Source organism: Rhizobium mongolense subsp. loessense (genome assembly GCF_900099775.1).
Taxonomy (GTDB): Bacteria; Pseudomonadota; Alphaproteobacteria; order Rhizobiales; family Rhizobiaceae; genus Rhizobium; species Rhizobium loessense.
Genome location: NZ_FMTM01000001.1, coordinates 223,553 through 277,887, shown reverse-complemented (window position 1 = coordinate 277,887; position 54,335 = coordinate 223,553). Strand labels below are relative to the sequence as shown.

At 60.5% G+C, this 54,335-nt stretch carries 58 protein-coding genes, 1 tRNA gene and 2 pseudogenes (2 of these 61 running past the window's edge); 27 read left to right on the top strand and 34 right to left on the bottom strand.

Features of this window, described 5'->3' with window-relative positions:
- Both BLP23_RS01445 and BLP23_RS01440 read right to left on the bottom strand, forming a co-directional pair.
- On the bottom strand, positions 1–764 hold the 5' portion of the coding sequence (locus tag BLP23_RS01445; RefSeq protein WP_092583229.1) for a pyridoxal phosphate-dependent aminotransferase. It extends 349 nt beyond the left edge of the window; only the first 764 of its 1,113 coding nucleotides appear in the window; the start codon lies at positions 762–764; its stop codon lies off the left edge, out of view.
- Between the two features lie 94 nt (positions 765–858).
- Positions 859–1,266: a pilus assembly protein PilZ gene (locus BLP23_RS01440; protein ID WP_092583228.1), complete on the bottom strand. Its 408-nt coding sequence runs from the start codon at positions 1,264–1,266 to the stop codon at positions 859–861.
- A 269-nt stretch (positions 1,267–1,535) separates the two neighbouring features.
- On the opposite strand from BLP23_RS01440, the gene BLP23_RS01435 reads away from it, so the two are divergent.
- Positions 1,536–1,982: a baeRF12 domain-containing protein gene (locus BLP23_RS01435; RefSeq protein ID WP_022714615.1), complete on the top strand. Its 447-nt coding sequence runs from the start codon at positions 1,536–1,538 to the stop codon at positions 1,980–1,982.
- A 45-nt stretch (positions 1,983–2,027) separates the two neighbouring features.
- Here BLP23_RS01435 and BLP23_RS01430 read toward each other — a convergent pair whose 3' ends face one another.
- Both BLP23_RS01430 and BLP23_RS01420 read right to left on the bottom strand, forming a co-directional pair.
- A complete protein-coding gene (locus BLP23_RS01430) occupies positions 2,028–2,894 on the bottom strand; it encodes a LysR family transcriptional regulator (RefSeq protein ID WP_092583227.1) in 867 nt (288 codons plus the stop codon).
- Between the two features lie 277 nt (positions 2,895–3,171).
- Entirely contained in the window at positions 3,172–3,522 is a 351-nt protein-coding gene (locus BLP23_RS01420) for a hypothetical protein (RefSeq protein ID WP_022714617.1), read from the bottom strand.
- Between the two features lie 335 nt (positions 3,523–3,857).
- Here BLP23_RS01420 and BLP23_RS01415 point away from each other — a divergent pair, with 335 nt between their 5' ends.
- Positions 3,858–4,292 carry a glyoxalase superfamily protein gene (locus tag BLP23_RS01415; protein WP_092584217.1) on the top strand — a complete coding sequence of 145 codons (435 nt, stop codon included), beginning with the start codon at positions 3,858–3,860 and terminating at the stop codon, positions 4,290–4,292.
- A gap of 23 nt (positions 4,293–4,315) precedes the next feature.
- Here the strand turns inward: BLP23_RS01415 and BLP23_RS33540 are convergent, their stop codons facing one another.
- From BLP23_RS33540 to BLP23_RS01380, 8 genes are all read right to left on the bottom strand, one after another.
- A complete protein-coding gene (locus BLP23_RS33540) occupies positions 4,316–4,477 on the bottom strand; it encodes a hypothetical protein (protein WP_167363813.1) in 162 nt (53 codons plus the stop codon).
- A 101-nt stretch (positions 4,478–4,578) separates the two neighbouring features.
- Positions 4,579–5,409, bottom strand: a complete 831-nt coding sequence (locus tag BLP23_RS01410; RefSeq protein ID WP_092583225.1) for a helix-turn-helix domain-containing protein — start codon at positions 5,407–5,409, stop codon at positions 4,579–4,581.
- Positions 5,410–5,469: 60 nt separating this feature from the next.
- Entirely contained in the window at positions 5,470–5,694 is a 225-nt protein-coding gene (locus tag BLP23_RS01405) for a DUF1127 domain-containing protein (protein WP_092583224.1), read from the bottom strand.
- Positions 5,695–5,785: 91 nt separating this feature from the next.
- A complete protein-coding gene (gene iolB / locus BLP23_RS01400) occupies positions 5,786–6,583 on the bottom strand; it encodes a 5-deoxy-glucuronate isomerase (protein ID WP_092583223.1) in 798 nt (265 codons plus the stop codon).
- A gap of 49 nt (positions 6,584–6,632) precedes the next feature.
- Complete coding sequence (gene iolE / locus BLP23_RS01395) at positions 6,633–7,532, bottom strand: myo-inosose-2 dehydratase (protein ID WP_092583222.1); 900 nt, start codon at positions 7,530–7,532, stop codon at positions 6,633–6,635.
- Positions 7,533–7,553: 21 nt separating this feature from the next.
- The gene (gene iolD / locus BLP23_RS01390; protein ID WP_092583221.1) at positions 7,554–9,398 is read right to left on the bottom strand and encodes a 3D-(3,5/4)-trihydroxycyclohexane-1,2-dione acylhydrolase (decyclizing); all 1,845 of its coding nucleotides are present in this window, start codon (positions 9,396–9,398) and stop codon (positions 7,554–7,556) included.
- Between the two features lie 24 nt (positions 9,399–9,422).
- On the bottom strand, positions 9,423–11,357 hold the full coding sequence (locus BLP23_RS01385; protein WP_092583220.1) for a bifunctional 5-dehydro-2-deoxygluconokinase/5-dehydro-2-deoxyphosphogluconate aldolase: 1,935 nt from the start codon (positions 11,355–11,357) through the stop codon (positions 9,423–9,425).
- 104 nt (positions 11,358–11,461) lie between these two features.
- The gene (locus tag BLP23_RS01380) at positions 11,462–12,322 is read right to left on the bottom strand and encodes a MurR/RpiR family transcriptional regulator (RefSeq protein ID WP_092583219.1); all 861 of its coding nucleotides are present in this window, start codon (positions 12,320–12,322) and stop codon (positions 11,462–11,464) included.
- A gap of 199 nt (positions 12,323–12,521) precedes the next feature.
- Between BLP23_RS01380 and BLP23_RS01375 the strand changes: the two genes are divergently transcribed.
- The 4 genes from BLP23_RS01375 (at position 12,522) to BLP23_RS01360 (ending at position 16,913) form a co-directional block, all read left to right on the top strand.
- A complete protein-coding gene (locus BLP23_RS01375; RefSeq protein ID WP_092583218.1) occupies positions 12,522–13,637 on the top strand; it encodes a Gfo/Idh/MocA family protein in 1,116 nt (371 codons plus the stop codon).
- Between the two features lie 85 nt (positions 13,638–13,722).
- On the top strand, positions 13,723–14,940 hold the full coding sequence (locus tag BLP23_RS01370) for an NAD(P)/FAD-dependent oxidoreductase (protein WP_092583217.1): 1,218 nt from the start codon (positions 13,723–13,725) through the stop codon (positions 14,938–14,940).
- An 83-nt stretch (positions 14,941–15,023) separates the two neighbouring features.
- Positions 15,024–15,114: transfer RNA gene (locus BLP23_RS01365), tRNA-Ser, on the top strand.
- A gap of 734 nt (positions 15,115–15,848) precedes the next feature.
- Positions 15,849–16,913: a porin gene (locus tag BLP23_RS01360; protein WP_092584216.1), complete on the top strand. Its 1,065-nt coding sequence runs from the start codon at positions 15,849–15,851 to the stop codon at positions 16,911–16,913.
- 101 nt (positions 16,914–17,014) lie between these two features.
- Here BLP23_RS01360 and BLP23_RS01355 read toward each other — a convergent pair whose 3' ends face one another.
- Together BLP23_RS01355 and BLP23_RS01350 are read right to left on the bottom strand one after the other, a co-directional pair.
- The gene (locus BLP23_RS01355) at positions 17,015–17,908 is read right to left on the bottom strand and encodes an alpha/beta fold hydrolase (protein ID WP_092583216.1); all 894 of its coding nucleotides are present in this window, start codon (positions 17,906–17,908) and stop codon (positions 17,015–17,017) included.
- Positions 17,909–17,965: 57 nt separating this feature from the next.
- Positions 17,966–20,044, bottom strand: a complete 2,079-nt coding sequence (locus tag BLP23_RS01350; protein WP_092583215.1) for a lytic transglycosylase domain-containing protein — start codon at positions 20,042–20,044, stop codon at positions 17,966–17,968.
- Positions 20,045–20,259: 215 nt separating this feature from the next.
- Between BLP23_RS01350 and dapA the strand changes: the two genes are divergently transcribed.
- From dapA to BLP23_RS01335, 3 genes are all read left to right on the top strand, one after another.
- A complete protein-coding gene (dapA, locus tag BLP23_RS01345) occupies positions 20,260–21,144 on the top strand; it encodes a 4-hydroxy-tetrahydrodipicolinate synthase (protein WP_092583214.1) in 885 nt (294 codons plus the stop codon).
- 113 nt (positions 21,145–21,257) lie between these two features.
- Complete coding sequence (smpB, locus tag BLP23_RS01340; RefSeq protein ID WP_022714633.1) at positions 21,258–21,737, top strand: SsrA-binding protein SmpB; 480 nt, start codon at positions 21,258–21,260, stop codon at positions 21,735–21,737.
- A 3-nt stretch (positions 21,738–21,740) separates the two neighbouring features.
- Positions 21,741–22,157: a DUF3830 family protein gene (locus BLP23_RS01335; RefSeq protein WP_092583213.1), complete on the top strand. Its 417-nt coding sequence runs from the start codon at positions 21,741–21,743 to the stop codon at positions 22,155–22,157.
- 3 nt (positions 22,158–22,160) lie between these two features.
- Here the strand turns inward: BLP23_RS01335 and BLP23_RS01330 are convergent, their stop codons facing one another.
- Positions 22,161–22,742, bottom strand: coding sequence for a LabA-like NYN domain-containing protein (locus BLP23_RS01330; RefSeq protein WP_022714635.1), 582 nt, complete (start codon positions 22,740–22,742; stop codon positions 22,161–22,163).
- Positions 22,743–23,037: 295 nt separating this feature from the next.
- Here BLP23_RS01330 and rpoZ point away from each other — a divergent pair, with 295 nt between their 5' ends.
- The 11 genes and pseudogenes from rpoZ (at position 23,038) to BLP23_RS01275 (ending at position 32,365) form a co-directional block, all read left to right on the top strand.
- Entirely contained in the window at positions 23,038–23,442 is a 405-nt protein-coding gene (gene rpoZ, locus BLP23_RS01325) for a DNA-directed RNA polymerase subunit omega (protein WP_022714636.1), read from the top strand.
- 120 nt (positions 23,443–23,562) lie between these two features.
- Positions 23,563–25,776 carry a RelA/SpoT family protein gene (locus BLP23_RS01320; protein ID WP_092583212.1) on the top strand — a complete coding sequence of 738 codons (2,214 nt, stop codon included), beginning with the start codon at positions 23,563–23,565 and terminating at the stop codon, positions 25,774–25,776.
- Between the two features lie 164 nt (positions 25,777–25,940).
- Complete coding sequence (locus BLP23_RS01315) at positions 25,941–26,090, top strand: DUF3563 family protein (protein ID WP_074067150.1); 150 nt, start codon at positions 25,941–25,943, stop codon at positions 26,088–26,090.
- A gap of 146 nt (positions 26,091–26,236) precedes the next feature.
- A complete protein-coding gene (locus BLP23_RS01310) occupies positions 26,237–26,827 on the top strand; it encodes a DUF2062 domain-containing protein (RefSeq protein WP_092583211.1) in 591 nt (196 codons plus the stop codon).
- A 25-nt stretch (positions 26,828–26,852) separates the two neighbouring features.
- Positions 26,853–27,257: a holo-ACP synthase gene (acpS, locus tag BLP23_RS01305; protein WP_092583210.1), complete on the top strand. Its 405-nt coding sequence runs from the start codon at positions 26,853–26,855 to the stop codon at positions 27,255–27,257.
- Between the two features lie 114 nt (positions 27,258–27,371).
- A complete protein-coding gene (lepB, locus tag BLP23_RS01300) occupies positions 27,372–28,115 on the top strand; it encodes a signal peptidase I (RefSeq protein ID WP_092584215.1) in 744 nt (247 codons plus the stop codon).
- The gene (gene rnc / locus BLP23_RS01295) at positions 28,112–28,831 is read left to right on the top strand and encodes a ribonuclease III (RefSeq protein ID WP_022714641.1); all 720 of its coding nucleotides are present in this window, start codon (positions 28,112–28,114) and stop codon (positions 28,829–28,831) included. Before lepB ends, rnc begins: the two co-directional genes overlap by 4 nt.
- A gap of 7 nt (positions 28,832–28,838) precedes the next feature.
- Positions 28,839–29,780 (top strand): GTPase Era, encoded by a 942-nt coding sequence (gene era / locus BLP23_RS01290; RefSeq protein ID WP_092583209.1) that lies wholly within the window; start codon positions 28,839–28,841, stop codon positions 29,778–29,780.
- Positions 29,781–30,018: 238 nt separating this feature from the next.
- Positions 30,019–30,444 (top strand): annotated as a pseudogene (locus tag BLP23_RS01285) (hypothetical protein); the annotation flags it as partial.
- Between the two features lie 54 nt (positions 30,445–30,498).
- Positions 30,499–31,272 carry a DNA repair protein RecO gene (gene recO / locus BLP23_RS01280; RefSeq protein ID WP_092583207.1) on the top strand — a complete coding sequence of 258 codons (774 nt, stop codon included), beginning with the start codon at positions 30,499–30,501 and terminating at the stop codon, positions 31,270–31,272.
- 97 nt (positions 31,273–31,369) lie between these two features.
- Positions 31,370–32,365, top strand: a complete 996-nt coding sequence (locus BLP23_RS01275; RefSeq protein ID WP_092583206.1) for an aldo/keto reductase — start codon at positions 31,370–31,372, stop codon at positions 32,363–32,365.
- Here the strand turns inward: BLP23_RS01275 and BLP23_RS01270 are convergent.
- From BLP23_RS01270 to BLP23_RS01260, 3 genes are all read right to left on the bottom strand, one after another.
- Complete coding sequence (locus BLP23_RS01270; RefSeq protein WP_092583205.1) at positions 32,362–33,219, bottom strand: MOSC domain-containing protein; 858 nt, start codon at positions 33,217–33,219, stop codon at positions 32,362–32,364. The two genes, BLP23_RS01275 and BLP23_RS01270, sit on opposite strands and share 4 nt — an antisense overlap.
- 9 nt (positions 33,220–33,228) lie before the next feature.
- A complete protein-coding gene (locus BLP23_RS01265) occupies positions 33,229–33,873 on the bottom strand; it encodes an HD domain-containing protein (protein ID WP_092584214.1) in 645 nt (214 codons plus the stop codon).
- Between the two features lie 71 nt (positions 33,874–33,944).
- Entirely contained in the window at positions 33,945–35,738 is a 1,794-nt protein-coding gene (locus BLP23_RS01260; RefSeq protein WP_092583204.1) for an EAL domain-containing protein, read from the bottom strand.
- 436 nt (positions 35,739–36,174) lie between these two features.
- Here BLP23_RS01260 and BLP23_RS01255 point away from each other — a divergent pair, with 436 nt between their 5' ends.
- Both BLP23_RS01255 and BLP23_RS01250 read left to right on the top strand, forming a co-directional pair.
- A complete protein-coding gene (locus tag BLP23_RS01255) occupies positions 36,175–36,504 on the top strand; it encodes a hypothetical protein (protein WP_092583203.1) in 330 nt (109 codons plus the stop codon).
- A 129-nt stretch (positions 36,505–36,633) separates the two neighbouring features.
- Positions 36,634–37,149, top strand: coding sequence for a superoxide dismutase family protein (locus tag BLP23_RS01250; RefSeq protein ID WP_092584213.1), 516 nt, complete (start codon positions 36,634–36,636; stop codon positions 37,147–37,149).
- Between the two features lie 21 nt (positions 37,150–37,170).
- Here the strand turns inward: BLP23_RS01250 and BLP23_RS01245 are convergent, their stop codons facing one another.
- From BLP23_RS01245 to BLP23_RS01205, 9 genes are all read right to left on the bottom strand, one after another.
- The gene (locus BLP23_RS01245; protein ID WP_092583202.1) at positions 37,171–37,746 is read right to left on the bottom strand and encodes a hypothetical protein; all 576 of its coding nucleotides are present in this window, start codon (positions 37,744–37,746) and stop codon (positions 37,171–37,173) included.
- A gap of 66 nt (positions 37,747–37,812) precedes the next feature.
- Complete coding sequence (locus tag BLP23_RS01240) at positions 37,813–38,715, bottom strand: mechanosensitive ion channel family protein (protein ID WP_092583201.1); 903 nt, start codon at positions 38,713–38,715, stop codon at positions 37,813–37,815.
- Between the two features lie 32 nt (positions 38,716–38,747).
- Positions 38,748–39,278, bottom strand: coding sequence for a tyrosine phosphatase family protein (locus BLP23_RS01235; protein ID WP_092583200.1), 531 nt, complete (start codon positions 39,276–39,278; stop codon positions 38,748–38,750).
- On the bottom strand, positions 39,275–39,850 hold the full coding sequence (locus BLP23_RS01230) for an HD domain-containing protein (RefSeq protein WP_051154457.1): 576 nt from the start codon (positions 39,848–39,850) through the stop codon (positions 39,275–39,277). The genes BLP23_RS01235 and BLP23_RS01230 overlap by 4 nt, the downstream gene beginning before the upstream one ends.
- Before the next feature lie 26 nt (positions 39,851–39,876).
- On the bottom strand, positions 39,877–40,716 hold the full coding sequence (gene ygfZ, locus BLP23_RS01225; RefSeq protein WP_092583199.1) for a CAF17-like 4Fe-4S cluster assembly/insertion protein YgfZ: 840 nt from the start codon (positions 40,714–40,716) through the stop codon (positions 39,877–39,879).
- A gap of 79 nt (positions 40,717–40,795) precedes the next feature.
- Positions 40,796–41,545 carry a hypothetical protein gene (locus BLP23_RS01220; protein ID WP_092583198.1) on the bottom strand — a complete coding sequence of 250 codons (750 nt, stop codon included), beginning with the start codon at positions 41,543–41,545 and terminating at the stop codon, positions 40,796–40,798.
- A gap of 12 nt (positions 41,546–41,557) precedes the next feature.
- Complete coding sequence (locus BLP23_RS01215) at positions 41,558–41,815, bottom strand: hypothetical protein (RefSeq protein ID WP_027507415.1); 258 nt, start codon at positions 41,813–41,815, stop codon at positions 41,558–41,560.
- A 100-nt stretch (positions 41,816–41,915) separates the two neighbouring features.
- On the bottom strand, positions 41,916–42,347 hold the full coding sequence (locus tag BLP23_RS01210) for a TIGR02301 family protein (protein ID WP_092583197.1): 432 nt from the start codon (positions 42,345–42,347) through the stop codon (positions 41,916–41,918).
- Between the two features lie 60 nt (positions 42,348–42,407).
- Entirely contained in the window at positions 42,408–42,824 is a 417-nt protein-coding gene (locus BLP23_RS01205; protein WP_092583196.1) for an NUDIX hydrolase, read from the bottom strand.
- A gap of 82 nt (positions 42,825–42,906) precedes the next feature.
- Here BLP23_RS01205 and BLP23_RS01200 point away from each other — a divergent pair, with 82 nt between their 5' ends.
- The 3 genes and pseudogenes from BLP23_RS01200 to BLP23_RS35035 form a co-directional block, all read left to right on the top strand.
- Entirely contained in the window at positions 42,907–43,227 is a 321-nt protein-coding gene (locus BLP23_RS01200) for a YnfA family protein (RefSeq protein WP_092583195.1), read from the top strand.
- Positions 43,228–43,271: 44 nt separating this feature from the next.
- The gene (locus BLP23_RS01195) at positions 43,272–44,033 is read left to right on the top strand and encodes an SOS response-associated peptidase (RefSeq protein ID WP_092583194.1); all 762 of its coding nucleotides are present in this window, start codon (positions 43,272–43,274) and stop codon (positions 44,031–44,033) included.
- Between the two features lie 83 nt (positions 44,034–44,116).
- Positions 44,117–44,285: pseudogene (locus BLP23_RS35035) on the top strand (amino acid transporter); the annotation flags it as partial.
- On the opposite strand, the gene BLP23_RS33530 reads toward BLP23_RS35035, so the two are convergent.
- From BLP23_RS33530 to BLP23_RS01170, 5 genes are all read right to left on the bottom strand, one after another.
- On the bottom strand, positions 44,282–44,425 hold the full coding sequence (locus BLP23_RS33530) for a hypothetical protein (RefSeq protein WP_167363812.1): 144 nt from the start codon (positions 44,423–44,425) through the stop codon (positions 44,282–44,284). The pseudogene BLP23_RS35035 and the gene BLP23_RS33530 sit on opposite strands and share 4 nt — an antisense overlap.
- A gap of 168 nt (positions 44,426–44,593) precedes the next feature.
- Entirely contained in the window at positions 44,594–45,439 is an 846-nt protein-coding gene (gene pssA / locus BLP23_RS01185) for a CDP-diacylglycerol--serine O-phosphatidyltransferase (protein ID WP_092583193.1), read from the bottom strand.
- Between the two features lie 17 nt (positions 45,440–45,456).
- On the bottom strand, positions 45,457–46,218 hold the full coding sequence (locus tag BLP23_RS01180; protein ID WP_267890057.1) for a phosphatidylserine decarboxylase: 762 nt from the start codon (positions 46,216–46,218) through the stop codon (positions 45,457–45,459).
- A gap of 77 nt (positions 46,219–46,295) precedes the next feature.
- Entirely contained in the window at positions 46,296–48,173 is a 1,878-nt protein-coding gene (locus tag BLP23_RS01175; RefSeq protein ID WP_092583191.1) for an ABCB family ABC transporter ATP-binding protein/permease, read from the bottom strand.
- A gap of 209 nt (positions 48,174–48,382) precedes the next feature.
- The gene (locus BLP23_RS01170; protein WP_092583190.1) at positions 48,383–50,398 is read right to left on the bottom strand and encodes a LysM peptidoglycan-binding domain-containing protein; all 2,016 of its coding nucleotides are present in this window, start codon (positions 50,396–50,398) and stop codon (positions 48,383–48,385) included.
- Positions 50,399–50,553: 155 nt separating this feature from the next.
- Here BLP23_RS01170 and BLP23_RS01165 point away from each other — a divergent pair, with 155 nt between their 5' ends.
- A complete protein-coding gene (locus BLP23_RS01165) occupies positions 50,554–51,177 on the top strand; it encodes an LOG family protein (protein WP_063855986.1) in 624 nt (207 codons plus the stop codon).
- Positions 51,178–51,186: 9 nt separating this feature from the next.
- Here BLP23_RS01165 and rarD read toward each other — a convergent pair whose 3' ends face one another.
- Complete coding sequence (rarD, locus tag BLP23_RS01160) at positions 51,187–52,101, bottom strand: EamA family transporter RarD (RefSeq protein WP_092583189.1); 915 nt, start codon at positions 52,099–52,101, stop codon at positions 51,187–51,189.
- A gap of 109 nt (positions 52,102–52,210) precedes the next feature.
- Here rarD and BLP23_RS01155 point away from each other — a divergent pair, with 109 nt between their 5' ends.
- Positions 52,211–53,083, top strand: coding sequence for a protein-L-isoaspartate O-methyltransferase family protein (locus BLP23_RS01155; protein ID WP_092583188.1), 873 nt, complete (start codon positions 52,211–52,213; stop codon positions 53,081–53,083).
- A gap of 3 nt (positions 53,084–53,086) precedes the next feature.
- Here BLP23_RS01155 and cimA read toward each other — a convergent pair whose 3' ends face one another.
- Positions 53,087–54,335, bottom strand: partial view of a citramalate synthase gene (cimA, locus tag BLP23_RS01150; RefSeq protein WP_092583187.1) — the 3' portion only. The gene runs 368 nt beyond the window's last position; only the last 1,249 of its 1,617 coding nucleotides appear in the window; its start codon lies off the right edge, out of view; its stop codon occupies positions 53,087–53,089.

Below are 54,335 nucleotides of genomic sequence, written 5' to 3'. Positions count from 1 at the left end.
AAGTGGTTCCTGATCTTGTCGAAGGCGAGCGCCGTGCCGGGCGTCGAGATGGCATAGCCGACGCGTGCCCCGGCGAGACCATAGGCCTTGGAGAAGGTACGGGTGCGGACGACGTTCGCCAGGCCGATCAGCGCCTCGATCGAGGGAAGTGAGCCGGCCGGGCCGGTTTCGCTATAGGCCTCGTCGAGCACCAGCAGGCAGGTTTCCGGAAGGGCGCGGGCGAAGGCGACGATCCTGTCGGCATCCCACCAGCTTCCCATCGGATTGTCCGGATTAGCGAAGTAAACGAGCGGGGCGTTTTCGCGCTTCACCGCATCGAGCAGGCCGGAGAGATCCTCGCGGTCGTTGACGTAGGGCACCGTCACCAGCCGCCCGCCGAAGCCTGCGACATGGAAATTGAAGGTCGGATAGCCGCCGAGCGACGTGACGACCGGCATTCCCGGTTCGATCACCAGGCGGACGATCTGGCCGAGGAGTTCGTCTATGCCGCCGCCGATCGCGATATGGGCAGCCGTCACGCCGAGATGGGCAGCCAGCGCCTCGCGGAGATCGAAGTTTTCCGGATCGTTGTATTTCCAGATATCGCCCGCCTGCTCCCGCATCGCGGCAAGCACGGAGGGCGCGGGGCCGAAGCCGTTTTCATTGGCGCCGATGCGGGCCTCGACCTTGAGGCCGCGCTGGCGCTCGATGGCCTCGGGGCCGACAAAGGGAACGGTGGAAGGAAGGACGCTGACCAGCGGCGTAAAGCGCGAGAAGGCGGACATCGAAATGCAGGTTCCCGGGATGGTGAAAAAATCGCGCCAACAATAGGCACTGCCATCCTCAAGGCAAGGAAGATTATTCTATCGCGCGCGTGGGTTACGGTCTGCTTTCGATACGCGGCGCGCGATACGCTTCGATCGCTTCGAGATTGCCGGCCATGAAGTCGGCGCGAACGACGCGCCGAAGCACTTCGGGGTCCAGCGTGTTGATGAAGCGGACACCGATGCGCTCGTTGTTGCGATGGACCTCCGCGCAGCCGATGCGATAGGCAAGGCCGAGAATGTTGAGATAGTAGTGTTTCGGCAGCCCGGCCGCCGACGAGACGACGAAGGTGGCGCCGCCGCGGGAAATCTCCAGGATCTCCGCGCTTCGAAGCGAGATGCCGGTCAGGCACGGGCGGACGGCGACGATGCGGGCCGGGCGCCGCACGTTGAACTGTTCCCAGCGTACGTCGTAAACTTCCGATCTGACCGTAGTAAGGTGGGTTGCTCGGAGCATGGACATGACGCGGCTCTCCCTGGGCCAAGCTCATCCTGGCCCTGTTGTCGCATAACGTCACATGAATGTTTTTCGCATTCGTCAAACGGATCGAGACAATTTTAACGAATGCTAATTTTGTTTTAAGCGCACAGGCCTGATTTCGTTCGTTCAGGCATCGGATCACCTTTCCGAATCGATTTATGCGTGGACCCTGCGAACTCTTTCATTTACTGTACGTTTTGCCTCTGTCGATGAAGCATTTCGCTTCGAATTATCATTAAGAGGAAACGAAAATGGCTGACATCAAAGTGCCGTGGGAATCATGGGTCGTGGTCTGTGATGGTGCGAAGGCGTTGATCATGCGCAATGCAGGCAATGCGCTTCTCATGAACCTGCAGGTGCATGAGACGCTGAGCCAACCCAGCGAGCCCACCCGCGAACTCGGCACAGATAAGCCTGGACGGGCCCATGCTCCGGACGGCACGAGCGGCAGCGCCATGGAGCAAACAGACTGGCAGGAGCAGGCGGAAGCCGATTTTCTGAGGCGGATCGCCGCGAAGTTGGATAAGCTCGTCCGTGAAAGAAACGGTAGCCGCATCATCCTGGTTGCGCCGCCCAAGGCGCTCGGTACTTTGAGACCGAACCTGAGTGCCGAAGCGCAGGCAGCCATCTCCGCAGAAGTTCCCAAGGATTATACCAACATGCCGGTCGATGAGATCGAGCGCCGCCTGGCTGCCTGATCGTTTCACCGGATGAAGAGCGCGGGAAAAAGGCTCGCGCTTTTTTCATCCACCGCGTTTTCGTCCTGCAAACAAATCCTCGTTCTCGCCGAAAAGCGCGGCAAGTCTGTCGATGACCGTACGCACCTCCAGACGCTGGCGCTCGTCGTCATGCGCCGTGATCCACGTGTCATAGGTGAGCGGCTCGATGATCGGTCCGGCGCGCGTCAGGCCGGGCTCAGCATCGCCGATGAAGCATGGCAGCACGCCGCGGCCGGCACCGCCACGGATCAGGTGGAAGAGCATATGTGGCGTGTTCGTCCAGCCGGTGATCCAATAGTCCGGCTGCTCGAAGGTCCATTTGTCCGCCGGTGTGATCGCGATGTCGGTGCCCAGCGAAATCCAGTTGCAGTTGTCATCGTCGAAGCTTGCCGCCTGGTAGGCGGCGTGCGCTACCGTTACCGAACGCCGAATCGCGATATTGCCGTTTTCCGGACGGCTGTGCCGGATGGCGATATGCGCTTCGCGATAGGTGAAATCGACGCCCGCGTCGCAGGTCTTGTAGCACATGCGGAACCGGTCTTTCGGCGTCCAGATTCTTGCCAGGTGGTCGGCGATGAAACGCGACGTCCAGCTGTCGGCGGCCGTCGAAACGATTGGCAGGGTCAGCACTTCGCCGCGCCAGTCGGAGATCGACTGAGCGGCCTCCTGCATCAGGCGCACGCGCTCCAGAAGCGCCGTGCCGTCTTTTGCCAGCAGATAGCCGGTTGGTCCGCGTGTGAAGAGCGCGCGGCCCGTGGCGCGCTCGAGCGCCAGCATGCGCCGGCCGATCGTCGGCGCGCTGAGGCCGGTCTTTGACGCTGCCGCCGACAGTCCGCCGGCGGTCGCGACATGGAAGAAGAGTTGAAGATCGTCCCAGTTCGCGTCTTTCATTTTTGAAAACCCCCTTTCTTCCGCAGGCTCTACATTCGGCTGCCGCGAAGGCTTAGTTCAAGTGCTCCCACAGAATAGATGGAGAACCTGACAATGCTTCTCAACTGGGTAGTTCTTTGGAACGAGCTTGAGACAAGAGACAGAAGCCGCCGCCGCGATCCCCTGGCAGACCCGCTCGACGGGGAGGAATGGGACGGCCTGCGGTGGCTCCTGCCATTGATCGTGTGGTTTGCGGCGCGCGACAGTGCCCGCGCTCCCGACCGGGCAGCACGGCGCCTCAGACGTCCGCTTCGAAGCTCAGGCGCAGCACATGGTGCAGGAATTCCGCATTGATCAGCATGTTGAAGCTGATCGTCACAAGCTCGCCTTCGCGTTTGACGACCGTCGAACCGATCTCGTCGCGGATGCCGAGGATTTCCAGGAAAAAGTGGTTCGGAACCTCGAGCGTCGGGCTCACTTCGAGGACGGCGCCGGCGAGATTGATGGTGCGGATCAGGCAGCGGACCTGCGTGCCGGTGCTGAGGTGATGGCCGACGATAATGATCTTGCCGGGCCGATCGAGGGAGAAATCCCGGTAGGATTTCTCCCGCTCGTTGCTATCGTCGTTGAGGTGCGTCTGAAAGGCCATTTCAGCCTCCGCTCGTTGTACGATTGAAAGGTAACGCATGAATGCTGACAGGTACTGAACCGGACCAATAGAATTTGAGCCTTATGCGTAGCTGGACGTAAAAAACCTTGATTCCGCAATGGCGAAGAGCCGGGCGATCCATTCTGGGGCAATTGTTGACACAGCGGGCCGCTTCGCCCATATCAGGCACCGGTTCGAGGCGCCGGCCGCTCGCGGATGAAAATCCATGGTGAAGTCCTCGAAGTTCACGTCGCAGCCAATTGGTGCATGCTGACTGACGGCAATGCGAGCTCCCTTTGCAGTCAAAATGGCATGCCTTCCGAAAGGCTCAGCACGTGACGACCTATCTTACTATCGATGAACTGAAGGCCCAGGCAAAGCGACTTCGCCAGGCGATGGAAACAGGCGGTACTGCGATTTCGCACGGGGCCGCGCTCGAACTCGTTGCCCAGCAACACGGTCGGCGCGATTGGAATACGCTTTCGGCTCTCGCATTAAAGCCGAAGGCCGATCCCATCGCTGCGCTCCTTGTCGGCTCGCACGTGCGCGGCTGCTACCTGAACCAGCCGTTTGCCGGCAAGGTTCTGGCACTCGCAGAGACTGGCGGTGGGCTTTACAAGATCACCATCCATTTCGATGAACCGGTGGATGTCGTGACCTTCGAGAGCTTCTCCGCGTTCCGTCAGCGCATCAACGCGCAGGTTGACAAGCACGGCGTCTCGCCACGGAAGACATCGAACGCCCAGCCGCACCTGATACTCGATATCTAGCCGCGGGGAGAGTTCCTAGTGCCTTAGGTCTTGCCGGTCGTCGCTGCGGTTGCAGCGGCATCGGCCTCCTTCAGCGCTGCGGCGCATTCTTCGCAGCAGACCTCGACCGTCTTGCCGCCGAGTTTGGCGCTGATAGCCTGAGGTCCGAGTTCGCAGTCGCAGGCAGCGCATGTGGTCTTCGTCATCTGATGATCCTCCGTTTGATCGTCCCGCGCCGGGACCAGATCATAAGATCATCAGGAGGGGCATCGCCGCTGTCGAAATCTTTAGCGATCGGCCCTGCGGTTCACCTCAGTCGCGCCAAGCGTTGAAATTCGGCGGGCGTCTGACCGAAGGCCTGCTTGAAGGAGGCACCGAAGTGGCTGTGGCTCGAGAAGCCCAGATCGAGGCCGAGCGTGGTGAGGTCCTCGTATTTTCCAAGAAGATCAAGGGCGCGGGCAAGGCGCAGCCGCAGTTGATAGCGATAAAGCGGCGTGGCTTCCACCTGCTGGAAAACCTGGGTGAGATAGACAGGCGAGACGCCGACTTCCTTGGCTATCTCGGCCAGGGTCCAGCGGCGCGCGAGATCTGAAGTGAGCACGAGCTTTGCCCGGTCGACCAGCTTCTGCCGTCCGGCGCTGGCGCCCGCGGCATGCGAGGTGCGCTCGCCGAGCGAGCGGCGCACGAGTGTCAGCGCCAGTGTCTCGGCCTCAAGCGGCTCGGCTGCTTGCCGGTGCAGGCCATGGCGCAGCAGCGCAACCAGCGCCTGGGCGCGCGGATCGATCCGACGGCGCTGGCGGCGGAAGGAGAGAAGTTCGCCTGCCTGCATCTGCTCTTTCGGCGCAAGCTCTGCAAGTACGGATTCGTCGATCGCCAGATCGATGCAGGCATCGCCGCCTTCGACCGGATGGCTGATCCGATAACCCTGGCCGGCATTGAAGAACAGCATCTGGTTGGCTTCGGCCACCGTATCGTTGCGGCCGACATGGCGCATGAAGACGCCGCGATAGGGATAGACGAGGCTTGTCCTGTGGGCGGATTCATCGCCGCTCTTGTGACGGCACTCCCCACTGCAGACGATGTCACGAATCGTCACGGTCTTCGTCTTCAAGAGCAGGGCGGTCGATATCTGGGGCATCGAGTCTTTCCGGTCCGATAGGCGGCGATGGGGGCCGGCCTGTTTGCACGGTATCACACCTCAGTAGCGTGAATAGACATGGACGTCGCTTTCGGTCTGGCCGCGTGAAAGACCGATATCCTTGAGCTGGTCGTCTGAAAGCTCGAGCAGGGCGTTGCGATTGCGCCGTTCGGCCATCTTGCGCGCCATCCAGCGGGCTGCCGCGATGAGGATTGTAAGCAGCCATGGCCGCATCGCGTGCGAGGAAGGCAACCGCCGGGACGGGATGAAGCTTGAGCCGCGCATTGTGATCCTCCATCCTTACTGATTGGATGAAGGCAATGAACCACCTGCGCGTCTTTCGCGCTGTCAGATTATTTAGCGATCGAAGGCGGCGCTACGCCTTCAGCAGCCATTCGTGCTCGGGCGCATTGTGGAACTTCCAGATGCGCTTCGGACCGGCCATGACGTTGAGATAGTAAAGGTCGTAGCCGTGGCAGGCGGCACAGGGGTGGTAGCCCTTCGGCACCAGCGTCACGTCGCCGTCTTCCAGCACCATCACCTCGTCCAGCGAGCGGTCGTCGGTGTAGACGCGCTGGAAGCCGAACCCCTGCGGCGGGTTCAGGCGGTGGTAATAGGTCTCTTCCAGGAAGCTTTCGTTCGGCAGGTTGTCCTGGTCGTGCTTGTGCGGCGGATAGGAAGACGTATGGCCGCCAGGCGTGATGACTTCGACGACCAGCAACGAATGCGCCGAACTGTCATCCTCCGGCATGATGTTGTTAACGTAGCGGACATTCGTGCCCGTGCCGCGCGTGAGTGCCGGATGGGTGCCTGGCGGGAGGGCCTTCGCTTCGTAGGTGCCGCCGCCCGGCGCAGAGCAGACGGCGAGTTCTAGATCGGTCTCGGCCGTCACCGACCAGGTCGATTCCATCGGGATATAAAGCGCATGCGGGCTGCCCTCAAAGGGGCTCATGCGCTCGCCGAGCGTACCGAAATCCTTGGTACCGGCCTTCGCCTTGCCCTTGCCGCTCACCCAGACAAGGCAGACCTCGCGGTCGCCGGTCTCGCCGGACGCAGTTTCGCCCGGCTTCAGCCGGTGGAGGTCGAAGCCCACATAGGTCCAGCCGGCATTCTCCGGCGTGACATGGGTGACGCGGCCGTTCGTGCCGTTCGGCTTGACCTTGAGATTGGGCATGGTGGTTTCTCCTTGTAAGCTCCGCGGATGCTGGCTCCGGGCAGTCAACTCAACCCTTGTCCAACCCAGCTTCCTTCGCAAAACCCTTCAGTGCCTTCAGCCCCATCGACTGATATTCGAATGGATTGCGCTTGAGTGGGTCCTGCTCGGCTTCGATAACCAGCCAGCCCTCGTAACCGTGTTCGGCGGCGACCCTCAGGACCGGCAGGAAATCGACGCCGCCCTCCTTGTCGCCGGGGACGGTAAAGACGCCGCGGCGCACGCCTTCGAGGAAGGAGAGCTTGTCGCCCTCGACCTGATTGCGGATTTCCGGGCGGACGTTCTTCGCGTGGATATGGCGGACGCGGTGCATGTACTTCTTCGCGACTTCCACCGGGTCGCTGCCGCCGAACCAGGCATGTCCGGTGTCGAGCAGCAACTTCGTTGCCGGGCCAGTAGTCTCCATCAGCTTGTCGATCTCGGCACCTGTCTGCACGACAGTGCCCATGTGGTGATGATAGACGAGATCAATGCCCTGATCCGCGCAATATTGCGCGATTGCCTCGATATCGGCGCCGAACTTCTTCCACTGATCGTCGGTGAGAGCCGGCTTGTCGGCCAGAGCTTTGCCGTCGTTGCCGTGGATGGCGTTCGACGTTTCGCAGACGATGCACACCTTGCAATCATTGGCCTTGAGCATGTCGAGATGCGGCTGGATCGCTTGTCTCTCGTCCTCGACACTGTGGTCGAGCAGGTTAAGCGAGTGCCAGCCGGATACGAAGACGAGTTTGTGCGCGGCGAGCACTTTCTTCAGTTCGTGGCCGTCGGACGGCATTTTGTGGCCTTTCTCGATGCCGTCGAAGCCGATCTTCTCGCAATCGCTGAGGCAGTCCTCGAGCGTCAAATGCGCGCCGATCGTGCGGTCGTCGTCATTGCTCCAGGCGATGGGGTTGGTCCCGTAGCGGATCATCATTGTCTCCGGATATGTGATTTAGCGTTGATGCTTGCGCGCTTCGACATAGTTCTTGCGCGCCTTGTTGACCTGTTCGCGCGGGCTGACCTCAGGAACGGCGACATCCCACCAGTGACCGCCGGCTTCTGTCGTGATCAGCGGGTCGGTATCGATAACGAAGACCGAGGTACGGTCGTTCTTTTTCGATCCGGCAATCGCCCTCTCCAGATCGGCAATCGAAGAAACCTTGACCGCTATGGCGCCCATGCTCTCGGCATGTGCACGGAAGTCGATTTCCGGCATCACCTGGTGGTAGGAGTCCTTCAGCAGGTTGTTGAAGTTCGCACCGCCCGTTTCCATCTGCAGGCGGTTGATGCAGCCGTAGCCGCGGTTGTCGAGCAGGACGACGTTCACCTTGATGCCCATCATCACCGAGGTTGCGAGCTCGGAGTTCAGCATCATGTAGGAGCCGTCACCGACGAGAACGAAAACCTCCTTGTCCGGGTTCGCCATCTTGGTGCCGAGGCCGCCGGCGACCTCGTAACCCATGCAGGAGAAACCGTATTCCATGTGGTAGCTGCCGGGGGCTGTTGCTGGCCACAGCTTGTGCATCTCGCCCGGCAGGCCGCCTGCGGCGCAAAGTCCGATCGCCTTTTCCAGTTCGATCGAGCGCGTCACCGCGCCGATCACCTGCGCATCCGAGGGCAGGGCGGCATTGGTGGAAGCCATCGCCTTGTTGGCAGCATCCATCCAGACGCTCTTTTCCTTCGTCGCCCTTTCCCTGAGTGCTGCCGGTGCCTTCCAGTCGCCAAGCCCTTTCGACAGTGCCTTCAGGCCTTCGCGGGCGTCGGCGACCAGCGGCTGACCGTCATGCTTGTAGGCATCGTAGGCGGCGATGTTGAGGCCGAGGATCTTCAGCTTGGCGTTCTTGAACAGCGCCCAGGAGCCGGTCGTGAAGTCCTGGCAGCGGGTGCCGACGGCGATGATAAGGTCGGTTTCCTCAGCAATGGCGTTGGCAGCCGAAGTGCCGGTGACGCCGACGGAGCCGAGCGCCAGAGGGTGGCGCTCGTCGATCGAGGATTTGCCGGCCTGGCTGACGACGACGGGAATGCCGTGGGCTTCGACGAAGGCTCTAAGTTCCAGCGTCGCCTGTGAATAGAGCACGCCGCCGCCGGAGATGATCACCGGCTTTTCGGCGGATTTGATCAGCGTGATCGCAGAGGCCAGTTCATCGGCGTCCGGCTGCGGGCGGCGGATCGTCCAGACCTTTTCTTCGAAGAGGCTCTCCGGATAGTCGAAGGCTTCCGCCTGGACGTCCTGGCAAAGCGAGAGCGTCACCGGCCCGCAATCCAGCGGATCGGTCAAGACCTGCATGGCGCGCTTCAGCGCCGTGATGATCTGCTCGGGGCGGGTAATGCGGTCGAAGTAGCGCGACACCGCGCGAAACGCGTCGTTGGCCGAAACCGTGCCGTCGCCCCAGTCCTCGATCTGCTGGAGCACCGGATCGGGCGCGCGGTTGGCGAAGACATCGCCCGGCAGGAAGAGCACCGGGATGCGGTTGACATGTGCGACGCCGGCCGCCGTCACCATATTCAGTGCGCCGGGGCCGATCGAGGTCGTGCAGGCCATGAACCGCTGGCGGAAGCTTGCCTTTGCATAGGCGATCGCCGCATGCGCCATGCCCTGTTCATTATGGGCGCGATAGGTCGGCAGCTCGCCGCGCACCTGATAGAGCGCTTCGCCGATGCCGGCGACATTGCCGTGGCCAAAGATTGCCCAGACGCCACCGAAGATCGGCACCTTCTTGCCGTCGACGACAGTCATTTGCGTCTTCAGGAAATGCGCAACAGCCTGCGCCATCGTCAATCGGATCGTCTTGCCCATCGGGCGCCTCCCAAATGCTCTTAGTTAATGCTGGCCGCGGGTTTTCAACCAGGCCTCTGTCAATCGGCGGAAGCGTCCGGCCATGTCGGCGATTGCTTCCTCGTCATTCATATTGCCGGAGAGCCAGGCGCGCGCCGCATCGGCAAAAATGGTGCGGCCGACGGCAAAGCCTTTTACCGAAGGAGCGGCAAGCGTTGCCTCGAAGCCCTTTACGAGCTCTTCGGCCGGCGCCTCCAGGCCGAGCAGCACGATGCCGCGGCACCACGGATCGTTCTTGGCGATCACGGCGTCGATCTTCCTCCAGGCAGCCGTCGAAGCCTGCGGCTCCAACTTCCACCAGTCCGGCTTGATACCCAGCGCGTAAAGCTCTTCCATCGCCGTCGAGATCGTGTCGTCGGTCAGCGGGCCATTCTTGCTGGCGATGATTTCCACCAGCAGTTCGCGGCCGACTTTGCGCGCGGCCTGAAAGAGTGTGCGCAGCTTCTCCTGCTGCTTGCTCTTGAGATCGGTCGGATCATCTGGATGATAGAAGCACAGGCACTTGATGCAGTGGTCGAGCGGCCATTCGACAAGCTGCGAGCCGATATCCTGGCTGAACTCGAAGCGCAGTGGCTTCGAACCCGGCAATTCGACCGGCCGTCCGATCCAAGAGAAATTCTTGCTCGCCGCATCGAAGAAGGCGTCACGGCCGAACCGCTCGTCGATCAGCATGCCATAGCCGTCGCGGCCACCGGCAACGCGCGCTGCCGCTTCGACGGCCAGCCGCTTGAAGGCGGCGATCTTCTTGTAGTCGACGCCCAACTCGTCGCAAACGCTAGTGAGTTGCGACCGATGGTCGATGGCGAGCGCCATCAGCAGCGGAATATCGCCCTTGCGCGTCGAAGCCCAGTGGATGTGGTTGATCGCCTCGTCCTTGCGTAGCGCGCGGTGCTCGCTACCGTTCTTCAGGAAGAAATCGAGCTCCGCCCAGGTCGGATATTCCGGCGAGCAGAGCAGGCGGGAGACGGCAAAGGCGCCGCATGCATTGGCCCAGGTGGCGCAGGTCTTCAGCGGCTCGTCCTTCAGCCAGCCGCGCAGGAAGCCGGACATGAAGGCGTCGCCGGCGCCGAGCACGTTGAAGACCTCGATCGGGAAGCCTTGGCCGATGATGCCTGCTTCCAGATCGTCGGCGATCGGTCCGTCGTAGACGATGCAGCCCATCGCGCCGCGCTTCAGCACGATTGTTGCCGGCGAGAGGCGGCGGATTTCCTTGAGCGCGCCGAGCACGTCATCCGCGCCGGAGGCGATCAGGATTTCCTCCTCGGTGCCGACGATGAGGTCGCAGTCCGGCAGCGTCTCCTTCATCTTCGACGAGACGCGGTCGGACTTCACATAGCGCTCGAAGCCCTCGGCATGGCCGGCAAGCCCCCAGAGGTTCGGCCGGTAGTCGATGTCGAAGATCACCTTACGGCCATTCGCCTTGGCGATCCGGATCGCCTTTCGCTGCGCAGCCTCAGTGTTTTGTCGCGAGAAATGTGTGCCGGACACGAGAACGGCGCGTGACGACTGGATGAAGTCCTCGTCGATATCGCCCTCGTCGAGCGCCATGTCGGCACAGTCCGAGCGATAGAAGATCATCGGCGAAACGCCTTCCGCCTCCACCGCAAGCAGCACGAGTGCCGTCAGCCGTTCGTTGTCTGTCTGGATGCCCTTAGTTTCCACACCTTCGCGCGCCGACTGCTCGATGATGAAGCGGCCCATTTGTTCGTTGCCGACGCGGGTGATCAGGCCGGACTTGAGGCCGAGGCGCGCCGTGCCGATGGCGATATTGGCCGGGCAGCCGCCGACGGATTTGGCGAACGAGCCGATGTCCTCCAGCCGCGAACCGATCTGCTGGCCATAGAGATCGACGGAAGAGCGGCCGATGGTGATTACATCAAAAGACGGCTCGGGCTGCAGACCCGGATTCGATTGTGCCATGATGTCCTCCCGCTAGATTCCTGCAGGACCTTGCCGCCTGCCGATTTCGAATAATGAAACATTGGTTCCGAGTTTTTGTCAATTCGGAATATTTATTCCATTTTCTATTTTGCGGTTTTGGGATGGTGAAGTTTGCGCCGGCGCTCGGCGATCGCCACCGGCAGCGCCATCACCAGCGCCATGGAAGCGGAAAGCGAGCGGAAGCCGGCAAAGTCAGCTTCGGCAACTTCGAACCAGCAGGCGGCGCGGGCCGCAAGCGGTGAGAAAGCCGAATCGGTGATCGCGACAACCGGCACGCCGCGATCGGCCAACCCTTCGGCCTGGCTGAGGCTGTCGGCAGCGTAGGGCGAGAAGCTGGCGGCGATCGCCGCATCCTTCGGCGTTGCGAACTGCACCATCTCCGGATCGACACCATTCGGCGAAGCGACGATCTGGTGGCGGATGCCAAGTTTTGAAAGGGCGTATGTCATATGCGCCGTGAGCGGATAGGAGCGGCGTTTCGCTATAAGAAATATGGTGTCCGCCGCCGCCAGGATGTCGACGGCCCTGGTGAAGGTCTCCGTCTCGACCGTCGCCGCCATGCGGTTGATGGATTGGGTGGCCGCGGCGATGAACCCTGAAAGCAGATTGGCATCCTCGTCACCTTCGGATTGCTCCAGCGTGGCGAGGCGCTCCTCGTAGCTCAGCGTCCGCTCGCGCAGCCGCTCGCGGAAAATGCTTTGGAGGTCGGAGAAGCCTTCATAGCCGAGGTGACGGGCGAGCCGCACCAGCGTCGACGGCTGGACGTCCGAAGCCGCCGCGATGCTCGCCGTCGTGCCGAAGGCAATCTCGTCCGGATTGCCGAGTGCAAAGGCGGCGACCTGGGCCAGCCGCTTCGGCATACTTGCCTTGCGCTCGATGATCGTGCTGCGCAGGCTTTCGAAATCGCGGGGCACGCGCACAAATCTCTTGGTGTCGTTATCCATGCAGGCGGTCCATGCGATGAAACAAATATTCCATATTCAAAAGCATAAATGATTTCGCTTTTCGATCCTAACTGTTTTTAATCCCCTGGAAATGAAGGGTTTTGAACGATACTCGACGTTGCCTGACGCAAATTGCCGCCTTGTCAAAACGGTCCAAATATTCCAAAAGTCATCGCAGATATGGAGGAGAGTACGGGAAATGAAACCACTCGGCATCGGTTTGATCGGCACCGGTTATATGGGCAAGTGCCACGCGCTGGCCTGGAATGCGGTGAAGACTGTCTTCGGTGATGTCGAGCGTCCAAGGCTCGTGCATCTCGCCGAAGCCAACGCAGACCTCGCGAAATCGCGCGCTGCCGAATTCGGCTTCGAAAAGGCGACGGCCGACTGGAAAGCGCTGATTGCCGATCCGCAAGTCGATGTCGTCTCCGTTACCACACCGAACCAGTTCCATGCCGAAATGGCAATTGCGGCGCTCGAGGCCGGAAAACATGTGTGGTGCGAAAAGCCGATGGCTCCCGCCTTTGCCGATGCCGAGCACATGCTGAAAGCGGCGAGGGCTTCGGGCAAGGTAGCCGTTCTCGGATACAACTATATCCAGAACCCGGTCATGCGGCACATCAAGACGCTGATCGGCGAGGGTGCGATCGGCGTTGTCAATCACATGCGCCTCGAGATGGATGAGGATTTCATGGCCGATCCGGAGGGCCTCTTTTATTGGAAGAGCGAACTATCTTCGGGTTACGGCGCGCTTGACGATTTTGCCGTGCATCCGCTGTCGCTGCTCTGGTATCTCTTTGGCCACGTCGAAGCGGTCATTACCGACATGGTTAAACCTTATGCCGACCGTCCGCTCATGGAAGGCGGTCGCCGTGCGGTCGAGAACCACGATGGCGCAAACGTCCTGATGCGTCTTGGCGGCGGCATCTCCGCCGTACTGATGGCAAACCGTGCCGCCTGGGGCCGCAAGGGCCGCATCGCACTGCAGATTTTTGGATCGAAAGGATCGATCGCCTACGATCAGGAACGCATGAACGAATTCGAGCTCTATCAGGCCGAAGGCCGCGGCACCGAGCAGGGCTTCCGCAAGATTCTCGCAGCGCCCGCCCACCAGCCTTACGGCCGCTTCATTCCCGCGCCGGGCCATGGCCTCGGCTTCAACGACCTGAAGATCATCGAATGCCGCGAGCTGATCCGCGCCATTTCCGGTCAGCCGTCGTCCTTGGTCACGTTCGAAGACGGTCTCAGGATAGAGAGGTCGGTGCATGCCATGGCACAGTCCTTCCACGAGCGCCGCTGGATCGAGATCGGCTAACGGGCAAGATCGCTTCCTGTTGACGGCGCCAAGGGCGGGGGCTACGTCTCGCCTCTATAATAACGCTGCTTCTGGGAGTGGGACCGTGACGGACAGACTGGTAATCATCGGTGCGGGGCAGGCGGGTTTCGCGATGGCCGCAAAGCTGCGCGCGCTGCACGACACTCGCCCAATCACCATTATCGGCGCCGAGGACGTTCTTCCCTACCAGCGGCCGCCGCTTTCGAAGAAATACCTGCTCGGCGAGATGACCTTCGACCGGCTGGTGTTCCGCCCCGAGCACTGGTATCCGGACAATAATGTCGAAATCCGACTTGCGACCTGGGTCGAGCAGATCGACCGCGACAAGAAGCAGGTCGCGCTGCAGGACGGCTCGATCCTTGACTACGGCACGCTGGCGCTGACCACGGGTTCGACGCCGCGCAGGCTGCCGGCAGCCGTCGGTGGCGATCTCGACGGCGTCTATGTCGCCCGCGACAAGCGCGATGCGGACCTCCTCGCCGACGAGATGCGGCCCGGTCGGCGCGTCCTTATTATAGGCGGCGGTTATATCGGTCTCGAAGCGGCAGCCGTTGCGCGCTATCGCGGGCTCGAAGTGACCGTCATCGAAATGGCCGACCGCATTCTCCAGCGCGTTGCCGCCAAGGAAACGGCCGATATCATCCGCGCGATCCACGAGAGCCATGATGTCGTAATTCGCGAAAAGACCGGGCTTAAGCGTCTCGTCGGCAGGGATGGGCATGTTTGCGGCGCTGAGCTCTCTGACGGCTCGGTGATCGAGATCGATTTCGCCATCGTCGGCATCGGCGTCGTGCCGAACGACCAGCTGGCCAAGGAAGCCGGTCTTGACGTTGCGAACGGCATCCTCGTCAACGAATTCGCCCGCACCTCGGACACGTCGATCTTTGCCGCCGGCGATTGCGCCGTGCAACCCTGGCAGGATGGGCGGATAAGACTCGAATCGGTACAGAACGCCGTCGACCAGGCTGAAGCCGCCGCTGCGGTCATTGCCGGCGGTGACGCTCCCTATGACCCGAAGCCATGGTTCTGGTCCGATCAGTATGACGTCAAGCTGCAGATTGCCGGCTTCAACCTCGGCTACGACGAAACCCTTTTGCGCCCCGGCGCCCGCGAAGGCGCACATTCCGTCTGGTACTTCAGGAATGGCCAGTTCATCGCCGTCGACGCGATCAATGACGCAAAGGCCTATGTGACGGGCAAGAAGCTGCTGGAAACAGGAATCAATCCCGACAAGGCCGTGCTGGTGGACGCGGCCGCCGATCTCAAGCAGTTGCTGGCTTAAGATCACAGCATTGTTTTCTTCCCGGGTGGAAGCCGAAAAAGCGCTTGCTTCACCTGCCGAATGACTCTATCAGGGCTCCCACCGGAGAGGTGGCCGAGTGGTCGAAGGCGCTCCCCTGCTAAGGGAGTATACGTCAAAAGCGTATCGAGGGTTCGAATCCCTTCCTCTCCGCCATAATCTCTGTGTCCATACCGAAGACATAGGTAACAAAACGTACCTAAGTCTTGCAGACGCTCTCCCTACCTTCCGGTAGGAAATGCCCGTATCAAGATCGACCCTGTGTTTGGCATCCATTGCTGCCTGAGCATCGCCGACAATCGCGTTCCGGTATAAACGCCGACCAGCTCCTTCGGGCAATTACCTATCTCGCAGATGGGGGGAAACCACAAAATTGGTTTGATCTGCCCTCGGCCGATACGCAGCCTGTGAAATTGAATCCCTCCGCGCCAGAATCGCCTGAAGAGAATCAATTCTCACCCGGAAGTGATTCCTGCGGCGAAGCATCGTCAATTCGGATGCCTCCTCGCCCATGGTCGCATTGCTTGGGTGACATAAGAGCCGCCGAATCTGGCTGGAAATTGGTATCAATGCGGCACAGGATACGTCGTGCCATACATGTGAGGTGATGCTAAACCCCTGCAAAACCGGCAGTTTCTTAACAAAGCATAAAGAAATGCGGCGGCGCCTGCCCAACTTGTGGCCTTTCAGCAACAGGGCGGCGGTAAGGCTGATGCAAATACCACAAAGGAGTAAGTTGGTGATTGCGTGACAGGCGCGGTCTTGTATTTTCAACCTCGGAAGCGAGGGCGGTTGATCGTCCGACTTCTTGAAACATGGGGATGGGGCAGGGAACGCTGCTCAAGGCGAAAAATCCCAGACCCGATCGAAACTTTGAATTGGAGGTCACTATGAACATCAAGAGCCTTCTTCTCGGCTCCGCTGCTGCTCTCGCAGTAGTTTCCGGTGCTCAGGCCGCTGACGCTATCGTCGCTGCTGAGCCGGAACCGGTTGAATACGTTCGCGTCTGCGACGCCTACGGCACCGGCTACTTCTACATCCCGGGCACGGAAACCTGCCTCAAGATCGAAGGCTACATCCGCTTCCAGGTTGACTGGTCTGCTGGTGACGTTGCTGACAACGGCGGCGGCGAAGACTGGTCGGCTCGTACCCGCGGTCAGGTTGCCTTCACGGCGAAGAGCGACACTGAATACGGTCCGCTCACCGGCGTTATCGTCTATCAGGCAAACTTCCGCCCGAACGGCGTTGCCAACAGCCAGGATGACCAGAACGACACCGTCATCGATGAAGCCTACATCGATCTCGCCGGCTTCCGCGTTGGTAAGTTCGTCAACTGGTGGGATAATGACTTCTCCGGTGAAACGGAAGTTATCAACAACAACACCAACTTCAACGCGATCCGTTACCAGTACGACTCTGGCGACTTCTACGCTGGTCTTGCTGTTGAAGAGCTGACCCGTACCGGTGGCGAAGACGACGAACTCGACAACGGTGGAAACAACGTCGGTATCGACGCTGCTGTCGGCGGCAAGTTCGGCGCCATGAGCTGGGAACTTCTCGCTGGCTACGACCTCGACCGCGCCGACGGTGCTGTCCGTGGTATCATCTACGCAGACATCGGACCGGGCACCTTCGGTCTCGCCGGCGTCTGGGCTAGCGGCCCGAGCGACTACTATGACAACGGCGAATGGGCTATTGCTGCTCAGTATGCTGTCAAGGCAACTGACAAGTTCACCATCACCCCGGCTGTTCAGTACACTGACGGCATCGACATCGACGCAGACGACGATTTCGACGGTGGCAGCGAATGGCGCGCTGGCGTTACGCTCGACTACGAAATCGTCGAGAACCTGACGACGAAGGTGACCGTTAACTACATCAGCCAGGACCACGACAATGGCGATGAAGACGAAGACGGCGTAACGGGCTTCTTCCGCCTGCAGCGTTCGTTCTAATCTAATCTGATCTGACTTCGGTCAAATCACGAAGCCCGGCCTTCGAGCCGGGCTTTTTGCTTTGTAGGTGTCAGCTTCCGACGCTCCCGAGACGGATGCCTTTAGAGGTCGCGGAGAAAGCGACGGATTTCCTCCGCCACATCATCGAGATGCAGCAGCGGCGCATGTCCCTGACATCTCGCTGTGAACTGCCGTGCTGCCGGATGCCGCCGCCGCATCTCTTCGACCGTTGCCTTTGACAGCAGTTTTGAAGTCTCGCCGCGGATAACCAGCAGCGGTATCGCCGCCATCGCGTCGAACGGCTTCCAAAGATCCGGCAGCGGCTTGCTGAAATCGGCAGCGATCACTGCCTCAGCGATGGCCGGATCGATATCCGTGACCAACCCATAATCGGTTTCGCGATAGATTGCGAAGGCCATGCTGCGCCAATCGCTGGCGGAGAGAGCGGGAAATTCCGCCTCGTGCAGTTCGCGAAGCAATCCGGCCGCATCGTCCCAGTCACGGGGCTTTCGCGGATTTGCAAGATAAGCTTGAATATGCCGAAGCCCTTCCAGTTCGAGCACCGGCCCGACATCGTTGAGCACGACGGATGCCAGCAGTTCCGGCTTCATCTCGGCGATGAGATGCAGGATCAGTCCACCACGTGACGTTCCGATGAAGACGGCTTGCATGATGCCTAAGGCGCCGCAGGCGGTCAGAACGTCGTTTGCTTCCACGCCGAGATTGTAATTCTGCTTGTTGTCGTCCCACGCCGAGCGGCCGCGTCCCCGATAGTCGAGCGCGACCACGCGTCTGGGGCGCTCCGGGTCCTTCGAAAGGATGAGCGCAAGCTGATGAAAATCGCGGGAATTGCGTGTCAGGCCGGGAAGGCAGATTACGGGCGGATAGACGGATGCCGACGGATTCCGGGCTCCATAGTCGCGGGCGTAGAGCTTGAGCCCGTCGACTGACAGGTATGTCGTCTCCTCGAAGCCTTCGGTGGTGTTTGAAAACATTGCGATTTCCCAATTGCGCTCCGGAAATCTAGCCTGCTTCAGCGCCAAAGCAAATGATCAGGATGAAGACCGCCCGCCGATCAGGTCGCGCTCGATATCCGGCGTCTGCCCGAGCCGCGCCTTATAGACCTCGTAATTCTCCATCACGCGCTGGACATAGTTGCGCGTTTCCGGAAAGGGGATGCGCTCAATCCAGTCGACGATTTCATTGATGGATTTGCCGCGCGGGTCGCCGTAGCGGCTGATCCATTCGGGCACGCGCTTCGGCCCGGCATTATAGGCGATAAAGGTCAAGATGTAGGAGCCGCCGAAGGCGTCGATCTGTTCACCGAGATAATGCGCGCCGAGCGTGGCGTTGTAGCCGGCATCCGCTGTCAGCTTGTCGGCTGAATAGGTGATGTTGTGGCGCTTGGCGACTGCCTTGGCAGTCCCGGGCAAAAGTTGCAGGAGGCCACGGGCGTTTGCGGACGAGACGGCAGCGGGGTTGAAAGCGCTTTCCTGCCTTGCGATGGCATAGGCGAGCGCCTTGCCCGAGCCGGAGATATTCGCGTTGGAGGGAATGACGCCGACAGGAAAGGCCAGCGCCGCGACATCCATCCCGCGCGCATAGGCGATCTTGCCGACCTGCAGCGACAGGTGATGGTTGCCGGAGCCTTCCGCCTGCGCCGCCAGGATGGCAAGTTCGCCGGCACTTTGAAGCTGCTCGGCGAGCGCCAGGTAAAGGCTTGCCGCACGCCAGCCATGGCCCGCGGCCTCAAGACGCGAAATTGCCTGAACGGCTTCGCGGGATTGGAGGCGCTGCCGGTCTTCCATTGTGGGCGACGGATAGGCGACTTTGAGCGTCTTGCGCCCCAGCCGCTCAGCTGCGAGCTGACCGTAGAAAGTGCTCGGGAAGTTTGCTGCTTTTTCGTAGAACTCGCTGGACTTGCCCGCACCGCCGGCATCTGCGGCACGGCCCAGCCAATACCAGGCCCGCGAAACGGAAATCGGACCGTTCGAAACTTGAAGAATCTTGCGGAAATGCGTCTCGGCCGTCGCCGGATCCTGCAGCCCTCGCAACGCATACCAGCCGGCGTGGAATTCGGCTTCGACAATATCTGTCGGGTTCGTGGCGACATGGTTGGCGACGACACGGTAGGCGGCCTTGAACTGGCCCTGGTCGACGAGGCCCCGGCTGACGATGCGCTGCTCGTTCCACCACTCGCCGGAATTCACCAGTTCATCGCGCGCCGAAGGCATTTGCGCTAGGAGCTTGGCGGCTTCGGCATATTTGTCCTGCTTGCGCAGATATTCGATGCGGGCAAACAGATAGCCTGGGTCATTCGACCATTTGCCATCGACAGCACTCAGGAGCGCGCCGGCATTGGCCGCCTTGCTCGCGACCGCCGACCATGCCTTGTAGAGGGATTGCGCCTGGCCCATGTCGCCGAAACGCTTGGCCTGCGCCGTCCGGCCGCGATACATCAGATATTCCATGCGCGCCTTGTGGTCGGCGGCGCCGAGCAGTGCTGAGAACTCCGCCAGGATCTTGTCTTCGGTCTCCTTGTCGAGTGCTTCGCTGCGCCAGACCTTGCGGATATGTTTCGCGGCCTGTGTTTGTCTGCCGGCAGAGACCAGCGCTCGCGAGAGGATGATCGCGCCCGGTGTCGTTTCCGGTGCGGTGTCGCCGAAAGCAGCAAGGATCGCAGCCGGGTCCGGATTTTCGTCGTAGAGTGCGCGCTCGGAATTAGCGCGCAGCTTGGAAAGTCCCGGCCAGCCTTTGAGTTCTAGTGCCGCGCCTGCGATTTCATAGGAAGGCACGCCCTTGATGCCGGAAACGGCGATCGCCCATGTCAAGATATGCCGGTCGAGCGTGCCCTTGCCCATGCCGTTGCGGATCGAGATGGCCTGCTGCGGATTCTTGCTGGAAAGCGCGTCTAATGCGGCCTTCAGGTTTCCGCTCACGGGCGCGACGGTCGTGCTGCTGCGCGGGATGGCGCCGGTCATGATCGATTGAGGTGCCGAGGTTTGCGGCACGAATCCGATCGGCTTTACCTCAGGTACCGGCGCGCCCGTGTCAGGCAGCGGCGAGGCGGCGCTGCTCCACGCGGCGGCCGCAAGGCCGAGGGTGGAGAGGATCAACACAGCTCTTTTCATCCGGGATACTCGTCAGGAAAATATGCCTCGAGTTTCGCAACAGGCCTCTTAATGAAACCTTACCGAAACCGGTAAAATTCGTTCACATTTGATGTCGGAATTTGCCCTAAACCGATCCATGCGCGCTTGTCGCGGCGATTTCGCCGCTTTATGGTGCGCAACCTATATTCAAGGAATGCGGCTGAAGCGTGGATATCGGCCGTGAGGAGTTGCGCATGTTTAAGGGATCCATTCCCGCCCTCGTCACCCCCTTCACTGATGCCGGACTGGTTGATGAAGCCTCCTTCGCTTCCCATGTCGATTGGCAGATCAGGGAAGGCAGCAGTGGTCTCGTTCCGGTCGGCACAACCGGCGAGTCCCCGACGCTGTCGCATGGCGAGCACAAACGGGTCGTGGAAATCTGCATCGAAGCGGCGGCCAGGCGCGTGCCGGTCATGGCTGGCGCCGGCTCGAACAATACGCGCGAGGCGATCGAGCTTGCCCAGCATGCCGAAAAGGCGGGCGCCGATGCCGTGCTCGTCGTCACGCCCTATTACAACAAGCCGACCCAGAAGGGTCTGATTGCGCACTTCTCGGCCATCGCCGAGGCCGTCAGGCTGCCGATCTATATCTACAACATTCCCGGCCGCTCGGTGGTCGACATGACACCGGAAACGATGGGCGCGCTGGCCAAGGCGCATTCGAACATCGTCGGCGTCAAGGATGCCACCGGCAAGATCGAGCGCGTTTCCGAACAGCGCATCACTTGCGGCAAGGATTTCCGCCAGCTCTCGGGCGAGGATGCGACAGCACTCGGCTTCAACGCCCATGGCGGCGTCGGCTGTATTTCGGTAACGGCGAATGTCGCGCCGCGTCTCTGTGCAGAATTCCAGGCAGCAACGCTTGCCGGCGATTACAACAAGGCGCTCGAATATCAGGACCGCTTGATGCCGCTGCACAAGGCGATCTTCCTGGAGCCGGGCCTCTGCGGCGCGAAATACGGCCTCTATAAGCTCGAACGCATGAGGCGCAACGTGCGCTCGCCGCTGATCTCCACGCTGGAGCCGGCGACGGAAGCGGCAATCGATGCCGCTATGCGTCACGCCGGACTGCTGAACTGAGCGGGGCTGGAAGGCGGACTGCATCCGTCTTCACAAGTTTCGGCTGTTCCCCTACATAAGGGCAGGAAATGAGGGCGCGCGGTTTTGCGCGCCCGCAAGGATTGGATTGAGTCATGGCCCCCAAAGGCAGCCAGCGTATCGTGAAGAAGGTCGTGGCCGAAAACCGCAAGGCCCGCTTCAACTACGAAATCATCGATACATATGAGGCCGGGCTCGTTCTGATGGGCACCGAAGTCAAGTCCTTGCGCGAAGGCAAGGCCAATATCGCTGAATCCTACGCTTCGGATGAAGGCGGCGAGATCTGGCTCATTAATTCCTACCTGCCGGAATATCTGCAGGCCAACCGCTTCAACCACGAGCCGCGCCGCCGCCGCAAGCTTCTGCTTTCGAGCCGCGAGATCAACAGATTGCGTGCCGGCATCAACCGCGAAGGCATGACGCTGATCCCGTTGAAGATCTATTTCAATGACCGCGGCCGGGCGAAGATGGAACTGGCGCTCGCCAAGGGCAAGAAGCTGCACGACAAGCGCGAATCCGAGAAGGAGCGCGATTGGAACAGGCAGAAGAGCCGCCTGCTGAAGGACAATGGCTAAGCGATGCGAAGGCTGAAAATTTCGGTGGCGTCGCAAGTCTTCGTGGCGAAGCTGGAGGTCGAAAAGGCGCCGAAAACCTGCGCTGCGTTCACATCGCTGCTGCCCTTTCGAAATCACACTATCCATTCGCGATGGAGCGGGGAGGCGATCTGGGTGCCGCTCGGCGATTATCAGTTCGGCGTGGATTTTGAAAATCACACCTGCCATCCCTCGCGCGGCGATATCCTGCTTTATCCGGGCGGGCACAGCGAGACAGAGCTGCTCATTGCCTATGGCAGCTCGTCATTTGCGAGCAAGATGGGCGCTCTTGCCGGCAATCATTTCCTGACGATTGTCGAAGGCCGCGAAGAACTCGATGACATGGGTAAACTGGTGCTCTGGAAAGGCGCCCAGCCGATCCTGTTTGAGGCTTTGGATTGAGAATTACTCCTCGAAGTCGCTCGCCGGGGCGATCTCGACAGGCTTTTGCGGGCGTTCGGACGGGTCGCGGCCGATCTCGCTTTTCAGCGACAGAAGATCGATGAAGTGATCCGCTTGGCGGCGCAGGTCGTCGGCGATCATGGGCGGCTGGGTCGCCATCGTGGAGATGATCGACACCTTGCGGCCCTTACGCTGAAGGGCTTCCACCAGGGTGGTAAAATCGCCGTCGCCGGAAAAGATGACAAGGTGGTCGACGGTTTCGGATTGCTCCATGGCGTCGATCGCCAGTTCGATATCCATGTTGCCCTTGATCTTCCGGCGGCCCATGGAGTCGGTAAATTCCTTGGCAGGCTTGGTGACGACCTTGTATCCGTTGTAATCGAGCCAGTCGATCAGCGGGCGGATGGAGGAATATTCCTGATCCTCGATCAGCGCGGTGTAATAGTAGGCGCGCAGCAGGTATCCGCGTTTCTGGAACGCTTTCAACAGCTTGCGATAATCGATATCAAAGCCGAGGCTCTTGGATGCAGCGTAGAGGTTGGCGCCGTCTATGAAGAGTGCAATTTTTTCGCGTGGGTCGAACATCGCTTGCCAATCCAATTAGAGTAATCCAAATCTTCTTCGGTCAAAATTCCATAAAAACAATGGCTTAGTTAACGAAGAAAGAATAATTCTTAATTTATGAATTATTCATATAAAGGAGATTTAGGGCACGATTCGGCATATTCCAAGCAACTAACGGTGGAATTGTCACATTCACTCGAAAATTTTAGTAGGGCGAGCCATAAACGGCGGGGCCGTGCATGAAAAACTTGAATTCGTCGGCTTTTAATTGTATCGGGCGTTCTAATCCCGAAATCACGACCGTAAAGGACAGGCAATGGCCCGTGTCACAGTTGAAGATTGCATCGACAAAGTTGAGAACCGCTTCGAGCTGGTTCTGCTTGCCAGCCACCGCGCCCGGCTGATTTCCCAGGGTGCCTCGATCACCATCGATCGTGACAACGACAAGAACCCCGTTGTGGCGCTGCGCGAAATCGCCGATGAAACGCTGTCTCCCGACGATCTGAAGGAAGACCTCATCCACTCGCTGCAGAAGCACGTCGAAGTCGACGAACCCGAGCCCGATCCAGCAAGCCTCATTGCCGCTGGCGGCGTTGCGGCTGCGGAAGGCGAGGAGCAGGACGATCAGCCCGAGACGATCACTTTCGACCAGATGTCGGAAGAAGAGCTTCTGGCAGGTATCGAAGGTCTTGTGCCTCCGGAAAAGAGCGACGACTACTGACACGTCGCGAGACGATTACCAATCGTCAATCTTGCGCCTTTATTGCTAAGGCATATTATTACCAGTGCGTGCGCCAATCGGTGATTGGCGCGCTTTTGTTTTTATTGGAGTAGTTCCGGGATGATGCGGCAGTACGAGCTCGTGGAGCGGGTGCAGAAATACAAGCCCGACGCCAATGAAGCTCTGCTGAACAAGGCCTACGTCTATGCCATGCAAAAGCATGGACAGCAGAAGCGTGCCAGCGGTGATCCCTATATCTCCCATCCGCTCGAAGTCGCTGCGATTCTGACGGACATGCATCTCGACGAGTCGACTATTGCTGTCGCTCTGCTGCATGACACGATCGAGGATACAACGGCGACACGCGCCGAAATCGACGAGCTCTTCGGCGAAGATATCGGCCGGTTGGTCGAGGGCCTGACGAAGATCAAGAAGCTCGATCTCGTCACCAAGAAGGCCAAGCAGGCGGAGAACCTGCGCAAGCTGCTGCTTGCGATCTCCGACGATGTGCGCGTGCTGCTCGTCAAGCTGGCCGACCGCCTGCACAATATGCGAACGCTCGACCACATGTCGGCGGACAAGCGTGCCCGCATCTCCGAGGAGACGATGGAGATCTATGCGCCGCTTGCGGGTCGCATGGGTATGCAGGACATGCGCGATGAGCTGGAGGAGCTTTCCTTCCGCCATATCAACCCGGAGGCTTACGAAACCGTCACGAAGCGTCTGCAGGAGCTCTCGCAACGCAACGAAGGCCTGGTCAAGAAGATCGAAACGGAACTGCGCGATCTGCTGGTGACCAACGGCTTGACGACGGCCAAGGTCAAGGGACGCCAGAAGAAGCCGTACTCGGTTTTCCGCAAGATGCAGTCGAAGTCGCTTTCCTTCGAGCAGCTTTCGGATGTCTATGGCTTCCGCATCCTCGTCGAGGACGTTCCAGCCTGCTATCGCGCGCTCGGCATCGTTCATATGCGTTGGCGCGTCGTGCCTGGCCGCTTCAAGGATTACATCTCAACGCCAAAGCAGAACGACTACCGTTCGCTGCACACGACGATCGTCGGCCCCTCCAGCCAGCGCATCGAACTGCAGATCCGCACCAAGCGCATGCATGAGATCGCCGAATATGGCATCGCCGCGCACGCCCTTTACAAGGACGGCGCGACCAATGCCGAGGGCGATATTCTCTCGCGCGAGTCCAATGCCTACTCATGGCTCCGCCACACGATCGAGGCGCTGGCCGAAGGCGATAGCCCCGAGGAATTCCTCGAACACACCAAGCTTGAGCTGTTCCAGGACCAGGTCTTCTGCTTCACGCCGAAGGGCAAACTGATCGCCTTGCCGCGCGGCGCAACGCCGATCGATTTTGCTTATGCCGTTCACACCAATATCGGCGACACGACGGTTGGCGCCAAGATCAACGGCCGCATCATGCCGCTGGTGACAAGACTTGCGAACGGCGACGAGGTCGAGATCATCCGCTCCGGCGTGCAGGTGCCGCCAGCTGCGTGGGAGGAGATCGTCGTGACCGGCAAGGCGCGTGCCGCAATCCGCCGCGCCACGCGCCTGGCGATCCGCAAGCAATATGCCGGCCTCGGCCATCGCATTCTGGAGCGCACCTTCGAGCGGGCGGGGAAGATATTTTCTCGAGACGCGATGAAGCCGGCGCTGCACCGCCTCGGCCAGAAGGATGTCGAGGACGCTATCGCAGCCGTCGGCCGGGGCGAGATGTCGTCGCTCGATGTCCTGCGCGCAGTCTATCCTGACCATCAGGATGAGCGCGTGACGGTCAAGCCGAGCGGCGATGATGGCTGGTTTAATGTCCGCAGCGCCTCGGGCATGATCTTCAAGGTTCCAGACAAGGCCAAGACGGAGGCGGAGACGGATGCTGATATGGGCCCGATCCGCGGCATTTCCGGCAATATCGCCGTGCAGTTCGCACCCGCAGGCGCCGTGCCTGGCGATCGCATCGTAGGCATCATGGAGAAGGGGAAGGGCATAACCATCTACCCGATCCAGTCGTCCGCGCTGCAACGTTTCGATGATCAGCCCGATCGCTGGATCGATGTGCGCTGGGATCTGGACGAGGCCAACAAGTCGCGCTTCATGGCGCGCGTGCTCATCAACGCATTGAACGAGCCTGGCACGCTGGCCAAGGTGGCGCAATCCGTTGCCGGCCTTGACGTGAATATCCGTTCCTTAAACACGGTGCGCGTCGCCGCCGACTTCACCGAAATGGCGGTCGATGTCGAAGTATGGGATCTCCGCCAGCTCAACCAGCTGCTCGCGCAACTGAAAGATTTGGATTGCATTGCGACAGTGCGGCGCCTCTACGACTGAGGCGTCTGCACATTTTATAATCGCTTTGTTGCAGAATTCGCGTACGGAAAAGGCAAGGCATGCGCGCGTTGCATGGCTGTGCCTATATTAGAGCGTTGGTAATTGTGCACTGCAGCACCTATCTTCCGGTCATCAGAGAATGAACGAGAGAAAGTACCAACGCTATGTTTACTCCAATCAAGAAAATCGCCCGCGCACTTCGCGTTCCGAGCGTACAGGAACGAGAAATGGCATACCTCAACGGTTCGTATGACCGTATCGATCTTGAATACCGTCAGCGTCAGGTTGACCGAGGCCTGTTCCGAAGCCGTTAATTACGGGTCAATACTTCCAGGGACGCGAAAGGGCGCCATGCATGACGCGCGCCCTTCGGTGAAGAGCTTCGACGGTGGCTGACGCGAGCCCCCGAGACTTTTGGCTGCTCTTGTCATGGCCACGTGCGCTGCCCTAAATAGCCGCCATGCTGTTTCGCCGTAGAAAACCTGCAGGATTTCGTGAAAGGACGCGAGAGTTGTTCTGGCCCCGCAAGGGCTTTCTGCGTCCGCTGCGCTATCTGAAGATGCGCATCCTGCGCCTGACGGCTTCGCCGCACGCCGTAGCAATGGGCGTTGCAGCCGGCGTCTTCGTATCCTGGACGCCGTTCATTGGCGTGCATTTCATCATGGCCTTCGTGCTTGCCTATTTCCTCTCCGGAAACATGGTAGCTGCCGCGCTCGGCACGGCGGCCTTCGGCAATCCCCTCACATATCCCTTCATCTGGGCGGTCACCTGGGAAATCGGTCATCTGCTGCTCATGCGCGAAAATGCGATGACCGGGCAGTCCGTCGATCTGATGGAGCTTTTTCACAAGCTCCGTTTCACCGAGCTCTGGAAGCCGGTGCTGGAGCCCATGCTGATCGGCGCCATTCCTCCGGCCGCCATCAGCTCCGTTGTGCTTTATATTCTGACGTTCTACACCGTGAAAGGTTTTCAGGTCCGCCGCCGCGAGAGGCTGATGCAGCGGGCGCGCCTTCACCTTGCCAATCCCACGCAGGATATTCCGACTGTATGATTATGTTTCGACAGAGAGGTATCGCATGATCATCGGCATTGGCAGCGATCTGATCGACATCCGCCGTGTCGAAAAGTCGCTTGAGCGCTTCGGCGAGCGCTTCACCCACCGTTGCTTCACCGAGATCGAGCGGGCGCGCTCCGACCGGCGTGCCAACCGCGCAGAATCCTATGCGAAGCGTTTCGCCGCCAAGGAAGCCTGTTCGAAGGCGCTTGGCACGGGGATGGCGCAGGGCGTTTTCTGGAAGGACCTGGGTGTTGTCAATCTGCCGAGCGGCAAGCCGACGATGCAGCTGACGGGCGGCGCCGCTGTCGTGCTTCAGTCCATGCTGCCCGCCGGACACAAGGCGATGGTGCATTTGACGATAACCGATGACTACCCGCTTGCTCAGGCATTCGTGATCATTGAGGCCCTGCCGGAAAGCGCGTGATGAGCGGCGTGTCGTCGCTTTTAATGTTCGCGGCATTGCCGCCACCCGCCGAAGCCGCTAGAGAGAAGCAAACAGAGAATGCGCCGCTGCGGCGCCTTTAAGGAACAAGACTGCGTGTCCGAAAAAGCCGATACTAAGCCGAACGCCCTTTGGGAAAATATTAAAGTCATTATTCAGGCATTGTTGCTGGCGATGGTGATCCGGACGGTCTTCTTCCAGCCGTTCACGATTCCATCCGGTTCGATGATGCCGACGCTGCTCGTCGGCGACTACATCTTCGTCAACAAGTTCGCTTACGGCTATTCGAAATACTCGCTGCCTTTTTCGCCGAACCTTTTCGCCGGCCGCATCTTCGGCTCCGAGCCGACCCGCGGCGATATCGTCGTCTTCCGCTTTCCGCCGAACCCGGACATCGACTACATCAAGCGCGTCGTCGGCCTGCCGGGCGACCATATCCAGGTGACGGATGGCGTGCTCCATATCAATGGCAAGCCGGTTCCGAAGGTGGCGGACGGCGCCTTTACCTCGGATTACAAACTCGATCCGGGCGAAGACGTGCCGGTGTTCCGCGAAACGCTCGACAATGGCAAGACCTACGATACGCTGGACCAGTCGCCCGTTTCGCGCGGCGACAACACCCAGGATTTCGTCGTGCCCGAGGGCCATTACTTCATGATGGGCGACAACCGGGACAATTCTCTCGACAGCCGGTTCGACGTCGGCTTCGTTCCGGCGGAAAACCTCGTCGGCCGCGCCAGCGTCATCTTCTTCTCGCTCGGCAACGACACGTCGTTCCGCGAAATCTGGAAATGGCCGACCAACATGCGGTGGGACCGCCTCTTCAAGGTTGTTGAATGAGCAAAGTTCAGACGCTTTCGGCGGCGGACCGGACGAGGCTTGAAGCCTTGATCGGCCACGAGTTCGCCGGGAAGGAGCGCCTGGACCGGGCTTTGACGCATGCGAGCGCCCGCACGCAGAAGGGCGCCAATTACGAACGTCTGGAGTTCCTGGGCGACCGTGTGCTTGGCCTCTGCATCGCTGAACTGCTTTTTCGCACTTTCGGGACGGCTGGGGAGGGCGAGCTGTCGGTGCGCCTGAACCAGCTGGTCAGCGCCGAGACCTGCGCGGAAGTGGCCGACGAACTGGGTCTGCACCTCTTTGTCCGCACAGGCGCCGACGTCAAGAAGCTCACCGGCAAGCGCATGATGAACGTGCGTGCCGATGTAGTCGAAAGCCTGATCGCGGCACTCTATCTCGACGGCGGTCTTGAAGTCGCCCGCCGCTTCATCCTGAAATACTGGGAAAAGCGGGCGACCCGCGCCGACGGAGCAAAGCGCGACGCCAAGACCGAATTGCAGGAATGGGCGCATGCGAAATTCGGCGTCACGCCGCAATATCGGGTTGAAGAACGCACCGGGCCGGATCATGATCCCCGCTTCACGGTGACGGTGGAAGTCGTCGGCGTGAAGCCGGAAACGGGCGTTGAGCGCTCGAAGCGTGCGGCCGAACAGGTCGCCGCAGCAAAGATGCTGGAACGCGAAGGCATTTGGCAGCAAGCCTCTGCCGGAAATTGACAGGACAATGACGGAAGAAAACGATATGGCGCATGAAGTCGCCGCTGAAACCAATGGCGAAACGCATTCCGGCTTCGTCGCGCTAATCGGCCCGACCAATGCCGGAAAATCGACCTTGGTAAACCGCCTTGTCGGTGCCAAGGTGTCGATCGTCAGCCACAAGGTGCAGACGACGCGCGCCATTGTCCGCGGCATCGCGATCCATGGCAATGCGCAGATCGTCTTCATGGATACACCCGGCATCTTCAAGCCGCGCCGCAGACTGGACCGCGCCATGGTCACGTCGGCCTGGGGCGGGGCCAAGGATGCCGATCTCATTGTGCTCCTGATTGACAGCGAGCGCGGCCTGCGCGGCGACGCGGAGGCGATCCTGGAAGGGCTCAAGGAGGTGCGGCAGCCGAAGATACTCCTGCTCAACAAGATCGACCGCGTCAAGCGAGAAGACTTGCTGGCACTGGCCGCTGCCGCGAACGAGAAGATCGCCTTCGAGCAGACCTTCATGATCTCGGCGGAGAACGGCTCCGGCTGCGACGACGTCATGGATTATCTGGCGAGGACCCTGCCCGAGGGCCCATGGTACTATCCGGAAGATCAGATTTCTGATCTGCCGATGCGCCAGCTCGCCGCCGAGATCACCCGCGAAAAGCTCTTCCTGCGTCTGCACCAGGAGCTTCCCTATTCGTCCCACGTCGAAACGGAAAAGTGGGAAGAGCGCAAGGACGGCTCGGTCCGTATCGAGCAGGTGATCTACGTCGAGCGCGACAGCCAGAAGAAGATCACCCTTGGCAAGGGTGGCGAGACGATCAAGGCGATCTCCTCGGCATCCCGAAAGGAACTCGCCGAAATCCTTGAACAGCCGGTGCACCTGTTCCTCTTCGTCAAGGTTCGCGAGAACTGGGGCGATGACCCGGAGCGGTTCCGGGAAATGGGGCTCGACTTTCCGCGTTGACCGATTGAAAAAGAGCGGCTGGAATGGCTTGGCGAATCCAGGCGGCCGCCCATAAAATTTCGGCCGCCATGTCTTTTTTGAATGCAAATCGGTCAAACAGAAAATAAGGTCGGTGATGCCACTTTTCCTCCGATTTTGCTTCTTATCGACAGAATCGGAAAAGCGGCTCACTCAGGTCGCATGGCTTATAGCCCGGGAACGGGCATAAGGGGGTACCAGAGGTAGAGATGCGGGTTAAGCAGGCGGTGTGCGCCGTAAACGGCGTTCAGCGAAGGGCGCGGAGATCATGAACGCAAGCCGTGTTCTGGTCCTTGAAGATAGTCTCATCATCGCGATGGAGGCGGAAGATATGCTTCGCGCCGTCGGCGTGGAGGCCATCGATATCGCAAGTGGCCTCGATCAGGCGATGGATGCGGTGAAATCGGAAAGCTATGATTTCGCGCTGCTCGATGTCAATCTCGGCGAGGCGATGAGCTTCGGCTTTGCCCGGCATTTGAATGACACGGGCATCCCTTTCGGCTTCGTTAGCGGCTATTCCGATACGCGAGACTTCCCGCCGGATCTCCAGGATGTGCCGCTTCTCGTAAAACCCTTCGACGAAGGTGCGATGCGCGAATTCCTCGAGAAGCTTTTTCCGAGTGCCGAATTGGACCCGGCTTCATGACATGAGGCTGCGCTTGCTTTAGGATCAATTCCGCAAGCTTGAGGTTCGTTCGCCATGCAGTGGCAGGATCATGCAATCATTCTTGGCGTCAAACGCCACGGCGAGACCAGCGTCATTGCCGAGGTGATGACGCGTGCCCGCGGCCGGCATCTCGGCCTGGTGCGTTCCGGCCGTTCGCGTGCGATGCAGCCGGTGCTGCAGCCCGGCAACGAGGTGGATGTCATCTGGCGCGCGCGCCTCGACGAGCATCTCGGCGAATTCCGTGTCGAGCCGCTGCGGCTGCGCGCAGCACAGCTCATGGAAACAGCCACCGCCGTCTATGGGGTGCAGGCGATGGGCGCTCTTTTGCGGCTTTTGCCGGAGCGCGACCCGCATCCGCATCTTTACGATGCGCTCGAGGTCATCCTCGACAATCTCCACAATCCGGCGGATGCCGGTGAACTCTTCGTCCGCTTCGAGCTCGCCGTCCTTAACGACCTTGGCTTCGGCCTTGACCTTGCCGAATGCGCCGCAACCGGCGCGCGGACCGATCTTGCCTATGTCTCGCCGAAATCCGGCCGGGCGGTCAGCCGGTCAGCCGGTGCCCCTTGGGCGGACAAGATGTTTGTGCTTCCGGGCTTTCTACGTGCCGACGGCAATGATGCCGCAGACTTCGACAGTCTGAGCGCGGCCTTTCGCCTGACGGGCTTTTTCCTCAATCGCCACGTCTATGAGCCGCGCGGTATCGAAGCGACTGCAGCCCGCGACGGCTTCATTCAGGCAGCACTAAAGGCACTCAATTCGTCTCTCAGGGCCATTCCTGCAGCGCCGGATGAGCTCTCGGCCTGAGGGTTGTTTTTCACTGCTGAAAAGCATGCTGCGGAATTGGAGGTTTATCCGTTCCGGCGTCCTCCCTATGTCTGCTCATGTTGCTTGGAGGACTTTCATGCTGACTAAAACAGATAATGCGACAACGATCACACTCTGGAATGGCCGCGAAATCCCGAGGCTCGGCATGGGCTGCTGGGCGATCGGCGGGCCGTTCTTCGCAGGCGACGTGCCACTCGGCTGGGGGGAGGTCGACGATGATGAGTCGATCGAGGCCATTCATCGCGCCGTCGATCTCGGCATCCGCTTTTTCGACACGGCTTCGAACTATGGCGCCGGGCATTCGGAAGAAGTCGTTGGCCGCGCGATCGGCAATCGCGACGATATCGTTATTGCCACGAAATTCGGCTTTGCCACCGACGAGAAGACAAAACAGGCAACGGGCGCCTTTGCCGATCCGGCCTTCATCCGCCAATCGGTGGAAACGTCGCTGCGCCGGCTCAAGCGCGAGCGGCTCGATCTCCTGCAGTTCCACCTGAACGATTTCCCGCTGGAAGCGTCGGACGAAGTTTTCGATGTACTCGAGGCACTTAAGGCACAGGGTAAGATCGACGCCTTCGGTTGGAGCACGGACTTCCCCGATCGAGCCGCCCGCCACGCAGGTTGCAGTGGCTTCGTATCCATACAGCACACGATGAATGTCTTCGAGCCGGTGCCGGCCATGGTCGATGTAATCGAGAAGAATGGCCTGCTGTCGATCAACCGCGGACCGCTGGCGATGGGGCTTTTGAGCGGCAAGTTCACGCCGGAGAAGACAGTCGGCGCCAAGGATGTCCGCGCTACGAGTCTCGACTGGATGGTTTACTTCAAGGATGGGCGCATCGCGCCGGAATTCGCAACCCGCCTGGAAGCCGTTCGCGACCTGCTGACCACCGGCGGCCGCACGCTGACACAAGGTGCTCTTGCGTGGTTATGGGCACGCTCGCCTCGCACGCTGCCCATTCCCGGTTTCCGCACAGTCGCCCAGGTTGAGGAAAACGCAGGCGCTTTGAAAAAGGGACCGCTGCCACGGGATGTGATGGCACGGATCGATGCGGCGCTAGCCGGCCGTTAACCCGTCGCCCGCAACTTGAACGCCCAGCCTTCCGGCCGTTCCTCGATGATGGTGACGGCATCGCCGATGGCGATCCGGCCGGTGCCGCGCGGTACGGCATTCCAGCCGAAAATCGCGCCGCGCACGCGGAGGTCTGCCGACATGCGGATGCGGCCCATGGCGGGCATCGGGTTTGCCACCTCGCGCGAGCCCGTCATTTGATCCTGCGTCGTCATGATGCAGCGCGCGCAGGGTTTCACGAGATCGAATCGGATGCCGCCGATCTCGATTGCCGCCCAGCGGTCCTCCGGCCAGGCTTCGTCCGTATCGATAACGATGTTCGGCCGGAATCGCTCCATGCCGACTCGGCCCTCCGCATGCGAGGCGAGGTTGGCGTTGAGCGCTTTCAGCGAGCCGGTCGTTGTCACCAGGATCTGATAGCCGTCCGCGAATGTCATGGGAGTTTCGCCGCCTGCCCATTCGGGATTGGCGATGCGCTGCGCCTGGCTATCGAAGAAGACCAGCTTGACGTCCCGTCCGAGCCATTCGGAAATCCGAGCATTGCTTTCGTCGTCGGCAACTGCGGCATTCACAAGGGATTTCCAGACGACGACATCCATGCGGCGGTCCGGCTGCGGCGGCGCGACGGCGATATCCGGCTTCCCCGTCATCACCAGCCGGAAAGCCTCCGGCTCGGGCCGGACTTCGATTCTGGCGAGAGCCGGCAATTCGCGTTGCGTGATGAAATGGCCGTCAGGATCAGTCACCATCGCGCGCCGGTCGCCGGGAAGGCCGAAGGCGTCTACCGCCGAGAAAGGGATGGCGATGGCACGTGCGCTCTTGAGCGGATAGATAAAAAGATCGCTGACGTGCATTTCGTTCTCCTAAATCTCGTCCATAAATGCCGTGAGGAAGTCGCGCAGACGCTTGTCGCGTTCGGCGGCAAGGGCGCGACCCGCCACCGTCTGAAATCCCTCGGCAAGTTTGAACAGCTTTGTCTGGAAATGGTCAATGGCATAGCGCCGGTCGTCGAGGGGACGGCGTTCGGCAGCCGGATCGAATGGATCATAAAGGCCCGACGCCATGCGGCCGCCGATATAGAAACAGCGCGCCGCTCCCACCATGCCGATTGCGTCGAGGCGGTCGGCATCTTGCAATATTCGCGCTTCCAGGGTTTCCGGAGTGATGTTGGCAGAAAAGCTGTGGGTGGTGATCGCATGCGCAACGGCCGCGATCTCATCTGCCGCCCAGCCCAGTTTCTTCAGAATGCCGGATGCCTTCTCTGCCGCGAGTGCCGAAGCTTTGGAGCGCAACGGTGAGCTCTTTTCGACCGCGACGCAGTCATGGAGCAGCACGGCGGCGGCTAGGATCCGACCGTTTCCGCCCTCTGTTGCGTGTATCCGCATCGCATTGCGGAAGACGCGAAGGATATGGGCAAGGTCATGCGACCCGTCATCGCCTTCCGTGGCGTAGGGAGTGAGTTTGGCCGCGAGACTTTCAAAGGGAGAAAAGGCCTTGGCTTCGAACATGCCTGTCACCGGATTTTTGGAGTGCTGGGGGTTTCGCATAAAGCTTCCGGACACGAGTCGCAATGAAGCTCTCAGCTCGCCTTCGTCATGGATCCCGAGCATGATGCTGAAAGCAGCCGCGCGACGTCCGGGGCAGGTCTCGGCGGGCTGATGTAGTAGCCTTGAATCTCGTCGCATTCCTCTCTTTCGAGCAGGCTCTTCTGTTCGGCCGTCTCGACGCCCTCGACGGTGACGCGCATGCCGAGCGCATCGCCGAGCAGGATGATCGCGTGCATGATGGCATAGGCTTCCTTGTTTTCGGCGATTCCGCAGACGAATGATTTGTCGATCTTGATCTTGTCGAAGGGAAAGCTGCTCAGGTAGCTGAGCGACGAATAACCGGTGCCGAAATCATCCATGGAAATCCGGATGCCGCGCTCCTTCAGGGCATGAAGGATCGGCAGCGTATCGTCGAGATTTTCCATCAGCACGCTTTCGGTGATCTCCAGTTCCAGACGCGCCGGGGATATCGCAGCCTCCGCAATCGCCTCATCGACATCGGCCAGCAGATCGCTGCTGGTGAACTGGATCGCCGAGACGTTGACGGCGATCTTGATGTGTTGCGGCCAGCAAGCCGCCTCGCTGCACGCCTTTCTCAGGACCCACCGCCCGATATCGACGACCAGCCCGACCTCTTCGGCAAGTGGGATGAACTCCATCGGCGGCACGCGGCCGCGTGTTGGATGGTTCCAGCGTACGAGGGCCTCGAAACCGCAAATGCGCTGCTGACGCAGGTCGTAGAGCGGCTGGTAATGCAGTTCGAATTCGTCGCTGTGCAATGCCAGCCGAAGGTCGGCTTCGAGCGCGTGGCGGGCCTGGATGCGGGATGCCATCTCGCTCGTGAAGAAGCGCTCGTGCTTGCGTCCGTCCGCCTTGGCCTGCGAGAGCGCGACACCGGCATTGCGGAGCAATACGTCGGTCTCGGCACCGTCTTCTGGCGCGAGTGCAATTCCCATCGAGACGCTGAGCTCGATCTGCTTGTCGCCGCGAAAGAAGGGCTCGGAAAGCTCGCGGCGGATCTGGTCGGCAAGCGCCGTGACATTCCACGGCTGCTGCCGTCCACGTTGAAGAATCGCGAATTCATCGGAGCCGAGGCGGGCCAGCATGTTCTCGCCGCTAGCTGACGCACGGATGCGTTCTGCAACCTGGCGAAGGATGGTGTCGCCGGTCGAAACGCCCATCGTATCGTTGATCGATTTGAAGCGGTCGAGGTTCAGGTGCACGAGCGCGATCTGCTCGTCCGGAGCGCGCTCGGAAAGGGCGGCATCGACCTGCTCGCGGAAACGGATGCGGTTCGGCAGACCGGTCAGCGGATCGTGATGCGCGAGGTGTGCGATCCGCTCGGCGGCCTTGCGCTCCTCGGTGACGTCGGAATGGATCGCGATATTGCTGCCATCCGGTAAGACGGTCACAACACTGACGATTACGCGGCCGTCGTCCATCAGCCATTCGCGCCGGCGAATTTTACCTTGGCCGGGCGGCATTGCAGACGCCTGTTTGGAGCGGCAAGGGGATCGAACCGTCTTCCTCTCTTTTCCGGGGATCCTGGCGCTGAGAGCCCGCACAGAAACTCCAGGGACTGCCTGATCGGCGAAAAAACCGAAGAGCTGGCGGAACCGGTCGTTGCAGAGGATCAGGCGCTGTGCCGAATCGAAGACGCTGAGACCGAGCGGCAGGTTATCGAGCACGAGGGCGAAAAGGGCATGGTTGCGGCCGTGGCTTCGATAGGTCTCGATGACCAGCGCCACGAGGCGCATCGCGTCGACTGAACCGTCGTTGTTTACGGCTTGGGTGCATTGCTGCCAAAAGAGCGTTTCAGCATCCATGAGGGCAATTATCCTGCATGCAGGTCGCTGCGAATCAACGCCGATCCCATAGCTCAAATCCGAGCAGGAAACGCCGCGCTTCGCACCGGGCATGCAAAGGCCTTTCTGAAAATCTTTGAAATATTCGATTTAAACAATACCGGAAACGACCGGTTCTGCTGCGGCAACCCGTTGCAATCATTATCTGTTGGCCGAATTAACAATCGGTTGCCTGCGAAGTATATAAGAAACCGTATATTTCCAGCTATGCCACGTGCACGCGTAGGATGCAAGGCGGTAAGCTTCGTGTAAAAGCTTTGTCAACCTTGATTAATGAGAAGTTAACAGCTTATTGACCCGACTCGCAAATCAGTCTATCCACCGAGTCAGTTTTGATTTTCCCCCATCGTATTGCGTACAGACATCACCGGAAAAAAGGCGGTGAACGGAGGTTTGTATGACTCATGTTTCATCTGTTTCAGAAACGTCTTATGCCTATTTGGCGACCCTTTCGCGGCTGGACGCGAATGGTGACGGCGTATTGAGCCGCGGGGAGCGTGCAGCTGATGAAAAGCCCGGCATTCTCAAGCGGTTCAGTGAAGACGATCCGGGACGCCAGCCCCGCTCCACCGCTGGCGACAATGTTCTCGCGCTGATGATCGAACTTGGCGATAGCGGCGCTGCGAGCGTTGCGTCGAATTCCCAGGATACGGCAGTCGAGAGCGACTATGCCTCCGAGCTCTATCGCAATACATACGGCCAGTACGATCTCGGTATCGCGTCCTGAGCTTGACTTGCAGCAAGCGCTGAAGCCGGCCTCGAATGGCCGGCTTTTCTTTTGCCTGATCTGCAGCAGGAACACCTTCCCGGATGAGGCGTTGGGAACAATAAGCTCTCAAAAATGGAAGGAATCCGGATGGCAAGGATAGTCACAATCGCAGCACTCGCCGTTGCCGCAACGGCTTCGATGGCATTTGCGCAGGATAAGCAGACAGCGGTTGCAAATTTTGTCGGCGAGGACGGCAAGGAGAACGGCCGTGCGACGCTGACGGCTGCGGCCAGCGGCGGCGTATTGATCGAGCTCGAGGTCTCCGGGCTTCCGTCAAACCGATGGGTGGGGTTCCATATCCACGAAGTCGGCAAATGCGACCCGGCCACCCATCATGAATCGGCAGGCAAGCATTTCAATCCGACGGAGGCCGAGCACGGCATCCTGACAGCCAAGGGTCCGCATGCCGGCGATATGCCGAACCAATTTGTCGACCAACACGGCGTCCTGCGCGCCCAGGTCTTCAACAGCATGGCCACGCTTGACGGCAAGGAGGACGGCGTTCGCGGCCGCGCGTTGATGATTCACGCAAATTCGGATGACTATCGCAGTCAGCCGGCGGGTGATGCAGGTGCAAGGCTCGCTTGCGGCGTTATCGAATGAAGGGTCAGGCGCGCCGTCTTCTCAACTGTAGTAGAAGCGCTCGGCGTACCAGTCCGTCGAAGCCATCGGCTTTTCCTGCGCGACCCATCGGGCGATATCGCTTTCCTCCAGCAAATCCGCCGTCGCCTGATCTTCAATGCCGACAAAGATGAGATTGGTATTTTCCCTGAGGCGCGGATCGAGCGTAAAGCCCATCCGGCTGTCATTGGCGCTGTGAAGCAGGTCCATCCGGACATAGAAGAATTCCGGATGATAGCTCATATCGCTTGCCTCGTTGAAGGCATGCGCGACGTCGATGACCGACTTTGCCGGCCCACTATAGGCCGTAATCGCCTCGTTAAGCCCGAAGGTCGCCCCGTAAAGAGCGGCGGAGCGGGCAGGAATGATGGTGATTTCGCCGTTTGTCAGATCGATCTGCTGACCGGAAAAGCCGCTGAGCTGACCGTCGAGCGTGCCTCGGAAGAAATAGGAGAAGCGCCCGCGCGTCAGATAGATCGCCTGCCAGCGAAACCGAATATATTCCTCCGACGGCCCCATAAGGTCCTTCAGGGTCAGCAGGCACTGCAGAAACGTATCGCGGTAGTTCGGTAGCCGCATCGGTCAATCTCCTTGGGAGGGTAACCGATGGAGAGTCAAAACGTTCCGTGCCGGAGTGCCGGTTGCCTACCGGCGAGCTTTTCGTTCTGGCGTTGCAGGCTCTTCGGCTATCATTTCGGCATCGGCGACCGCTGCCGGCCCGGACTGTATTTCGGCGCCGTATAGGGGAATGAGATGCCCGGCCTGATCGATGGCGAGCTTGGCACGCTTGATCATGTCGCGGCTCACGCCCCACCAGTCCCCGGTCCTGGCCCAATAGCGCAGCGTGAGACCGATCGTTGCGCCGCTCATGCTGTCGATGAAGACGGCAGGCGCTGGTGTTTTCAGGATGCGCGGGTCGGCCTTGGCAAAGCCGAGCAATCGCTCCATGGCGGCATCGGCATCGTCTTCATAGGCGAGGTTTATCTTCAACTCGTTCTGGCGCGTCGGTTCCCGGCTGTAGTTGGTGATCGGCGTGTTCCAGAGGATCGAATTCGGAGCGAGCCGATAGAGCCCGTCAAATGTCTTGAACTCCGTGGCGAAGAGACCGATCTCGCGAACGGTGCCCGAGACGCTGCTCGTCTCGATATATTCCCCGACCCGGAAGGGGCGTAGGATGAGCAGCATGATACCCGCCGCGATATTCTGCAGCGTTCCCTGCAACGCCAGGCCAATCGCCAGGCCCGCAGCGCCAAGAGCAGCGATGATCGACGCAGTCTGAACGCCGAATCGGGCAAGAACCGTGACAAAAACGAGGATCAGCAGAGCATAGCGCAAGACATTCGTGAAGAAACGCGCCAGCGTTTCGTCGATGCCACGCACCCGCGACATGCCTTCATACGCCCAACGGCTCACGAAGCTCGCCATGACCCAGCCGGCGATCAGAAGGATAATCGCTCCGAGGATCGAGAAAGAGTATTGCACGGCAAGCGCGCTTGCCTCGTTGAGCGCGGTGCGGGTTGCCGCGATGACGTCCGTTGCCTGCTCCATGCCAAAGCTAGATGGGGCAGACGGCAGAACCGTCAACCGCTAAATTCTGTCGTCACCGAGAGCACGAAAGGCGCATTTCCATCGGCATCAGCACCGCGTCCGATGGCGCGGACGGCATCCACCAGACGGCCCTTTCTTTGGAGCAGCACATCGCCGATCTCGACGATGCGGGCATTGGGCGTCGCATAGGGCGAGGCGCTGCGCAGGCGCTTTGCCAGCGCCATCTCGTCCTGGTCCGGCGCAAGCGAAAGCGCGGCGATCAGGGCTGCGGCGGGAGAGCGGGAGACTCCCATCCAGCAATGGATCAGCAGGGGCGAGCGCTGATCCCAGGCGGCGGCAAAATCGATCAGCTGGCGCACATGCGCCTCCTCAGGTGCGACCAGATTTCCCGTTCCCTTGAAGGCGATGTCGTTCATGTACAGGAGCAGGTGGCGGTCGGCGGCAATCACGCCGGGCCGGTGGAAGGCCTGTTCCTTTGCCATCAGGCTGATCATTTCCCGCGCGCCGTGGCGAACCGCCATTTCGGCGATCCGGAAAAGCGGCGAGACGACGATCCTCGTCATGGTTTCGCGCTCCTGCGCATCGTCTCGATCGCCTCGAAGCGCTCGCAGAAGAGCCGCTGTGCCTCCAGCGCCGGAAGCGGCTCGATCAAGAGCATGTCCTTGCTGATGCCGCGCGGCTGGCCGAAGAATTTCCGGGCTTCGACAGGCGTGAAGCCGGCCAGGCAGGTGGCCTCGAAATAGGCCGCGATCGTATCGGCCTTCTTGATCTTGTCCTTGAGTTCCCGTGACGGGTGCGGCGGCAGGCCGAAGCGCAAGTGAACCGCCGCCTCGAGACGCTTCTCCACTGCCTTATAGCCGCCGCCGACGACCGACTTGAACGGCGAGATCATGTCGCCGATCACATATTCCGGGGCATCGTGCAGCAGCGCCATCATGCAATCGTCCGGCGTAGCATCGTTGAACCGCCGGAAGATGTCCTCGACGACGAGGCAGTGCTGGGCGACGGAGAAGGCATGGTTCCCGCAGGTCTGGCCGTTCCAACGCGCCACACGTGCGAGCCCGTGGGCGATATCGGTGAGTTCAACATCGAGCGGCGAGGGGTCGAGCAGATCCAGGCGTCGGCCAGACAGCATGCGCTGCCATGCGCGCGGCTCCTTGCTCACGCGCTCGCCTCGTCGGCGCTCGCAGGGAAGTTGAGGCCGGACCAAGGCGGCAGTCTTAGCGAAACGGTCGTCTCTCCCGCCAGCAGCGGAATGCCGCTTGCGATGGCTTCGCCGACGCGATCGATGCGAACGATCGCAAGCCCATTGCTGCCGACGACGGTGCCCAAAGCGCCGACCGGCTTTCCGGCGGCGGTGATCTCGGTCCCCGTCGCGGGCAGATCGGCATCGGCGCTGACTGATACGACACGCCGGCGCGCGGTGCCGCGATGTTGCATGCGGGATACCACCTCCTGACCGACATAGCATCCCTTCCTGAAGGAAAGACCACCGTTCAGGTCCAGCAGCACGTCATGCGGAAACGCATCCTGGAGGGCGAAATCCGCACCGGAAATCGCAATGCCATGCGCGGCGCGCAGGGCATCATAAAGCATGGGATCCGCCGTGCCATGATTGCCACGGCGGATGAGAAGCACCCCCCCGGCCTTCGCAAAGCGACTGTCGGCCACGCCTTCCGCGGCCTCTTCGTCCCAGGACACGGTAACGCCTTGCTCTTCGACCGGTTCAAGTGTCACAGCGGCGTGCAGCTTGTACATGGCCAGCCGCTTCAAGAGCGCATCCCGCTGGCCGGCGTCCGTCTCGATGATGAAATCGGCACCGTCGCGCCAGATCATGAAGTCGAACAGGATCTTGCCCTGCGGCGTCAGCAGCGCGCCCGGCCGCGCTTCGCTTGCCGAAAGCGAGACGATGTCGGTGGTAATGAGATTGTGCAGAAAAGCTTCGGCGTCGGCCCCGCTGACGCGGATAAGCGCGCGATTCTTCAGAAAGACGGCTGGCATGGTGGAACCTGTCGCGTTCGTTATCGCTCAGAAGTAAGTCTTCGATGCGCTGGCTGCAAGCGGGGTTGAAAGGCCAAGCTCAGTCGCCGGCCGTGAAGAACTTCCATTTGCCGGCGGGCGTAATGCCGAGACGGTAGAAATTGTAGCCGCCGAATTCCTGCATGTCGGAAAGGTCGCCCGCAGTGACGATGCGCAACAGTTCCACGCGTTCCGGCGGGGTCAGAGCCTTCAAATCTTTCTCGGCGAAATAAGGCCAGACATACATCTCTTCCGGCGTGCCTGCGCCGACATGCACGAAACCGGTCGAGATCACGTCGAGCATGATTGCAAGGATCTCGTCGCCGTCCGGGTCACCCGATAGGTCTTTCAGCGTGCCGATCGGGTCGTCCGTCGGTTCGCCCACTGACACTTGCGTCTGTTCGGCACCGGTGCCGAAGAGCGGCCGCAAGCGCTCCAGGTCGCCGGATGCTGCGGCTTCTACGATCTGCTCGCGCATGCGGCGCACCGGTTCCGGCACCTTGCTGATATCGTAGATTACTTCGACAGGCTTCGAATCGTCACTCGCGCCGGGCGTCGTGTCGCTGCCTTGGCTACTGTCCTTGCTGACGAGGGGATCTGGCATCGGCACGCCCGGAGACGTTGAAGACGGTGCCTGGGACTGTCCGGAATTTTTCTGATCGGCCGCCTGCGGATCGGCTTGGGCCGGAATCTTCTGGAGTTCAGAAAGAGCATTTGCCGAAGGAGCCGCCAGAATGCCGGCGCTGAGACAAACAGCGAGCAGGAGCGGCGCGATCGGAAGCCGCGGTTCGGTGTCCTTACCGGTACGCATGAGGACTCTCTGTTATTGCAGGGTGCGGTTCGGAGAAAATTCGCCACCCAGCATACGTTCGCGCAACGAATCAAGCAGCGCCTCTGCACCCTTTTCGCCATGGCGGCGGATCGTTTCGCGCAGCGCTTGAACGATTGCCGTGTCGGCAATGATCTCTGGCTCGATACCGTCAGCCATACCGTCGGCCCAGGCTTCGTTGTGGTACTCCAGAGCCGCCTGCATCTTTTCGTGGACGATCATGTCGTCGATGTCATTGAGGCTTGGTTCCATCATCTCTTCCTCAAATTGCATGCCTTACTGCCTGGTTAACAACTCTATCAGCCTTTTCCCAAAACGACACGTGCGCGAGTGAAAACAGGTTAATTTATCCCTAATTTCCAAAGCGCGAGGTAATTTCTGTGGCGAGTGTTGCACCTTCGTTACGGTAGCGCTCTTCTGCCACGATGGCTGATGGAGTGCAATCGGTGTAGACCGAAGCAAAAGCGCGGTAGCCGCGGTTGAACGCTGCCGTCAGCTTTTCCTTCCGTTGTGGTTCGTCTTTCGTCTCCGAATCGAGCAGCTTTTGCATGTCGCTTCGCCATTCGCCGCTGTCTGGCGCCTTGCAAAGCGTTCGCAGGTAGTGGACCGAGCCGATCACCTCCGCCAGCCGCCAAAGCTTGTCGTCGTAAGGCACGACAACGGGCGCTGCCGGCACGACTTCGGAAACCGCCGGCGGAGCCTTGTCCTGCGCCCATGCCGCATCCGCTATTGCCGAACCGGCGCAGACAACAAGAGACAGAAAAACGCGTTGAACGGGAATCATATTGATAGATGATACCTGCGCCGTGACCGGAACAAGGCAGGCTGATGACTATCCACGCCGTTATTGTGGCACGGAGAGCCGTTCGGCACATTCAAGCACCGACTGCGGCACCGGCAAGCGGCGGATTTCCTCGACGGTGTACCAGCCGAGAGCCGCTGCGTCGTCTGACGCCTCGGCCACCGCTTCCCCGTCAGCTTCCACCGTGAAGACCGAAAGGAGAAAGTGGCTGCTGACGCTGCCGTCGGCGGCATGGGCCTTAAGGTCGTAGGTCGCAAAAAGCTGCGGACTATAGGCGCGGATGCCGGTCTCCTCCTCAAATTCGCGCAGTGCCGTTTGATCAGGCGTCTCGCCATCCTCCGCCCGGCCGCCGGGGAAGGCATACATATCCGCAGACGGCGGGTTGCGGCGGAGCACGAGGAGAAAGCGGCCGTCTCGCTCGAGGATCGCTGAAGACGCTGCTCTTGGTTTGGAAGTCATGACCTGCCGTCTCTACACTCAGCCGGGGATTTCCGTATTCTCGTTTTGAATATTCAATCGCCGACTCGAAGGGAAGGACACCCTGACCTATTTCATCTACGCTTTTGCAGCACTCTTCGAAATCGCGGGCTGCTTTGCCTTCTGGGCCTGGCTGAGGCTGGGCAAGCCGATTGGGTGGCTCGCGCCGGGCATCGTCTCACTTGCCCTCTTCGCCTGGCTTCTGACGCTGGTGCCGAGTGTGGCGGCCGGGCGTACCTTTGCGGCCTATGGAGGCATTTATATCGTCGCATCGCTTGTCTGGTTGTGGCTTGCGGAAAATCGTGTTCCGGACCGCTGGGATATCGGCGGGGCGGCCGTCTGCCTTGCCGGAACGGCGATCATTCTCTTCGGGCCGCGCAGCTAGGGTTGCGCCTTGACCGTTGCGAAACAGGGTGCAAAGACAACGCCATGTGCGGACGCTATGCATTGACGCTGACCCCGGAGGAATTGAAGGAAATACTTGGGCTGCTGGAGCTCGGGGACTTTCCCGCGCGCTACAATATTGCGCCGACGCAGCCGATCCTCGTCGTCGTGTCCGGCGACGCGCATGAGCGTGGCAGCAATCTTCCGGATCGCCGCGCCGTGCTGGTCCGTTGGGGGTTCACGCCGTCCTGGGTCAAGGATCCGAAGGAATTTCCGCTGCTCATCAATGCGAGGGCCGAAACCGCAATCGGCAAACCATCCTTCCGCGCCGCGATGCGCCATCGCCGTGTCCTCGTCCCGGCTTCCGGCTTTTATGAATGGCATCGTCCCTCGAAAGAAAGCGGCAAAAAATCCCAGCCTTACTGGATCAGGCCCCGCCGCGGCGGTGTGGTTGCCTTCGCCGGCCTGATGGAGACCTGGTCGTCGGCCGACGGCTCGGAAGTCGATACGGGCGCGATCCTGACCACGGCGGCCAACGCTTCCATCGCAACGATCCATGACCGCATGCCGGTCGTCATCAAGCCGGAGGATTTCGCCCGCTGGCTCGACTGCAAGACGCAGGAACCACGCGATGTCGCCGCTCTGATGCAGCCGGCGGACGAGGATTTCTTCGAAGCGATCCCCGTCGCAGACAAGGTCAACAAGGTCACTAACATGGGAGCCGACCTGCAGACGCCCTTGGTGATCGAGACGCTGCCGAAACCGCCCGGCAAGAAAGCTGACGACGGCCAGCTTAGCTTCTTCTGAAACATTCAGCATTTTCCTGAAACCCAATGTTCGCGATCACGGCTGCCCTTACGGGTTTGGGGTTCGGACAGGATCGCCTACGGGCCGCCGTCGCGTCGTTCCTCTGGTTTCTGGCTTGGGATATGGCGCGCGTCTTCTGAAGCTGGTATTCGCAAAACCCGCCGCGTGGCGGGTTCTCGATGTCATCATCGGTATCGTCCGTCCTGAGCCTGCCGGCTCAGCCGGCTCGTTCGCTTCTTCCGCCCGGCTTAGGCGATCTTCTTGACTAGGGCCGGCTTGCTCTTCACCATCAGCGCGGCGGCCAGAACGGCCTTGAGGCCGAGCGGGCGGTAATGTGTGCTCAGATCCGGCTTTGCCGCTTGTTCCGCCTGGTCTGTCTTCTTCGAGGTCACGATACTCTCCTTACACGCTTCCCTAGCCTTTTTTATTGTTCTGCTCTTTTGTCGCCAATAACGACAAAATAGAGGCATGGCTTATCAGGAATTGTGTACGCAATGCACATTGCGCGAGGCTTGATGCGCAGCCTGGCGTTCGTCGGGGCTTACCGGGAGAGTAGGAAATCAGATGTGGCGGCCGATATCGTCGTCGCCGTCGCCGGGTTCTTCGATCGTGAGCGTGCCGTACTTTAATCGCCATTTACGTGCTCCGAAGGGCAGCGACAGCAGGTAGACGATGACGGTGAACACCATGACTTCCCAGGTGAAGCTCATCAGGAGAGCGACATAGAGCACGACGCCGAGCATCAGCGGCAGCACCAGATCGCGCCGCAAGCGGCTGCCTTCCGACTTGCCGGACCAGACGGGCAGGCGGCTGATGAGAAGGAAAGCGATCAGAATTGTATAGGCCGAAGAGATATAGGCGAAGGTGCGGTCTTCGGTGAGGCCGAGGAAGCCGAGATAGACGGGCAGCAGCACCAGCATGGCACCGGCGGGGGCAGGCACGCCGACGAAATATTCGGATTGCCAGGGCGCGCGATTTTCCCGTTCCGCCATGACGTTAAAGCGGGCGAGGCGGAGACCCGCGGCGATCGCATAGATCAGAGCGGCGATCCAGCCGATGGAGCGCGCGCTGTCCAGCGCGAAGACATAAACGACGAGAGCGGGCGCGACACCGAAATTGACGATGTCGGCGAGCGAATCCATCTGCGCGCCGAACTTGGAGGTCGCTTTCATGAGGCGGGCGATGCGCCCGTCGATGCCGTCGAGAAAAGCGGCCAGGAGCACCATGATCACCGCCAGCTCGTAGCGGCTTTCGAAAGCGAGGCGGATGCCGGTGAGGCCCGCGCAGATCGCCAGAATCGTGATGAGATTCGGAACGACGAGGCGTAGCGGAATTTCGCGCAGCCGCGGACCGCGCGCCGAATCGTTCGGGCCGTTCGGTTCGAAGGGCGGGAAAGGCGTCTCCATAGCACGCTCCATTCGTTCTAGCTGCGGCGGCTGATGACGGGTCCCTTGGGGGAGCCGAATTCAGCAAGTACCGTTTCGCCGGCAATCGCCGTCTGCCCGAGCGAAACACGTGCTGCGGCGCCGGCCGGCAGGAAGACGTCGAGCCTGGAGCCGAAGCGGATAAGGCCGAAACGCTCGCCGGCATCCAGCGGCTCGTTGTTATTGGCCCAGCACAGAATACGGCGGGCGACGAGGCCGGCGATCTGCACGACGCCGATCTGGCCGTGGACGGTCTCGATCACCAGCCCGTTGCGCTCGTTGTCCTCGCTCGCCTTGTCGAGCTCGGCATTCACGAAGCTGCCAGACCGATAACTGATGCTCACGACGCGGCCGCGCATCGGCGCGCGGTTTACATGGCAGTTGAAGACGTTCATGAAGACGGAGATGCGCAGCATCGGTTCGTTGCCTAGGTTCAGCTCGGCGGGCGGCGTCACCATCTGAATCGAGGAGACTTTGCCGTCGGCCGGCGAGATCACCAAGTCATCATCCTGCGGCGTCATGCGCTCGGGATCACGGAAGAAGTAAGCGCACCAGAGCGTCAGGACGAGGCCGACCCAGAAGAGCGGCTCGAATATCCAGCCAAGGATCAGCGAAGCTACGAAGAACGCGGCGACGAATACATAGCCTTCCTTGTGCACCGGAACGATGGTGTTTCGAACGGTATTGAGCAAGCTCATCGACGCTGGTCTCCTCGCGCTTTTTCGTTCCCGCTGGTTATAGAAAAAGTCCTGCGGGAGCAATGCCGTGCCGCTTCCGCCCGACCTTATGGCGTGGTTCTAAACAGCAAAACGACAGAGCGGCTTTTTGGTTCGAACGCTCAGCTTGCCGGCGCGAGACGGGCAACAATGCCCAGGTCGTCGCTTTCGCGCACTTGCTTTAGATGTTCCTCCGCCTGCGTTGCTTCGCGCTGGCGGTTCCACATCGAGGCATAGAGGCCGTTTTTCTTAAGCAGCGCCGCATGCGTTCCGCGCTCGGCGATCTCGCCGCTTTTCAAGACGATAATCTCATCCGCGCCGATGACGGTCGACAGGCGGTGGGCGATGACGAGTGTCGTGCGGTTCTTGGAAACGACGTCGAGGGCCGCCTGGATTTCCCGCTCCGTCGTCGTGTCGAGCGCCGAGGTCGCCTCGTCGAGGATCAGGATCGGGGGCGCCTTGAGGATCGTGCGGGCGATGGCGACGCGCTGTTTCTCGCCACCCGAAAGCTTCAATCCGCGCTCGCCGACCTTGGTTTCGAAGCCCTCCGGCAGCAACTCGATAAAATGCGCGATCTGGGCAATTTCCGCCGCCGTCTTCACCTCGGCATCGCCGGCCGACGGGCGGCCATAACGGATATTGTAGGCGACTGTGTCGTTGAAGAGCACGGTATCTTGCGGAACCATGCCGATCGCCGAGCGAAGGCTCTTTTGCGTGACATGGCGGATATCCTGGCCGTCGACTGTGATCGCGCCGCTCTGGATGTCGTAGAAACGGTAGAGGAGGCGCGACAGCGTCGATTTGCCGGCGCCGGACGGGCCGACGACCGCGACGGTCTTGCCGGCCGGGACTTCGAAGGAAACTCCCCTAAGGATCGGGCGCGCGGGATCGTAGGAGAAATGCACGTCCTTGAAGCTGATCGCGCCCTGGCCGATCCTGAGCGGGGCGGCGTCCGGTGCATCGGTGACCTCGGGCGTCACGTCGAGCAGGTCGAACATCTGCTCGATATCCGTAAGCCCCTGGCGGATTTCGCGATAGACGAAGCCGATGAAGTTCAGCGGGACGGAAAGCTGCAGCAGCATGGAATTGACGAAGACGAAGTCGCCGATGGTCTGCTCGCCGCGCTGGACGGCAAAGGCTGAAAGCAAAAGCATGACTGTCGTGCCGAGGCCGAAGATGACGCCCTGGCCGAAGTTCAGCCAACCGAGCGAGGTCCAGACATCGGTCGCAGCCTTCTCGTAGCGTTCCATCGACCTATCGAAGCGTTTGGCCTCCATCTCCTCGTTGCCGAAGTACTTGACGGTCTCGAAGTTGAGGAGGGAATCGATCGCCTTGGTGTTGGCGTCGGTATCGCTGTCGTTCATCGTCCGGCGGATGGCGATGCGCCAGTCCGACGCGCGGATCGTGAACCAGATATAGGCCCAGACGGTGAAGGCGGTCACTGCGAGATAGGAAAAACCGTAGCCCCACCAGAAGATCACGGCGGTCAGCAGGAATTCGATGACGGTCGGAACCGAGTTCAAGATCGTGAAGCGCACGATCGTCTCGATGCCCTTCGTGCCGCGCTCGATGATCCGCGACAAGCCGCCGGTCTTGCGTTCCAGATGGAAACGCAGCGAAAGTTCGTGGATATGCACGAAAGTCCGGTAGGCAAGCTGGCGCACCGCATATTGGCCAACGCTTGCAAAGAGTGCGTCGCGCAGTTGATTGAGGCCAAGCTGGATCAGGCGGGTGAGGTTATAGGCGATGACCAATACCGTCGCGCCCACGAGGAGCGGCGGCAGGGTTCCGGCGAGATCCACGCGGCCGTTCAGGGCATCGGTCGACCATTTGAAAAAATAGGGAACGAGCAGGAGCACAAACTTGGAGACGAGCAGGTAGACCGTTGCCCAGACGACGCGCATCTTCAGGTCCGTCCGCCCGGAAGGCCACATGTAGGGCCAAAGATTGAAGAGCGTTCGCAGGAGGTTGGATTCCGAAACCGTCTTGCCGTTTGCCATGCCTATCTCCAGCCCGGTCGGGCTCGGCCGCGGATGCGGCGTTTCGATACGGCAAAAGTGCAAAAAGCGGAGATGCCCGATTGAGCCTCCGCAGACAGGATCGCCGTCTCCGCCACATAGGGTGCGCGGCGTGCGAATGCAACATGTGAAAAACCGGGGAAAAAGGCCGGGCGCTATATCGGCCCGGCCTTTTCATCACCTGGTTCGGCTTAAAGGTGCTCGCCCGAAAGGCGCTTGCGATGAAGCTCTTCGGCGTTCGGCAGGGCTTCCTTCGGCAGGCCGAAAATCTGGCCGGGCAGGATGCGGTCCGGATTGTTGATCTGCGTTTCGTTCGCCATGTAGATCGTCGTGTAGCGGACGCCGAGGCCATAGACGCGGCGCGAAATCTGCCACAGCGTGTCGCCGCGGCGGATGATGACGGCGGTGTTGTTCGCCGTCAGTGGCGCCTGCTCGATCGTTTTCGGCTGGCTCGCGTCGGCCGCTGCTTCGTTTGAAGCCGGTGCACCGGCTGCCTTTGGCTGCGCTGGCGTGGCTGCAAGACCATCGATCGCCGTCCCAAGCTTGCCGAGAGCGTCGCCTACGGACTTTGTATCCTTCGGCAGTGCCTGGAGCATGGCGAGCGCGCTTGAGGCCGATTGCGAGGCTGCGCCTGCCGTCTGCTTAAAGGCAGGGGTTGCTTCTGCTGCCGGACGGAATTCGGCGATCGAGCGAAGCGCAAATTCGGTTGCCGATCGCGCTGCCGCAAGCTGCTCGGCGCCGGGAAGCTTGCCGTCGGCAAAAAGGCCCTTCAGCAGCCCAAACGCCTTACCCGCATCGGCTCTCAGCTTGCCGAGTTCACCTTCATCGAGAGGAACCATCGCGGCACCAGCGTCGGTTGCGGACGGGTTCCCGGGTTGTGCCGCTACGGTGACCTGGTCGCCTGCCGGGCGGGTGAAGTTGACGGAGGCGCGAATGAGCACCTTGCCGCTGCCGTCGACGACATCGACGCGGATCTTGTGATCGCCGACCGAAAGGTCCATCACGCCGTCGATGACGAAATGGCCGTCGGCGCCTGCTGTTGCCTTGCCGATCAGGGCGTCGTCCGCATAGGCGATCACGTTGGCATTCGGCTTGGCGGTGCCAGCGACGAAGATCTTCTTGCCTTCGATTTCAACTGCGTTGACCATCACCTCGGCCGGTGCAGAGGAAGCTGCATCGCTTTCGCCGGCCTGCGGTGCACCCGGAACTGTCGGTGCGGTATTGGCAATCTCGGGCGAGCCGGCTGGCAGACCGGGCTGAGCGGAAGCCTGTTCGCCTGCTGCGGGCTGAGCAGCAGGCGTGCCGGCCGTCGGCGCCGTGATGATGCGGCTCGCTGCGCCCGGCTTGGAAACCATGGCGAGCAGCTCGGAGCCACTGCCGTCCTTCGGCACGGAAACGGTTGCGACTTCTTCGGAAGTCAGGCTCTTGCCGTCCTGGCCGGTCACCTTGAGCACGAGCTGGTGGTCGCCGGGCGGCAGCGGGTTGTCGAGGACGGCGGCAAAATCGCCGGTCGGGCCGACATTCGTCGTGGTGACGACCTTGTCGCCGTCCATGACTTCGAGCTTGCTGTTGGGCGTAGCCGACCCGGCGATGACGGTGGACCCGTCCGGCTCTACACGCAGAACGTCGAAAGCCGGGAGCTTCGATCCGATATTCGCATCGGTCGCCGGTGGGCTCGCCGCGGGCTGGCTTCCCATCTTGCCGGACAGCTCGGCTTCGGCCTTGTTAATGGCGGCAAGCGCATCGGCGATGTTTTCCGGCAGGGCCTGGACGATTGCCAGCGCCTTTGCAGCGCCGTCCTTGGCTTTCGTGGCAGCGGTAGCGGTCGCTGGATCGGTGCCTTCGGGGACTGCGAAGTCGGCGAGCGCCTTCAGCGAGCCCGCCGCCTTCGTCTTGGCGGCATCGAATGCTTCGGTCGTCGGACCCTTGCCGTCCGCAAAGAGCGCCTTAAGTTGCGTAAGAGACTGACCTGCATCGGCCGAAAGACGGCCGAGCTTCTCGGTCGTAGCCGCCGTGTCGGCAGCCGCGTTCCGCGCGCTCTTGCCGGCTTCTTCAACCGTGTTCTTGACCTCGGAGCCTGCTTGATTGATGGCATCGCCGATTTTCGACGGGTCTTCGCCGATCCGGGGCATGACCACGAAGACCATCAAAAGGATCGCAACTGCAAGCACTGCGAAAGCCAGCAAGCCGGCACGATTTCTCATCATTCACTCTCCCCAGACGGCAAATGTGCCGTAGTACTAAAAATTGCTAGCGATTCCCGTTGCTTTTCACAAGCATTCAAAGCAATGACGCAGGCTCAACGCGCAGCTTTTCTGTCATTTTTCTTGACTGCGCAGGCATGGAATAGTTGTTTTCCCATATGAGCGATCAATCTCATTCAATTCAGTCCATCTGTGTCTACTGCGGGTCGAGGCCCGGACGGGATACGGCATACATGGCCGCCGGGCGCGCGCTCGGCAAAGAAATCGCCGAATACGGCCTGCGGCTCGTCTATGGCGGCGGCACCAAAGGCATCATGGGTGCTGTTGCGAGCGGCGTGCTTTCCAATGGGGGGCAGGTGACCGGCATCATCCCCGAATTCCTGATCGACATGGAGGCGACGCGCCATTCCCTCGGCCAGCTCAACGAGCTCATTGTAACGCCGGACATGCATGCGCGCAAACACCTGATGTTCGAGCGTTCCGACGCCTTCGTGGCGCTGCCGGGCGGGATCGGCACGCTGGAGGAAATCGTCGAGATCATGACCTGGGCGCAGCTTGCCCGTCACGAAAAACCGATGGTCTTCGCCAACATCAAAGGATTCTGGGACCCGATGATGGAACTGATGAAGCACATGACGGACGAGGGTTTCGTGCACACCGCCCATCGCGTGCAGCCGCTCGTCATAGACGACGTCTCCGGCATCATTCCAGCCATCATGGCGCAGGCAGCGGAACTCGCTGCCGACCGTGAGGGCGAGGATGCCGTAATTTCGAAGATGTGAGGCGGGCGCTCAGCGCCCGCGCGTTGCGTTCAGCATTGACCACGTATAGAGCACGAGGCCTGCCCAGATGAGCGGGAAGGCGATCATGCGCGCTGTATCCAGCGGTTCGTGGAAGACGAAGATCGCGATCAGGAAGATCATCGTCGGCGCGATGTACTGCATGATGCCGATCGTCGAGAGCTTCAGAAGCTTTGCGCCGTTGGCGTAGATCATCAGCGGTGCGGCAGTGACTATACCGCAGCCGAAGAGCAGCGCTGTATCGCTGAAGCCGGTCTGAACGAAGTGGCCTTCGCCACTGAAGAACTCCAGATAGACGATGTAGAGGACGGCCGGAACGCTGAGAATCAGTACCTCGAGCAGGAAGCCCTGGTTGGGGCCGAGCGGCAATGTCTTGCGGAAGAAGGCATAGAAGGCCCAGCTGAAGGCGAGGGTCAGCGCCACCCACGGAAGCCCGCCGCCATCGATGGCGAGAACGACAACGGCAATCGCCGCCAGGCCGATTGCGACGATCTGAGCCGGGCGCAGCTTCTCCTTGAGCAGTACCGAGCCCATGAAGATGCTGATCAGCGGGTTGATGAAATAGCCCATGGCGGCATCGAGCGAGTGTCCGGCGCCGATCGCCCAGACATAGGTACCCCAGTTGACGGTGATGAGTGCCGCCGTCAGCGCAGCCATTGCGAGCATGCGCGGCGAGCGCAGCGCGTCACGGATTTCCTGCGTACGTCCGAGCGCGAGCAGCACGAGGCCGGCAATCGGAACGGACCAGAGAACGCGATGCGCGATCACCTCGGCCGGCGAAATATGCGCCAGCGCCTTCATGTAGATCGGCAGGAATCCCCACAGAAGATAAGCCGTCAGCGCAAAGGCGAAACCGCGCGCACTATCTTCGTTTTTGATGACAGGAGGGCTCGCTTCGGCAGACATCAGGTGTTTCCAGCTTTGTTCTTCTTCTGATCTCGATTAGCTTAAGTGCCGTGAATAGACCAATTCATTTCGGTGAATGGATTGTCAGCGCTATTGAGGCGGAGGACGCATGGCTTTCGAGGATGAGCCGCCATACCGGCAGATTTATGCCCGCCAGATACTGGCGAAGGCAGGTGTTGCGAAGAACGACAGGCTACTTGCAGCCCTGGCCAAAGTGCCGCGTGAAAAATTCGTCGGTCCGCCGCCCTGGCTCTACAACGACTTCCGCCATTATCGGGAAATGGCTTCCACCGATCCGGTCGTGCTTTATCAGGACTTGTTGATAGGTCTCAATACCAGGCGTGGGGTCAACAACGGCATGCCCTCCCTTCACGCGTCCGCACTGAATACGCTTGGAATTCGGGAGGGCGAGACGGTTGCCCATCTGGGTGCCGGGACGGGCTATTACACTGCGATCATTGCCGGACTCGTCGGCTCCTCTGGCAAGGTCGTCGCCGGCGAATACGAGGAAGCGCTGGCCGAAAAGGCGCGGGAAAACCTTTCCGGTTATCCCAATATCGAGGTAGTGCGGGGCGATGCGGCCAAATGGCCGAAGGAAGACGCCGACGTCATCTACGCCAATTTCGCGCTCGACCATCCGCCGGCCACCTGGATCGAAAACCTGGCCGTTGGTGGGCGGTTGTTGTTTCCGCTCGGAATCCCGGCGGTCGAAAATGGCAGAGCCACCGGCTTCACCCGTTCGGCAGGCTTCCTGCTTATAGACCGGCGTGCCAGAGGTTTTGGCGCCCGCTTTGTTCAGCCGGTCTCCTTCGTCTGGGCGGAAGGTCAAGAACCGCCGCCGGCTGGTCGCCACGAGGGTCTGGCGGAAGCCTTTCGCAGCCGCCGCCTGTTGCAGGTTCGCAGTTTCCGCTGGCGGACCGCGCCACAAGGCGAAGAGAGCTACGGCGAAAAGGAATGGGGGCTCTCTTTCGAGGAGCCGTGATCTTCACTCCGCCGCGATCTTGCCCGCCAGCTGCCGGTTCTTCATCAGCTTGTAGATCACGGAATCCATCAGCGCCTGGAACGAGGCGTCGATGATATTTTCCGACACGCCCACCGTCCACCAGCGCAGGCCGTCGCTGTCGGTGGATTCGATCAATACACGCGTGATGGCCTCGGTGCCGCCGTTGAGGATACGCACCTTGAAGTCGGCGAGAACCAGGTCGTCGATTTCGTGCTGATACTTGCCGAAATCCTTGCGTAGCGCCAGGTCGAGCGCATTGACCGGGCCGTCGCCTTCCGCCACCGACATGATCGTGTGGCCGTCGATCACCATCTTCACGACGGCTTCCGAAACGATCTTCACCCGCCCGTGCGAGTCGAAGCGGCGCTCGACCATCACGCGGAATCCTTCGATCGAGAAGAATTCCGGGATGGTGCCAAGCGTGCGGCGTGCCAGCAGTTCGAAGCTCGCATCCGCCCCTTCATAGGCGTAGCCGGAAGCTTCACGCTCCTTGACGATGGAAATCAGCCGGTCGAGCTTCGGGTCGTCCTTGGCAACCTCGATGCCCCGGCGTTTCAGAGCATTGATGAAGTTCGCCTTGCCGCCCTGGTCGGAGACCATGACCTTGCGGAAATTGCCGACGCTTTCGGGCGGTACATGCTCGTAGGTGCGCGGGTCCTTGAGCAGAGCGGAGGCATGGATGCCCGCCTTGGTCGCGAAGGCCGAAGCGCCGACATAGGGCAGTTGATGGTCCGGCGAGCGGTTCAGAAGCTCGTCGAAGGCATGGGAAAGCCGGGTGAGGTTCACCAGCCGCTCCGCATCTATGGTGGTTTCGAAGCGGGTGCTGTAGGTGTCCTTCAGGGCTAGCGTCGGGATCAGCGTCACCAGGTTGGCATTGCCGCAACGCTCGCCGATGCCGTTGAGCGTCCCTTGGATCTGGCACACGCCGGCCTCGACGGCCACAAGCGAATTGGCGACCGCCTGGCCCGTGTCGTTATGCGCATGGATGCCGAGACAGTGACCGGGAACGCCTGCCGCAATCACCGCCTCGACGATGGCGTGGATCTCAGGCGGCTGCGCGCCGCCATTGGTGTCGCAGAGCACGACCCAGCGAGCACCCGCTTCATAGGCGGTCTTCGCGCAGGCGAGCGCATAGGCTGGATTGGCCTTGTATCCATCGAAGAAATGCTCGCAATCGACCAGCGCCTCCTTGCCGGCGGCGATGGCCGCCTTCACGCTTTCGGCGATGCAT

What these genes read in the sequence shown, in the direction of transcription:
- BLP23_RS01210 (WP_092583197.1), bottom strand. Translation starts at nt 42,347, where the DNA reads ATGATTCCCGTTCAACGCGTTTTTCTGTCTCTTGTTGTCTGCGCCGGT.
- BLP23_RS01405 (WP_092583224.1), bottom strand. Translation starts at nt 5,694, where the DNA reads ATGCGCGGCTCAAGCTTCATCCCGTCCCGGCGGTTGCCTTCCTCGCAC.
- BLP23_RS01270 (WP_092583205.1), bottom strand. Translation starts at nt 33,219, where the DNA reads ATGCACGTCAGCGATCTTTTTATCTATCCGCTCAAGAGCGCACGTGCC.
- BLP23_RS33540 (WP_167363813.1), bottom strand. Translation starts at nt 4,477, where the DNA reads ATGACGAAGACCACATGCGCTGCCTGCGACTGCGAACTCGGACCTCAG.
- BLP23_RS01275 (WP_092583206.1), top strand. Translation starts at nt 31,370, where the DNA reads ATGCTGACTAAAACAGATAATGCGACAACGATCACACTCTGGAATGGC.
- BLP23_RS01410 (WP_092583225.1), bottom strand. Translation starts at nt 5,409, where the DNA reads ATGCCCCAGATATCGACCGCCCTGCTCTTGAAGACGAAGACCGTGACG.
- ygfZ (WP_092583199.1), bottom strand. Translation starts at nt 40,716, where the DNA reads ATGCCAGCCGTCTTTCTGAAGAATCGCGCGCTTATCCGCGTCAGCGGG.
- BLP23_RS01250 (WP_092584213.1), top strand. Translation starts at nt 36,634, where the DNA reads ATGGCAAGGATAGTCACAATCGCAGCACTCGCCGTTGCCGCAACGGCT.
- dapA (WP_092583214.1), top strand. Translation starts at nt 20,260, where the DNA reads ATGTTTAAGGGATCCATTCCCGCCCTCGTCACCCCCTTCACTGATGCC.
- rarD (WP_092583189.1), bottom strand. Translation starts at nt 52,101, where the DNA reads ATGTCTGCCGAAGCGAGCCCTCCTGTCATCAAAAACGAAGATAGTGCG.
- recO (WP_092583207.1), top strand. Translation starts at nt 30,499, where the DNA reads ATGCAGTGGCAGGATCATGCAATCATTCTTGGCGTCAAACGCCACGGC.
- BLP23_RS01220 (WP_092583198.1), bottom strand. Translation starts at nt 41,545, where the DNA reads ATGCGTACCGGTAAGGACACCGAACCGCGGCTTCCGATCGCGCCGCTC.
- iolE (WP_092583222.1), bottom strand. Translation starts at nt 7,532, where the DNA reads ATGATCCGCTACGGGACCAACCCCATCGCCTGGAGCAATGACGACGAC.
- BLP23_RS01330 (WP_022714635.1), bottom strand. Translation starts at nt 22,742, where the DNA reads ATGTTCGACCCACGCGAAAAAATTGCACTCTTCATAGACGGCGCCAAC.
- BLP23_RS01240 (WP_092583201.1), bottom strand. Translation starts at nt 38,715, where the DNA reads ATGGAGCAGGCAACGGACGTCATCGCGGCAACCCGCACCGCGCTCAAC.
- era (WP_092583209.1), top strand. Translation starts at nt 28,839, where the DNA reads ATGACGGAAGAAAACGATATGGCGCATGAAGTCGCCGCTGAAACCAAT.
- BLP23_RS01235 (WP_092583200.1), bottom strand. Translation starts at nt 39,278, where the DNA reads ATGACGAGGATCGTCGTCTCGCCGCTTTTCCGGATCGCCGAAATGGCG.
- BLP23_RS01245 (WP_092583202.1), bottom strand. Translation starts at nt 37,746, where the DNA reads ATGCGGCTACCGAACTACCGCGATACGTTTCTGCAGTGCCTGCTGACC.
- BLP23_RS01230 (WP_051154457.1), bottom strand. Translation starts at nt 39,850, where the DNA reads ATGCTGTCTGGCCGACGCCTGGATCTGCTCGACCCCTCGCCGCTCGAT.
- BLP23_RS01175 (WP_092583191.1), bottom strand. Translation starts at nt 48,173, where the DNA reads ATGGCAAACGGCAAGACGGTTTCGGAATCCAACCTCCTGCGAACGCTC.
- BLP23_RS01205 (WP_092583196.1), bottom strand. Translation starts at nt 42,824, where the DNA reads ATGACTTCCAAACCAAGAGCAGCGTCTTCAGCGATCCTCGAGCGAGAC.
- BLP23_RS01310 (WP_092583211.1), top strand. Translation starts at nt 26,237, where the DNA reads ATGCTGTTTCGCCGTAGAAAACCTGCAGGATTTCGTGAAAGGACGCGA.
- BLP23_RS01320 (WP_092583212.1), top strand. Translation starts at nt 23,563, where the DNA reads ATGATGCGGCAGTACGAGCTCGTGGAGCGGGTGCAGAAATACAAGCCC.
- BLP23_RS01265 (WP_092584214.1), bottom strand. Translation starts at nt 33,873, where the DNA reads ATGTTCGAAGCCAAGGCCTTTTCTCCCTTTGAAAGTCTCGCGGCCAAA.
- BLP23_RS01350 (WP_092583215.1), bottom strand. Translation starts at nt 20,044, where the DNA reads ATGAAAAGAGCTGTGTTGATCCTCTCCACCCTCGGCCTTGCGGCCGCC.
- BLP23_RS01375 (WP_092583218.1), top strand. Translation starts at nt 12,522, where the DNA reads ATGAAACCACTCGGCATCGGTTTGATCGGCACCGGTTATATGGGCAAG.
- BLP23_RS01165 (WP_063855986.1), top strand. Translation starts at nt 50,554, where the DNA reads ATGAGCGATCAATCTCATTCAATTCAGTCCATCTGTGTCTACTGCGGG.
- acpS (WP_092583210.1), top strand. Translation starts at nt 26,853, where the DNA reads ATGATCATCGGCATTGGCAGCGATCTGATCGACATCCGCCGTGTCGAA.
- BLP23_RS01430 (WP_092583227.1), bottom strand. Translation starts at nt 2,894, where the DNA reads ATGAAAGACGCGAACTGGGACGATCTTCAACTCTTCTTCCATGTCGCG.
- rpoZ (WP_022714636.1), top strand. Translation starts at nt 23,038, where the DNA reads ATGGCCCGTGTCACAGTTGAAGATTGCATCGACAAAGTTGAGAACCGC.
- BLP23_RS01195 (WP_092583194.1), top strand. Translation starts at nt 43,272, where the DNA reads ATGTGCGGACGCTATGCATTGACGCTGACCCCGGAGGAATTGAAGGAA.
- BLP23_RS01255 (WP_092583203.1), top strand. Translation starts at nt 36,175, where the DNA reads ATGACTCATGTTTCATCTGTTTCAGAAACGTCTTATGCCTATTTGGCG.
- BLP23_RS01420 (WP_022714617.1), bottom strand. Translation starts at nt 3,522, where the DNA reads ATGGCCTTTCAGACGCACCTCAACGACGATAGCAACGAGCGGGAGAAA.
- BLP23_RS01355 (WP_092583216.1), bottom strand. Translation starts at nt 17,908, where the DNA reads ATGTTTTCAAACACCACCGAAGGCTTCGAGGAGACGACATACCTGTCA.
- BLP23_RS01380 (WP_092583219.1), bottom strand. Translation starts at nt 12,322, where the DNA reads ATGGATAACGACACCAAGAGATTTGTGCGCGTGCCCCGCGATTTCGAA.
- BLP23_RS01435 (WP_022714615.1), top strand. Translation starts at nt 1,536, where the DNA reads ATGGCTGACATCAAAGTGCCGTGGGAATCATGGGTCGTGGTCTGTGAT.
- BLP23_RS01335 (WP_092583213.1), top strand. Translation starts at nt 21,741, where the DNA reads ATGCGAAGGCTGAAAATTTCGGTGGCGTCGCAAGTCTTCGTGGCGAAG.
- BLP23_RS01170 (WP_092583190.1), bottom strand. Translation starts at nt 50,398, where the DNA reads ATGATGAGAAATCGTGCCGGCTTGCTGGCTTTCGCAGTGCTTGCAGTT.
- BLP23_RS01260 (WP_092583204.1), bottom strand. Translation starts at nt 35,738, where the DNA reads ATGGATGCTGAAACGCTCTTTTGGCAGCAATGCACCCAAGCCGTAAAC.
- BLP23_RS01385 (WP_092583220.1), bottom strand. Translation starts at nt 11,357, where the DNA reads ATGGCACAATCGAATCCGGGTCTGCAGCCCGAGCCGTCTTTTGATGTA.
- iolB (WP_092583223.1), bottom strand. Translation starts at nt 6,583, where the DNA reads ATGCCCAATCTCAAGGTCAAGCCGAACGGCACGAACGGCCGCGTCACC.
- BLP23_RS01315 (WP_074067150.1), top strand. Translation starts at nt 25,941, where the DNA reads ATGTTTACTCCAATCAAGAAAATCGCCCGCGCACTTCGCGTTCCGAGC.
- smpB (WP_022714633.1), top strand. Translation starts at nt 21,258, where the DNA reads ATGGCCCCCAAAGGCAGCCAGCGTATCGTGAAGAAGGTCGTGGCCGAA.
- iolD (WP_092583221.1), bottom strand. Translation starts at nt 9,398, where the DNA reads ATGGGCAAGACGATCCGATTGACGATGGCGCAGGCTGTTGCGCATTTC.
- BLP23_RS01440 (WP_092583228.1), bottom strand. Translation starts at nt 1,266, where the DNA reads ATGTCCATGCTCCGAGCAACCCACCTTACTACGGTCAGATCGGAAGTT.
- BLP23_RS01155 (WP_092583188.1), top strand. Translation starts at nt 52,211, where the DNA reads ATGGCTTTCGAGGATGAGCCGCCATACCGGCAGATTTATGCCCGCCAG.
- BLP23_RS01215 (WP_027507415.1), bottom strand. Translation starts at nt 41,815, where the DNA reads ATGGAACCAAGCCTCAATGACATCGACGACATGATCGTCCACGAAAAG.
- rnc (WP_022714641.1), top strand. Translation starts at nt 28,112, where the DNA reads ATGAGCAAAGTTCAGACGCTTTCGGCGGCGGACCGGACGAGGCTTGAA.
- pssA (WP_092583193.1), bottom strand. Translation starts at nt 45,439, where the DNA reads ATGGAGACGCCTTTCCCGCCCTTCGAACCGAACGGCCCGAACGATTCG.
- BLP23_RS01360 (WP_092584216.1), top strand. Translation starts at nt 15,849, where the DNA reads ATGAACATCAAGAGCCTTCTTCTCGGCTCCGCTGCTGCTCTCGCAGTA.